The 55502-nt window shown below is 71.9% G+C and carries 53 protein-coding genes, 1 pseudogene and 1 riboswitch (1 of these 55 running past the window's edge); of the genes and pseudogenes, 25 read left to right on the forward strand and 29 right to left on the reverse strand.

Translation table 11 applies throughout. From position 1 onward, the window contains the following. Positions 1-127 (reverse strand): DUF6104 family protein (locus AB0K92_RS11960; protein WP_365922051.1); only part of this gene is annotated, 127 nt, incomplete at its 3' end. 131 nt (positions 128-258) lie between these two features. Between AB0K92_RS11960 and AB0K92_RS11965 the strand changes: the two genes are divergently transcribed. Both AB0K92_RS11965 and AB0K92_RS11970 read left to right on the forward strand, forming a co-directional pair. Continuing rightward, positions 259-1257 (forward strand): DUF4097 family beta strand repeat-containing protein, encoded by a 999-nt coding sequence (locus tag AB0K92_RS11965; RefSeq protein ID WP_365921856.1) that lies wholly within the window; start codon positions 259-261, stop codon positions 1255-1257. Between the two features lies 1 nt (position 1258). Continuing rightward, the gene (locus AB0K92_RS11970) at positions 1259-2293 is read left to right on the forward strand and encodes a helix-turn-helix transcriptional regulator (protein ID WP_365921858.1); all 1035 of its coding nucleotides are present in this window, start codon (positions 1259-1261) and stop codon (positions 2291-2293) included. Between the two features lie 95 nt (positions 2294-2388). On the opposite strand, the gene AB0K92_RS11975 is transcribed toward AB0K92_RS11970, so the two are convergent. The 4 genes from AB0K92_RS11975 to AB0K92_RS11990 form a co-directional block, all read right to left on the reverse strand. Continuing rightward, positions 2389-2955: a Clp protease N-terminal domain-containing protein gene (locus AB0K92_RS11975; RefSeq protein ID WP_365922052.1), complete on the reverse strand. Its 567-nt coding sequence runs from the start codon at positions 2953-2955 to the stop codon at positions 2389-2391. Further along, positions 2955-3164: a helix-turn-helix domain-containing protein gene (locus tag AB0K92_RS11980; protein ID WP_360214730.1), complete on the reverse strand. Its 210-nt coding sequence runs from the start codon at positions 3162-3164 to the stop codon at positions 2955-2957. The genes AB0K92_RS11975 and AB0K92_RS11980 overlap by 1 nt, the downstream gene beginning before the upstream one ends. Before the next feature lie 120 nt (positions 3165-3284). Continuing rightward, entirely contained in the window at positions 3285-4250 is a 966-nt protein-coding gene (locus AB0K92_RS11985; RefSeq protein ID WP_365921860.1) for a zinc-binding dehydrogenase, read from the reverse strand. Positions 4251-4513: 263 nt separating this feature from the next. Beyond that, a complete protein-coding gene (locus AB0K92_RS11990; RefSeq protein ID WP_365921862.1) occupies positions 4514-5737 on the reverse strand; it encodes an NADP-dependent malic enzyme in 1224 nt (407 codons plus the stop codon). Positions 5738-6287: 550 nt separating this feature from the next. Here AB0K92_RS11990 and AB0K92_RS11995 point away from each other — a divergent pair. From AB0K92_RS11995 to AB0K92_RS12005, 3 genes are read left to right on the forward strand one after another with little or no spacing between them, the layout of a single operon-like run. Continuing rightward, positions 6288-7256, forward strand: a complete 969-nt coding sequence (locus AB0K92_RS11995; RefSeq protein WP_365921864.1) for an ABC transporter substrate-binding protein — start codon at positions 6288-6290, stop codon at positions 7254-7256. 41 nt (positions 7257-7297) lie between these two features. Next, positions 7298-8236, forward strand: a complete 939-nt coding sequence (locus tag AB0K92_RS12000; RefSeq protein ID WP_365757976.1) for an amino acid ABC transporter permease — start codon at positions 7298-7300, stop codon at positions 8234-8236. Positions 8237-8286: 50 nt separating this feature from the next. Further along, on the forward strand, positions 8287-9039 hold the full coding sequence (locus AB0K92_RS12005) for an amino acid ABC transporter ATP-binding protein (protein WP_166005249.1): 753 nt from the start codon (positions 8287-8289) through the stop codon (positions 9037-9039). A gap of 58 nt (positions 9040-9097) precedes the next feature. On the opposite strand, the gene AB0K92_RS12010 is transcribed toward AB0K92_RS12005, so the two are convergent. Next, positions 9098-9868: a class I SAM-dependent methyltransferase gene (locus AB0K92_RS12010; protein ID WP_365921866.1), complete on the reverse strand. Its 771-nt coding sequence runs from the start codon at positions 9866-9868 to the stop codon at positions 9098-9100. 101 nt (positions 9869-9969) lie between these two features. Here AB0K92_RS12010 and AB0K92_RS12015 point away from each other — a divergent pair, with 101 nt between their 5' ends. After that, positions 9970-10599 (forward strand): CGNR zinc finger domain-containing protein, encoded by a 630-nt coding sequence (locus AB0K92_RS12015; protein ID WP_365921868.1) that lies wholly within the window; start codon positions 9970-9972, stop codon positions 10597-10599. Here the strand turns inward: AB0K92_RS12015 and sodX are convergent. Continuing rightward, the gene (sodX, locus tag AB0K92_RS12020; RefSeq protein ID WP_365922053.1) at positions 10503-10937 is read right to left on the reverse strand and encodes a nickel-type superoxide dismutase maturation protease; all 435 of its coding nucleotides are present in this window, start codon (positions 10935-10937) and stop codon (positions 10503-10505) included. The genes AB0K92_RS12015 and sodX overlap by 97 nt on opposite strands. Positions 10938-11082: 145 nt before the next feature. Here sodX and sodN point away from each other — a divergent pair, with 145 nt between their 5' ends. Further along, complete coding sequence (gene sodN / locus AB0K92_RS12025; protein WP_166002256.1) at positions 11083-11478, forward strand: superoxide dismutase, Ni; 396 nt, start codon at positions 11083-11085, stop codon at positions 11476-11478. Between the two features lie 568 nt (positions 11479-12046). On the opposite strand, the gene AB0K92_RS12030 is transcribed toward sodN, so the two are convergent. Then, on the reverse strand, positions 12047-12481 hold the full coding sequence (locus tag AB0K92_RS12030) for an HIT domain-containing protein (RefSeq protein WP_365921871.1): 435 nt from the start codon (positions 12479-12481) through the stop codon (positions 12047-12049). A 74-nt stretch (positions 12482-12555) separates the two neighbouring features. Here AB0K92_RS12030 and AB0K92_RS12035 point away from each other — a divergent pair, with 74 nt between their 5' ends. Next, entirely contained in the window at positions 12556-13299 is a 744-nt protein-coding gene (locus AB0K92_RS12035) for a VOC family protein (protein WP_365921873.1), read from the forward strand. Here the strand turns inward: AB0K92_RS12035 and AB0K92_RS12040 are convergent. From AB0K92_RS12040 to AB0K92_RS12065, 6 genes are all read right to left on the reverse strand, one after another. Then, on the reverse strand, positions 13296-13724 hold the full coding sequence (locus AB0K92_RS12040; RefSeq protein WP_365921875.1) for a hypothetical protein: 429 nt from the start codon (positions 13722-13724) through the stop codon (positions 13296-13298). The two genes, AB0K92_RS12035 and AB0K92_RS12040, sit on opposite strands and share 4 nt — an antisense overlap. Positions 13725-13760: 36 nt before the next feature. Beyond that, a complete protein-coding gene (locus AB0K92_RS12045) occupies positions 13761-13982 on the reverse strand; it encodes a hypothetical protein (RefSeq protein WP_365921877.1) in 222 nt (73 codons plus the stop codon). Between the two features lie 139 nt (positions 13983-14121). Beyond that, positions 14122-14724, reverse strand: a complete 603-nt coding sequence (locus AB0K92_RS12050) for a GNAT family N-acetyltransferase (protein WP_365921879.1) — start codon at positions 14722-14724, stop codon at positions 14122-14124. A 127-nt stretch (positions 14725-14851) separates the two neighbouring features. Further along, complete coding sequence (locus AB0K92_RS12055) at positions 14852-15442, reverse strand: DUF6461 domain-containing protein (protein ID WP_365921881.1); 591 nt, start codon at positions 15440-15442, stop codon at positions 14852-14854. A gap of 275 nt (positions 15443-15717) precedes the next feature. After that, entirely contained in the window at positions 15718-16905 is a 1188-nt protein-coding gene (locus AB0K92_RS12060) for a family 2 encapsulin nanocompartment cargo protein polyprenyl transferase (protein WP_365921883.1), read from the reverse strand. Positions 16906-17014: 109 nt separating this feature from the next. Beyond that, positions 17015-18421, reverse strand: a complete 1407-nt coding sequence (locus tag AB0K92_RS12065; RefSeq protein ID WP_365921885.1) for a family 2B encapsulin nanocompartment shell protein — start codon at positions 18419-18421, stop codon at positions 17015-17017. A gap of 326 nt (positions 18422-18747) precedes the next feature. On the opposite strand from AB0K92_RS12065, the gene AB0K92_RS12070 reads away from it, so the two are divergent. Together AB0K92_RS12070 and AB0K92_RS12075 are read left to right on the forward strand one after the other, a co-directional pair. Next, positions 18748-19338, forward strand: coding sequence for an N-acetylmuramoyl-L-alanine amidase (locus AB0K92_RS12070; protein ID WP_365921887.1), 591 nt, complete (start codon positions 18748-18750; stop codon positions 19336-19338). Positions 19339-19378: 40 nt separating this feature from the next. Continuing rightward, positions 19379-20275 carry a pyridoxal-phosphate dependent enzyme gene (locus AB0K92_RS12075; RefSeq protein WP_365921889.1) on the forward strand — a complete coding sequence of 299 codons (897 nt, stop codon included), beginning with the start codon at positions 19379-19381 and terminating at the stop codon, positions 20273-20275. 144 nt (positions 20276-20419) lie between these two features. Here the strand turns inward: AB0K92_RS12075 and AB0K92_RS12080 are convergent, their stop codons facing one another. Continuing rightward, the gene (locus AB0K92_RS12080) at positions 20420-22015 is read right to left on the reverse strand and encodes a Na+/H+ antiporter (protein ID WP_365921891.1); all 1596 of its coding nucleotides are present in this window, start codon (positions 22013-22015) and stop codon (positions 20420-20422) included. A gap of 61 nt (positions 22016-22076) precedes the next feature. Here AB0K92_RS12080 and AB0K92_RS12085 point away from each other — a divergent pair, with 61 nt between their 5' ends. The 3 genes from AB0K92_RS12085 to AB0K92_RS12095 all read left to right on the forward strand — a co-directional run bounded on the left by AB0K92_RS12085 (position 22077) and on the right by AB0K92_RS12095 (position 24173). After that, positions 22077-22337 carry a UBP-type zinc finger domain-containing protein gene (locus AB0K92_RS12085; RefSeq protein WP_365921893.1) on the forward strand — a complete coding sequence of 87 codons (261 nt, stop codon included), beginning with the start codon at positions 22077-22079 and terminating at the stop codon, positions 22335-22337. 274 nt (positions 22338-22611) lie between these two features. After that, the gene (locus AB0K92_RS12090) at positions 22612-23025 is read left to right on the forward strand and encodes an anti-sigma regulatory factor (RefSeq protein WP_166002247.1); all 414 of its coding nucleotides are present in this window, start codon (positions 22612-22614) and stop codon (positions 23023-23025) included. Between the two features lie 17 nt (positions 23026-23042). Further along, positions 23043-24173 carry an RNA polymerase sigma factor SigF gene (locus tag AB0K92_RS12095; RefSeq protein WP_365921895.1) on the forward strand — a complete coding sequence of 377 codons (1131 nt, stop codon included), beginning with the start codon at positions 23043-23045 and terminating at the stop codon, positions 24171-24173. Between the two features lie 22 nt (positions 24174-24195). Here AB0K92_RS12095 and AB0K92_RS12100 read toward each other — a convergent pair whose 3' ends face one another. Continuing rightward, complete coding sequence (locus AB0K92_RS12100) at positions 24196-24648, reverse strand: hypothetical protein (protein ID WP_365921897.1); 453 nt, start codon at positions 24646-24648, stop codon at positions 24196-24198. 198 nt (positions 24649-24846) lie between these two features. Here AB0K92_RS12100 and AB0K92_RS12105 point away from each other — a divergent pair, with 198 nt between their 5' ends. Both AB0K92_RS12105 and AB0K92_RS12110 read left to right on the forward strand, forming a co-directional pair. Then, on the forward strand, positions 24847-25815 hold the full coding sequence (locus tag AB0K92_RS12105) for a diacylglycerol kinase family protein (RefSeq protein ID WP_365921898.1): 969 nt from the start codon (positions 24847-24849) through the stop codon (positions 25813-25815). 318 nt (positions 25816-26133) lie between these two features. Next, positions 26134-26391 carry a WhiB family transcriptional regulator gene (locus AB0K92_RS12110; protein ID WP_003992873.1) on the forward strand — a complete coding sequence of 86 codons (258 nt, stop codon included), beginning with the start codon at positions 26134-26136 and terminating at the stop codon, positions 26389-26391. 246 nt (positions 26392-26637) lie between these two features. Here the strand turns inward: AB0K92_RS12110 and AB0K92_RS12115 are convergent, their stop codons facing one another. Both AB0K92_RS12115 and AB0K92_RS12120 read right to left on the reverse strand, forming a co-directional pair. Next, complete coding sequence (locus AB0K92_RS12115; RefSeq protein ID WP_365922055.1) at positions 26638-28104, reverse strand: PAS domain-containing sensor histidine kinase; 1467 nt, start codon at positions 28102-28104, stop codon at positions 26638-26640. A 469-nt stretch (positions 28105-28573) separates the two neighbouring features. Next, positions 28574-29368, reverse strand: coding sequence for a TetR/AcrR family transcriptional regulator (locus AB0K92_RS12120; RefSeq protein ID WP_365921900.1), 795 nt, complete (start codon positions 29366-29368; stop codon positions 28574-28576). 97 nt (positions 29369-29465) lie between these two features. On the opposite strand from AB0K92_RS12120, the gene AB0K92_RS12125 reads away from it, so the two are divergent. The 5 genes from AB0K92_RS12125 to mctP all read left to right on the forward strand — a co-directional run bounded on the left by AB0K92_RS12125 (position 29466) and on the right by mctP (position 34373). Beyond that, positions 29466-30215 carry an SDR family oxidoreductase gene (locus tag AB0K92_RS12125; RefSeq protein ID WP_365921902.1) on the forward strand — a complete coding sequence of 250 codons (750 nt, stop codon included), beginning with the start codon at positions 29466-29468 and terminating at the stop codon, positions 30213-30215. Positions 30216-30428: 213 nt separating this feature from the next. Then, entirely contained in the window at positions 30429-31214 is a 786-nt protein-coding gene (nagB, locus tag AB0K92_RS12130; RefSeq protein ID WP_365921904.1) for a glucosamine-6-phosphate deaminase, read from the forward strand. Positions 31215-31609: 395 nt separating this feature from the next. After that, entirely contained in the window at positions 31610-32374 is a 765-nt protein-coding gene (locus AB0K92_RS12135; RefSeq protein WP_365921906.1) for a GntR family transcriptional regulator, read from the forward strand. A gap of 134 nt (positions 32375-32508) precedes the next feature. Continuing rightward, positions 32509-32766 (forward strand): DUF3311 domain-containing protein, encoded by a 258-nt coding sequence (locus AB0K92_RS12140; protein ID WP_365921908.1) that lies wholly within the window; start codon positions 32509-32511, stop codon positions 32764-32766. Beyond that, positions 32763-34373 carry a monocarboxylate uptake permease MctP gene (gene mctP, locus AB0K92_RS12145; protein WP_365921910.1) on the forward strand — a complete coding sequence of 537 codons (1611 nt, stop codon included), beginning with the start codon at positions 32763-32765 and terminating at the stop codon, positions 34371-34373. Before AB0K92_RS12140 ends, mctP begins: the two co-directional genes overlap by 4 nt. 161 nt (positions 34374-34534) lie before the next feature. On the opposite strand, the gene AB0K92_RS12150 is transcribed toward mctP, so the two are convergent. Continuing rightward, positions 34535-38134: an NACHT domain-containing protein gene (locus tag AB0K92_RS12150; RefSeq protein WP_365921912.1), complete on the reverse strand. Its 3600-nt coding sequence runs from the start codon at positions 38132-38134 to the stop codon at positions 34535-34537. 326 nt (positions 38135-38460) lie between these two features. On the opposite strand from AB0K92_RS12150, the gene AB0K92_RS12155 reads away from it, so the two are divergent. The 3 genes from AB0K92_RS12155 (at position 38461) to AB0K92_RS12165 (ending at position 42768) form a co-directional block, all read left to right on the forward strand. Then, positions 38461-39036, forward strand: coding sequence for a GNAT family N-acetyltransferase (locus tag AB0K92_RS12155; RefSeq protein WP_365921914.1), 576 nt, complete (start codon positions 38461-38463; stop codon positions 39034-39036). 77 nt (positions 39037-39113) lie between these two features. Beyond that, a riboswitch (cobalamin riboswitch) is annotated at positions 39114-39196 on the forward strand. A 258-nt stretch (positions 39197-39454) separates the two neighbouring features. Further along, positions 39455-41755 (forward strand): ribonucleoside-diphosphate reductase subunit alpha, encoded by a 2301-nt coding sequence (locus AB0K92_RS12160; protein WP_365922057.1) that lies wholly within the window; start codon positions 39455-39457, stop codon positions 41753-41755. After that, the gene (locus AB0K92_RS12165; protein WP_365921916.1) at positions 41755-42768 is read left to right on the forward strand and encodes a ribonucleotide-diphosphate reductase subunit beta; all 1014 of its coding nucleotides are present in this window, start codon (positions 41755-41757) and stop codon (positions 42766-42768) included. The genes AB0K92_RS12160 and AB0K92_RS12165 overlap by 1 nt, the downstream gene beginning before the upstream one ends. 70 nt (positions 42769-42838) lie before the next feature. Here the strand turns inward: AB0K92_RS12165 and AB0K92_RS12170 are convergent, their stop codons facing one another. The 10 genes and pseudogenes from AB0K92_RS12170 to AB0K92_RS12215 form a co-directional block, all read right to left on the reverse strand. After that, positions 42839-44218 carry a cytochrome P450 gene (locus AB0K92_RS12170; RefSeq protein WP_365921918.1) on the reverse strand — a complete coding sequence of 460 codons (1380 nt, stop codon included), beginning with the start codon at positions 44216-44218 and terminating at the stop codon, positions 42839-42841. Continuing rightward, a complete protein-coding gene (gene cyc1, locus AB0K92_RS12175) occupies positions 44215-45294 on the reverse strand; it encodes an epi-isozizaene synthase (protein WP_365921920.1) in 1080 nt (359 codons plus the stop codon). Before cyc1 ends, AB0K92_RS12170 begins: the two co-directional genes overlap by 4 nt. Before the next feature lie 288 nt (positions 45295-45582). Further along, entirely contained in the window at positions 45583-46233 is a 651-nt protein-coding gene (gene def / locus AB0K92_RS12180; protein ID WP_166002233.1) for a peptide deformylase, read from the reverse strand. A 125-nt stretch (positions 46234-46358) separates the two neighbouring features. Beyond that, positions 46359-47339 (reverse strand): hypothetical protein, encoded by a 981-nt coding sequence (locus AB0K92_RS12185; protein WP_365921923.1) that lies wholly within the window; start codon positions 47337-47339, stop codon positions 46359-46361. 116 nt (positions 47340-47455) lie between these two features. Next, on the reverse strand, positions 47456-48697 hold the full coding sequence (locus AB0K92_RS12190) for an HD domain-containing protein (RefSeq protein ID WP_365921925.1): 1242 nt from the start codon (positions 48695-48697) through the stop codon (positions 47456-47458). A gap of 386 nt (positions 48698-49083) precedes the next feature. Continuing rightward, a pseudogene (locus AB0K92_RS12195) lies at positions 49084-50331 on the reverse strand (HD-GYP domain-containing protein); the annotation flags it as partial. A 126-nt stretch (positions 50332-50457) separates the two neighbouring features. Continuing rightward, positions 50458-50760, reverse strand: a complete 303-nt coding sequence (rsrA, locus tag AB0K92_RS12200; RefSeq protein ID WP_043503995.1) for a mycothiol system anti-sigma-R factor — start codon at positions 50758-50760, stop codon at positions 50458-50460. Continuing rightward, positions 50757-51455, reverse strand: coding sequence for a sigma-70 family RNA polymerase sigma factor (locus AB0K92_RS12205; protein WP_206313135.1), 699 nt, complete (start codon positions 51453-51455; stop codon positions 50757-50759). The genes rsrA and AB0K92_RS12205 overlap by 4 nt, the downstream gene beginning before the upstream one ends. A 279-nt stretch (positions 51456-51734) precedes the next feature. Further along, complete coding sequence (locus AB0K92_RS12210) at positions 51735-52376, reverse strand: alpha/beta family hydrolase (RefSeq protein WP_365921927.1); 642 nt, start codon at positions 52374-52376, stop codon at positions 51735-51737. A 1-nt stretch (position 52377) separates the two neighbouring features. Continuing rightward, positions 52378-53196: an SOS response-associated peptidase gene (locus AB0K92_RS12215; RefSeq protein ID WP_166002226.1), complete on the reverse strand. Its 819-nt coding sequence runs from the start codon at positions 53194-53196 to the stop codon at positions 52378-52380. A 51-nt stretch (positions 53197-53247) separates the two neighbouring features. Between AB0K92_RS12215 and AB0K92_RS12220 the strand changes: the two genes are divergently transcribed. After that, complete coding sequence (locus AB0K92_RS12220) at positions 53248-54006, forward strand: M50 family metallopeptidase (protein ID WP_365921929.1); 759 nt, start codon at positions 53248-53250, stop codon at positions 54004-54006. A gap of 158 nt (positions 54007-54164) precedes the next feature. After that, on the forward strand, positions 54165-55502 hold the 5' portion of the coding sequence (gene aroA, locus AB0K92_RS12225; RefSeq protein WP_166002224.1) for a 3-phosphoshikimate 1-carboxyvinyltransferase. It continues 6 nt past the right edge of the window; 1338 of the gene's 1344 nt are visible here — the first part of the coding sequence; it begins with the start codon at positions 54165-54167; its stop codon lies off the right edge, out of view.

Here is a 55502-nt window from a genome sequence, read left to right on the forward strand (position 1 = left end):
CCGGCACCTCGAAGTCGGGGTTCAGATCGACGAACGTCCGCAGCTGCTCGGCGAGCCACTCGAAGGAGACCTCCTCCTCGCCGCGCCGCTTCTCCAGTTCCTCGATGCCACGGTCCGTGAAGTACATGAGGTCAAGGATAAGTGGGCCGGTGGGCCGGTCCCCGTTGACTTTCCCCGGCCGCGATATATCGTGAATCACGTAAGACGCGATATGGCGCGTCGTGCGTCGATGGTGTGCTGGTCGAGGAGGTCTCCACCATGTCCGAGTGGTCCGTCGCGGAGCCGAGCAAGCTCACCTTCGACGAGCCGGTGCGCGAACTGCACGTACGGATCGTCAACGGGACGGTGAACGTGGTGGGCACGGACGAGGCGCCCGCCCGGCTGGAGATCTCCGGCGTCGAGGGCCCGCCCCTGCGGGTCACCCACGAGAACGGCACCCTGACGGTGGCCTACGAGGACCTGCCCTGGAAGGACTTCCTCACCTGGCTCGACCCCAAGGGCCGGCAGCGCAGTGCCGTGGTCTCCCTGGCCGTCCCGGTGGGCACCCGCGTCCGCGTGGGCGCCGTCGCCGCCACCTCGGTGGTCTCGGGCGTCGGCGGCGAGGTGGACGTGCGGGGCGTGTGCGGGGACACCACGCTGGTCGGGCTCGCCGGACCGGTCCGCGCGGACACCGTATCGGGCAACCTGGAGGCCCAGGCCCTCACCGGCGATCTGCGGTTCCACTCCCTCTCCGGTGACCTGACCGTCGTCGAGGCGGGTTCGTCCGTGCGGGCCGAGTCGGTCAGCGGCTCGATGATCGTCGACCTGGACCCGGCGGCCCGCCGGACCGACGTCAGCCTCACCAGCGTCTCCGGCGAGATCGCCATCCGCCTGCCGCAGCCGGCGGACACGGAGGTGGAGGCCCACACCGCCGGCGGGACCGTTTCCAGCGCCTTCGAGGACCTGCGGGTCGGTGGCCCGTGGGGCGCCAAGCGCATCACCGGCCGCCTCGGCGCGGGCAACGGCAGCCTGCGGGCGACGACCGTCTCGGGCTCGATCGCCCTGCTGCGCCGCCCGCCGCAGGAGCCGGAGCCGTGGGAGCCGGAGGCGCCCGCGGCGGAGCCTTCCACGGCAAAGGCGCCCGCGGGAAAGGCGACGGACGCCTCGGGGGAGAATGCCGCTGCCGGCCCGGGCGAGGACCCGTCCCCGAACAGTGACCCGACCAGCGACCCGACCAGCGCCCCGGCCGACGGCACGACCGACAAGAAGGTGCTCTGACATGCCTCCCGTCTTCGCCCATGGCCGCCTGCGCCTCTACCTGCTGAAGCTGCTCGATGAGACCCCGCGCCACGGCTACGAGGTGATCCGCCTCCTGGAGGAACGCTTCCAGGGGCTGTACGCGCCGTCGGCGGGCACGGTGTACCCGCGCCTGGCCAAGCTGGAGAGCGAGGGCCTGGTCACCCACACCACCGAGGGCGGCCGCAAGGTGTACGCCATCACGGACGCGGGCCGGGCCGAACTGGCCGGCCGCAGCGGTGAGCTGGCCGATCTGGAGCTGGAGATCCTGGAGTCGGTGGCCGAGCTGGCCGCGGAGATCCGGGCCGATGTGCGGGGCGTGGCCGGTGATCTGCGGCGCGAGATGCGCGCCGCGGCGGCGAGCCAGGCCCGGCAGGGCGCGGGCGGCGCCGAGGAGCCGGTGGACAAGGAGGCCTGGCAGGCGGCCAAGGAGGAGATGCGCCGCGTCAAGCAGGAGTGGAAGGAACAGGCCCGCCGCGCCAAGGACGAGAGCCGCCGGGCCCGCGAGGAGGCCCAGCGCGCCCGGCGCCAGGCGAAGGAGGCGCAGGAGCGGGCACGGGCGCAGGCCCAGGAGGAGGTGCAGCGCATCGCCCGGCGGGTGCAGGAGCAGGTGCAGGACCACTTCGCGCGCGGGGACTGGCCGACGGGGCTGCGCGAGGGCCTGACCGAGCTGGCCAAGGAGTTCGGCGAGTTCGGAAAGGACTTCGGCAAGGAGTTCGGCCGGGACCTGGGCTTCGGCCTCGGCAACGGGACCAGGGCGGCCAAGGCGGGCCCCGAGCCGGAGTTCTCGGCCGCCCCCGAGGACTTCCCGGCCGGTTACGCGCCGTCGTGGGCCCACGAGCCCCCGACCGGCGATCCCGCCCGCGACCTGGAGCGCCTCCTGGACCGCTTCCGCGACGACATCCGCGACGCGGCCCGCGACCACGGCGTCACCCCGGACCAGCTGCGCGAGGCCCGCCACCACCTGTCCACGGCCGCCGCCCACATCAGCGCCCTGCTGCGCGCCCCGAAGGCATAGCCCCCTGGGGGCGGCAGCCGTGCACCTCGCCCTCACCACAGGGGGCGGCCGCCGCGCCTCGCCCCGCCCGTGCCTCTCCCCCGCCGTCCCTCACCTCACCCCGCCCGCGCCTCTCCCCCACCGCCCAGCACCCGGACCGCCGACTCGTAGGTGACGCCGTGGTCGGCCAGCACCTCCGCGGCCACGCCCGGGCGGGCGGTGAGGGCGAGGAGGATGTGGTGGTCACCGATGGACCTGTCGCGCCGGGCGAGGGCGATGCGCAGGGACTTCTCCAGGACGTCCTTGGCGTCCCGGCCGAAGGAGGGGCGGCCGGACCCCCACCACGCCTTCTCCTTCGGCGCCCCGGACATCGCGCCGGCGCCGTGCACCTCCTCCACGCGGGCCACGATCTCCGCCACGTCGATGCCCAGCCCGGCCAGCGCCTCGGTCTCCGCCTGCGACAGCCCGGCCCGGCGCCGCGCCTCGGCCAGCGCCGCGGTCACCGACTCCCGGCGCGCGGCGGCCCCGAGCGCCGCCAGGACGAAGGAGCCCCGGCTCGCCTCCCGGTCGAGCAGGGCCAGCAGCAGATGCCCGGCGTCGACGGTCCGCGCCGACTCGCGCCCGGCGTGGGCGACGGCCCCCTTCACCACCTCACGGGCGTCCTTGGTGAACCGCTCGAACATCATCGCCTCCCGTACTTCTTGTGCACGGCCTGCCTGCTCACTCCGAGTTCCGCGGCGATCTCCTGCCACGACCAGCCCTGTTGGCGCGCGCTGCGCACCTGCACGGCCTCCAACTGCTCCAGCAGCCGGCGCAGGGCGGCGACGGCCCGCAGCCCGACCCGCGGGTCGCGGTCACCGGCCCGCTCGGCGAGATCCGTTGCTTCGGTCATGCCGTCAACTTACGTTGACACAGACAGGGGCGTCAACCCTGGTTGACATCGAGGATGCGAAAACGGCCGGCCCGGACATCGCCGGACCGGCCGTCGGCGCCGGGCGCCCGCCCGAGCCGCTCAGGAGTGAGTGAGCACGATCTTGCCGAACTGGTCACCCGCGGCCAGCCGCTCGAACCCCTCGCGCGCCCGGTCCAGCGGCAGCACCTCGTCGATCACCGGCCGCACGCCCGTGGCCGCGCAGAACGACAGCAGGTCCTCCAGCTCGTCCTTGGTGCCCATGGTGGAGCCGACCACCTTCAGCTCCAGGAAGAAGATCCGGGTCAGCTCGGCGTGCGAGGGCCGGTCGCCGCTGGTGGCACCGGAGATGACCAGCGTGCCGCCGGGCCGCAGCGACTTCACCGAGTGCGACCAGGTCGCGGCGCCCACCGTCTCGATCACCGCGTCGACCCACTGCGGCAGCCGCGCCCCGGGCTCCACGGCCTCCACGGCGCCCAGCTCCAGCGCCCGCTTGCGCTTGGCCTCGTCGCGGCTGGTCGCGAAGACCCGCAGCCCGGCCGCCTTGCCGAGCACGATGGCGGCCGTGGCGACGCCGCCGCCCGCGCCCTGCACGAGCACCGAGTCACCGGGGCGCACCCCGGCGTTGGTGAAGAGCATCCGGTACGCCGTCAGCCAGGCGGTCGGCAGACAGGCGGCCTCCTCGAAGGACAGCTCCTTCGGCTTGGGCAGGATGTTCCAGGTCGGTACGGCGACCTGCTCGGCGAAGGTGCCCTGGTAGCGCTCGGTGAGGATGGAGCGGGGCTCCTTCGGGCCGACGCCGTGGCCGCTCTGGCCGATGACGGAGTGCAGGACGACCTCGTTGCCGTCCTCGTCGATCCCGGCGGCGTCGCAGCCGAGGATCATCGGCAGCCGGTCCTCGGGGAGGCCGACGCCGCGGAGGGACCAGAGGTCGTGGTGGTTGAGGGAGGCGGCCCTGACGTTGACGACACTCCAGCCGGGACGGGCCTCGGGGGCGGGGCGCTCCCCCGATTCCAGGCCGGTGAGCGGCTGGTCGCGGTCGATTCGGGCGGCGTAGACAGCGAACATGGGGGCGACGATAGGCGTACGTCCGGTCCGGCGGAACCGCACCACCCTGTGAGACATACCCTCTTGCACCCTGGGCGACCGTACGCCCCTTCAGGGGCGCGGGGAACTGCGCGACCGGCCACAGACCACCCGCGGTCGCGTACGGCGGCCCTCACCGCACAGGCGGGGCGCGGCCACCCGTACGACCCAGCCCACGAAAAAAATGGCCCCGCCCGGACGGGCGGGGCCATTCGGCTGAACTCAGCGCCTCGGCGCCTTTGGCGTCACCGCCGGGCCACGCCCTCGGCGCGGGCCGCCGCGGCCACCGCCGCCGTCACGGCCGGAGCGACCCGCTCGTCGAACGGCGAGGGGATGACGTAGTCGGCGGCGAGGTCGTCGCCGACCACCGAGGCCAGCGCCTCGGCCGCCGCGATCTTCATGCCCTCGGTGATCCGGGAGGCCCGCACCTGGAGCGCGCCGGCGAAGATGCCGGGGAACGCGAGCACGTTGTTGATCTGGTTCGGGAAGTCGGACCGGCCCGTGGCCACGACCGCCGCGTACTTGTGCGCGACGTCCGGGTGCACCTCGGGGTTCGGGTTGGCCATGGCGAACACGAACGCGCCCTCGGCCATGGAGGCGACGGCCTGCTCCGGCACCGTACCGCCGGAGACGCCGATGAAGACGTCGGCGCCCGCGAGGGCGTCCTCCAGCGAGCCGCTGAGGCCGGCCTTGTTGGTGAACCCGGCCAGCTCGCGCTTGACGTCCGTCAGGTCCTCCCGGTCCGCCGAGACGACGCCCTTGCGGTCGGCGACCGCGACGTCACCGATGCCGGCCTCGACCAGCATCCTGGCGATGGCGACACCGGCCGCGCCGGCGCCCGAGATGACGGCGCGCAGCTGCCCGATCTCGCGCCCGCTGAGCCGGGCCGCGTTGCGCAGCGCGGCCAGCGTGACGACGGCCGTGCCGTGCTGGTCGTCGTGGAAGACCGGGATGTCGAGCCGCTCCTGCAGGCGGCGCTCGATCTCGAAGCACCGGGGTGCCGAGATGTCCTCCAGGTTCACGCCGCCGAAGGAGGGGGCGAGGCGCACCACGGTCTCGACGATCTCGTCGACGTCGGTGCAGGCCAGCGCGATCGGGACGGCGTCGACGCCACCGAACTGCTTGAAGAGGATGGCCTTGCCCTCCATGACGGGGAGGGAGGCCTCGGGCCCGATGTCACCGAGCCCGAGCACGGCCGTGCCGTCCGTGACGACGGCCACGACGGACGACTTCCAGGTGTAGTCGTGCACGAGGTCCGGCTGCTCGGCGATCGCGGTGCACACTTTCGCGACGCCGGGCGTGTACGCGAGGGACAGGTCGTCCTTGTCACGGATCGGCACGGTGGCCTGCACGGCCATCTTGCCGCCGCGGTGCAGCGCGAACGCCGGATCGAAGGAATCGAGGGGCTCCGCACCGCCCTCCTGGTCCGTATGCGTCTCGCTGCGAGGATTGACGATCTCCGCTGCCACTTGGTTTTACCCCTTAGGTGTTCATGGTTTGAGGGTGAGATCCGCTCCTGGTGAGGAGTGGGCGGGCACCGCGTAAGACCCGGTCGGTGGTGCGTACGGGTACATACGCGACGGGCGCGCCGCACACGCGCCCTGCCCCGGATGAGGGGTGTAAAGAACCTTCTTACCGGACGAGGGGCGTCGCCGACGAGTCCATAACGCGAAGGTCACATGCCGGTGACATGACTCATGGATGAATATGGGGACAAGGGCTCGACAAACCCTTGACAAGCACTAGAGAACCGGCAAAAGCCAGATACCGCTCATCCACATACTGAGACACACCGAAGATCTTCCGGCCGGAAGGAGGCATTCCCGCAGAAGGTGCGGCCGTGTTGTCCGGAGTGATGGGGTTCGGGGGTCACCCGTTATCCGATTTTGACATAGCTGGCCGCCTGAATGGCTCAGTCCGAATGGCAAGATGCCGTAATCACACGAGGTCGCGACACCCGAAGGTGTGTGTTCTCGTCGACCCATCGGCAACTCCACCCATCCGCCGGAGGAACCCACCATGACCGCAAGCACCATCCGTCGTTCGACCGCCAAGCGCGCTCGGCTCGCCGCGGTCGGCTCGATCGCGGTCGCAGGCGCCCTGCTGCTCACCGGCTGCGGCGATCAGACGGAGAACGGCGGCGGCTCGGACAGCACGGACACCGCGACGAAGGCCGTGGAGGCGCCGCTGGCCGACCGACTGCCCAAGGACATCCGTGACAAGGGCATCATCAAGGTCGGTTCGGACATCGCCTACGCGCCCGTCGAGTTCAAGGACGCCTCCGGCAAGACGGTCGGCATCGACCCGGACATCGCCGACGCCATGGGCAAGCAGCTCGGCGTCGACTTCCAGTTCGAGAACGGCACCTTCGACACCCTGATCACCGGTCTGCGCTCGGGTCGCTACGACATCGCCATGTCGGCGATGACCGACACCAAGGACCGCCAGGAAGGCATCGACTCCGACACCGGCAAGAAGGTCGGCGAGGGCGTCGACTTCGTCGACTACTTCACCGCCGGTGTCTCGATCTACACCAAGAAGGGCGACGACCAGGGCATCAAGACCTGGTCCGACCTGTGCGGCAAGAAGATCGTGGTGCAGCGCGGCACGGTCTCCGAGGACCTGGCCAAGGCCGAGTCGAAGAAGTGTCCGAAGGGCAAGAAGATCACCATCGAGGCCTTCGACAACGACCAGCAGGCCCAGACCCGCCTGCGCGGCGGCGGCGCCGACGCCGGCTCCTCCGACTTCCCGGTCGCGGCGTACGCGGTCAAGACCTCCGGCGGCGGCAAGGACTTCCAGCTGGTCGGCGAGCAGGTCGAGGCGGCGCCGTACGGCATCGCGGTGGCCAAGGACGACACCCAGCTGCGCGACGCCCTGAAGGCCGCCCTGGACGCGATCATCGCCAACGGCGAGTACAAGAAGATCCTGGACAAGTGGGGCGTCGCCGAGGGCGCCGTCGAGGAAGCCGTCGTCAACGGCGGCAAGTGACCGCGTGACCTCCGCACTGCGGGCACTGAAAGGCAACACCCGTGACTGTTGACATCGACAAGACGACGGGACCGGCGGACACGCCCCCGGCCGGGCCGGAGGCCATCAAGGCCATCCCGGTGCGGCACTACGGACGGTACGTCTCCGCCGTCGTCGCCCTCGCGCTGTTCGGCGCGGTCGTCTACGCGTTCTCCCAGGGCAGGATCAACTGGGACGCGATCCCTCAGTACTTCTTCGACGACCGCGTCCTCAGCGGCGTCGGCAAAACGCTTCTGCTGACCGTCCTGTCCATGGCGATCGGCATCGTCGGCGGCATCCTGCTCGCCGTCATGCGGCTCTCCCGCAACCCGGTGACCTCGTCCATCGCGTGGTTCTACATCTGGTTCTTCCGCGGTACGCCGGTCCTGGTGCAGCTCGTGGTCTGGTTCAACCTGGGCCTGGTCTTCGAGTACATCAACCTCGGGCCGGTCTACAAGGACGAGTGGTCGGACTTCATGACCCCGTTCCTGACCGCGCTGCTCGGCCTCGGCCTGAACGAGGCCGCGTACATGGCGGAGATCTGCCGCGCCGGTCTGCTCGCGGTCGACGAGGGCCAGACCGAGGCGGCGCACGCCCTGGGCATGAGCCACGCCAAGACCCTGCGCCGGATCGTGGTCCCGCAGGCGATGCGGGTGATCGTGCCGCCGACGGGCAACGAGGTCATCAACATGCTGAAGACGACCTCGCTGGTGTCCGTCGTGCAGTTCTCGGAGCTGTTCCGGGTCGCCCAGGACATCGGCCAGACCTCCGGCGCCCCGGCCGAGATGCTGTTCCTCGCCGCGGCCTGGTACCTGCTGCTGACCTCGGTCTTCAGCGTCGGCCAGTACTACCTGGAGCGCTACTACGCCCGTGGCTCCACCCGCCAGCTGCCGCCCACCCCGTGGCAGAAGGTGAAGGCGAACATGTTGTCCCTCGGCCGCCCGAAGGGGGGCATGGCATGACCGAGAAGCCCAGCACGACGGCCGAGCCTGTGAAGAAGTCCGTCGTCCCCATGGTCAAGGCCGAGGGCGTGCACAAGTCCTTCGGTCACGTGGAGGTCCTCAAGGGCATCGACCTGGAGGTCAAGCAGGGCGAGGTGTTCTGCCTCATCGGCCCCTCCGGCTCCGGCAAGTCGACCTTCCTGCGGTGCATCAACCACCTGGAGAAGATCAACGGCGGCCGGCTGTACGTCGACGGCGAGCTGGTCGGCTACCGCCAGAAGGGCGACAAGCTGTACGAGCTGAAGGACAGCGAGGTCGCGCTGAAGCGCCGGGACATCGGCATGGTGTTCCAGCGGTTCAACCTCTTCCCGCACATGACGGCCGTCGAGAACGTCATGGAGGCCCCGGTCCAGGTCAAGGGCAAGAGCAGGACGGAGGCCAAGGAGCGCGCGATGCAGCTGCTGGAGCGCGTGGGGCTCGGCGACAAGGCCGGGAACTACCCCTCGCAGCTCTCCGGCGGCCAGCAGCAGCGCGTGGCCATCGCCCGGGCGCTGGCCATGGACCCGAAGCTGATGCTGTTCGACGAGCCGACCTCGGCGCTCGACCCGGAGCTGGTCGGTGACGTCCTCGACGTCATGCGCGACCTCGCCGAGTCCGGCATGACGATGGTCGTCGTCACCCACGAGATGGGCTTCGCCCGCGAGGTCGGCGACAGCCTGGTCTTCATGGACGGCGGTGTGGTGGTCGAGTCCGGCAACCCGCGCGAGGTCCTGACCAACCCCCAGCACGAGCGGACCCAGGCGTTCCTGTCCAAGGTGCTGTAGCGGTACGCGTGCGCAGGGGCGGTACGGAACACCCGTACCGCCCCTCCTCACGTGCCCGTCACTTGAGCGCGAGCAGCAGGGTGTCCGACGGCGAGCACCACACCGGGCGGGCCTCGCCGAAGCCCTTCTCGCGCAGGACGCGGGCGTGCCACGCGGGGGACGGCATGTCGCCGTCGGCGTGCTCGCCGTAGATCTCGAAGCGGCGGGCGGTGGGTTCGGCGAGCACCGGGTCCTCGGCGGCCAGCTGCCACCACTGCGCCCAGTCGAGCACGCCGCCGCGCTTGGCCTCGTCCATGCGGGCGTGGCGCAGGGCGCGCTCGGCCGCGTTGATCCGGGGCGTGGTGTCGTCGATCATGTGGTCGGCGTTCAGGAAGACACCGCCGTCGCGGACCAGCTCCGCGACCTGACCGTAGAGGGCCGCGAGGGGTTCGCTGTGCAGCCAGTGCAGGGCCGTCGCGGTGAGGACGGCGTCGTAGGAGTCGTACGGCAGCTTCGCCGGCCAGCCGGGGTCCTTGAGGTCGGCGGTGACCAGGGTGACGCGGTCGTCGCCCGCGAAGGTGCCCTCGGCGATGGTGAGCAGGGCCGGGTCGAGGTCGACGCCGGTGCTGGTGGCCTCGGGGAAGCGGGCGAGCAGCCGGGCGGTGATGGTGCCGGTGCCGCAGGCCAGGTCGAGGACGCGGGGTGCGCGTCCGACGAGCGCCTCGACCATGTCGAGCATGATCCGGAACCGGTCCTCCCGGTCGGGCATGTACCACTCCTGCTGGCGGTCCCAGCTGCGCTGCCAGGCCTGCCAGTCGGTCCCGGTCGCCGCGGTGCCCGTCTCCGTCATCGTCGCCCTCCCTGACGTACCCATGCGTAATACCCTGGACACACAATCGTCTGTTACCCGACCGCACACACGACCATAGAGCGCCCGCGTAAGGACTACAAGTGGAACTGGCCTATTACTCGGATTACGCCGTCCGTCTCGTCAACAGCGAGGAGCCGGCCCGGGGCAAGGACTCGCTGACGTCCGTCGAGGCCGTCCGCGGTCTCTTCGGCGACAACCGGTCGGCCGCCCGCCGCGCCACCGAGGCCGACGTCACCCGCTTCCGCTCGGTCCGTTCCCGGCTGCGCGCGGTCTTCGAGGCGGCGGACGGCGGCGACGAGACGCTGGCGGTGGACCTGCTGAACTCGCTGCTGCTGGAGTTCCCGGTGAGCCCGCAGATCTCCGGCCACGACACCCGCGACGAGGACGGCCGCCCGCTGTGGCACATGCACCTCGCCGACCACCCGTCGAACGCGACCGCCGGCTACGCGGCCATCGCGGCGATGGGCCTGGCCTTCCACCTCACCGAGTACGGCGTGGACCGCCTGGGCCTGTGCGAGGCGGCGCCGTGCCGCAACGCCTACCTCGACACCTCCACCAACCGCTCCCGGCGCTACTGCTCCGACCGCTGCGCGACCCGCGCGAACGTGGCCGCCTACCGCGCCCGCAAGCGCCTGGAGGCCGACCGGTCGCACAGCACCGGCCTGGCCGCCGACAGCGCCCAGCGCAGCACCGCCAGCGGCGAGCGCTGATCCGGCTTGCGCGGCCGGTAGCGGAAGCGCACCCGGCCGAGCACCAGCTCCTCGGGGACGGTGCCGTAGTCGGTGCTGTCGCCGCCCGCGTACGCGTTGTCCCCGAGCACCCACCAGCCGCCCTCGCGGCGCTCCGCGGCCCGTTTCACCACCAGCAGGTCCTGCTGGAACGGGTGGCGCAGGACGATCACGTCACCGGGCCGGATCCGGGCGCCGTAGTGCACCACCAGCCGGTCCCCGTGCAGCAGTGTGGGCACCATCGACGGCCCGGTCACCTCCGCCAGCCCGAAGGGCGCCACCGCTCCCCTGCGCTCGGTCTCCTGCGACAGCTCCCGCATCCCCGGCACCTCCCCGGTTCGATCCTCCACCAGTCCCAGTCTCACCCCGGACTTTTGTCCTAAGCCCAAGGGGGCACCCGCGAAATCCCGTCCCTCAGGGAGTAATGTCCCACCTGAGAAGACGATCACGAGGAAGGAATGCTCCATGCTTTCCCGCCTGTTTGCCCCCAGGGTCAAGGTCAGCGCACACTGCGACCTCCCCTGCGGTGTGTACGACCCGGCCCAGGCCCGCATCGAGGCGGAGTCGGTGAAGGCCGTCCAGGAGAAGATGGCCGCCAACGACGACCCGCACTTCCAGGCGCGTGCGACGGTCATCAAGGAGCAGCGCGCGGAGCTTGCCAAGCACCACGTCTCGGTGCTCTGGAGCGACTACTTCAAGCCGCCGCACTTCGAGAAGTACCCGGAGCTGCACCAGCTGGTCAACGACACCCTGAAGGCCCTCTCGGCCGCCAAGGCGTCGACGGACCCGGCCACCGGCCAGAAGGCCCTGGACTACATTGCCCAGATCGACAAGATCTTCTGGGAGACCAAGAAGGCCTGACCCACAGGTCCGCCCCGATCCGCGATCGGTGCACCATCGCAGGTCACCGGGCATCCCACGGGGGCCGGCCGGAACACCGGCCGGCCCCCGTGGCGTTCGTTGGCATCGGACGGCAGGGCGCGCACGGCCGCCCGGGACGGGGGGACCGCACGCGTGACAGCCGCCGACGACGGTGCCGGCACCGGCCGCGAGCCGCTCGACGCCGACCGGGTCACACCTGAAGTCCATCCAGGCGACCATCGCCCGGCTGGGCACCAGCTCGTTCCTGGTCAAGGGCTGGGCGCTCACGCCGGCCGCGGGCTTCCTCGCTGTCGGCCGGCCGGCGCAGCTGGGCGGTGGCGGGCGCCGGGATCGTGCCGCTGCTGTGCCTCTGGTTCCTCGACGGGCACTTCCTGCGCCAGGAGCGGCTCTGCCGGCGCCTGTACGACGCCGCCCGCCGCCCCGGCTCCACGGTGGAGGTGCTGTCCATGGACGTACGTCCTCCGCCCGCAGATGCCGCTGCGCCGCGCCGTCCTCTCCGGCACCCTCGCCCTGTTCCACGGCGCGCTGCTCACCGCGGACCTGGTGTTCATGGCCGTCTGGAGCTGAGGCATGCGGCTCTCAGCCGCTGCGCCGGCCCGTCCGGCACCGCCTCGTCACGGGGCGCCTCGCGCGGCGGCCAGAAGTCGCCCATGGGGTCGCCGCGGTACCGCGGCACGAGGTGGACGTGGGTGTGGAACACGGTCTGGGTGGCGGCCCGGCCGGCCGAGTTGATGATGTTGACGCCCTCGGGGGCGAGCACCGCGCGCAGCAGCCGGCCGACCGACAGCACGGAGCCCATCAGGTGCCCGACCTCCTCCTCGCCCATCTGCCAGATGTCCGCGGAGTGGACGCGGGGCACGACCATGGTGTGCCCCCGGGTGGCCGGGGTCAACGGGCAGAACGCGACCGTGTGGGCGTCCTCGTGGACGACCCGCGCCCGCGCGGGATCGGCGACGACGGCGCAGAACGGGCAGGCTTCCATCGGGTCTCTCGCTCCCGTACGCACCCACGCGCGCGCGGGGTCCGCGTGCGCATCCTCCGCCTACGATCATGCCCATGGCCATCCGCTGGACGTACGCCTTCGTCGACCGCCCCGCCGCCCTCCTCGGCCCCGCCCAGGACTTCTGGACCGCCGTCACGGACACCCGGCTGTCCCCGCCCCGCGGCGCGAAGGGCGAGTTCGCGACCCTGCTGCCCGGCGGCGGTGCCGACCCCTGCGTGAAGATCCAGGGCGTCGACGCCGGGAACGGCGGAGCACACCTGGACCTCGCCGTGGACGACGTGCGGGACCTCACCGACCGTGCGCTGCGGCTGGGCGCGGGGATCGTCGCCGAGCACGACGGGTGGGCGGTGCTCCGCTCACCGGCCGGGCAGCCGTTCTGCGCCGTGCCGTGGCAGGGCGAGTCGGTCCGGCCGCCGGTGGTCCGCGGCAGCCGCCTGGACCAGGTCTGTCTGGACGTCCCGCCGTCGCGGTACGACGCCGAGGTCGCCTTCTGGAGCGGACTGCTGACCGGCTGGTCGTCCCGGCCGGGGTCCCTGCCGGAGTTCCACGTGGTCGTGCCGCCGGCCGGGCTGCCGGTGCGGGTGCTGGTGCAGCGCCTGGGCACCGAGCGGCCGGTCTCCGCCCACCTGGACCTGGCCTGCGCGGACATCGAGGCGACCCGCGCGGAGCACGAACGGCTCGGCGCGGTGCGGGTGGCGCGGGGCGCGCACTGGACGGTGCTGCGGGACCCGGCGGGCGGCACGTACTGCCTGACCGGGCGGGACCCGGAGACGGGCGGACTGCCGGGCCCGGCCTAGGCCAAGCCCGTCTGGATCTCGTCGGCGCCGTCCAGGACGGGCCGGATCACCACCGGCAGATCGGCGATCCCGTCCGGGCCGGGGCAGCGGGTGACGCGCTCGGCGATCTCCGTCACCCGCTCCAGGCTCGGGCAGTCCAGCAGCCAGTAGCCGGCCGGCACCACCTCGGCCTTGTCGTACGGATCGTCCGCGATCACCGTACGGCCGTCCGGGCCGCGGGTGACCAGCCGGGTGCGGCCGGGCTCGGCCAGGCCCTGGGCGTCGACCAGCTCGCCGGTCTCGGCCAGTTCGGCGTTGATCGCACCCATGTAGGCGTACATCGCCTTGAGATCGCCCTCGGTCCAGGCCGGGGCATGCGCGGAGGCCTGGCCGCGCATGCTCTCGTAGTCCGCCTGGGTGCCCTGCACGACGACCAGGTACTTCATGGGCGCGCTCCTCGGTTGTCCTCGCTGGTCCTCGGCTCAGGGTTTCCTGAGGTGCCCGGCGTGGCGCGCGTGCTCGGCGGGGCGGCCGGGCCGTTCCTCGGTGGCTTCGGCGCCCTGCGGGACGTACTCGGCGCACGTGGGGTTCCGGCACGGACCGGCCACCCAGGTCGGCACCCACGCGCCCAGCGTCTTGTGCCGCCGGACGACTGTTTCGACGGGCTGTCCGCAGACGGGACAGACGCGTTCTTCGCTGTCCATGTCCCCAGAGTAGGACGGCCGACCGGCGTCCGCCCCTCGCCGCGGAGGCCTCGCCGCGGATGCCTCGCCGCCGGGCCCTCGCGGGGGCGCCACCGCCGCGTCACGCATCCTGCACACCTGCCGGCTCACGGGGGGTGGCTCAGGGCCGCGGTTCCCGCCACATCGGCCACATCGTGGGGCCGTCGGGCAGCTCCAGCACCCGGTCGGCCAGCACCGTGAAGCCCAGCCGCTCGTAGAGCCGCCGGCTGCCGGCGTTGCTCGCCTCCAGATAGGCGGGCAGGCCCTCACGGTCGCAGCGGTCGAGGACCGGGGTGAGGAGCGCGGTGCCCAGCCCCTCGCCCTGGCGGTCCGGGGCCACGCCGATCATCCACAGGTACGCGTGGGCGCGGCCGGCGGGATGGATCTCCCCGGTGAGCCGGCCGATCAGCTCCACGCGCTCGTTCGCGGGGTCGACGGCCTCGCGGACCTGGGCGGGGCCGTCGTCGTGCCCCTCACCGGCCGGGCCGGCCGCGGGCACCGACAACCACAGCGCGCAGGCCGAGCCGTCCTCGGTGACGTCGATCCGCCCGGCGTCGAGCACGATGTCGGTGAAGGCGGCCATCAGCCGGTGATGGGTGGCGCGGAGGTAGTCCTCGCCCGGGAAGACCCAGCGGCTGACCGGGTCCTCCCGGAACGCCGCGTCCAGCAGCCGGACGACCATGTCCCGGTCGCCCGCCCCCGCCACCCGGATCCCCACACCCATGCCCTGCCCCACCCCTTCGCCCCACCCTGCGGACTTCAACCCGCCGTGCGCATACGGCGGTTGAGCCTAGCCGGTGGGTGAGCCGGGGCCTCGACGAGGTCGTGCCCCTGCGCCGGGGGCCGCCGTCTCAGTCCGGCAGGGGAAGCAGCCTGCCGCTCCAGCGCTCGTCGTCCACGCCGCCCGGCCGCCCCAGCCGGATGTCGAAAGCGTTCTCCACCAGGGCCAGGACGCTGTGCAGGGGCGCGGCCCGGCCAGGAACGAGCCCGAGGGGTCTCATGACGTCATCGAGTCTCGCCGGGTCCTGTCCGGCCGGTTCGATCGCCTGGAGCGTGTGGAAGTCGACGATGATCCCGCCGTCCACCGCGTACTTGAACCAGTGCATCGGCTTCTCGTTGTAGTGGAGCACCACGGCTTCCGTGCCCGCGGAGACACGACTCAGGATCCCCTCATCGAGTCCGTGCATGCCGCCCTGTTCCCATGCCCAGGTCCACGAGCCGTCGATGCCACTGGTGACGACGGGTTCCTCATCATCGAAGAGGTCGTCGCCCCAGTCGTCTTCCAGGTCCACGGCGTCGCGAAGCGCGAGGGTCTCCGGATCGACCCCCATGCGGGTGAGCAACTCCGCGGGGGACAGATCCCGCACGAAGGTCAGCGTGTATATGGGGAAGTCGCCCTGCCGGAACACATCCAGTCCGCGGCCCGTCCCTGCACTTGTCATGCCGTGGATGCTGTCACACACCACCGACAGGCTCTCCGGGCTGCCGCCTTGACGGATCGGCCTCGACAGGTCGACCGCATCGGACGGCTTGACCCCGGCCTGAGCGACGGCCGGCGGCGGAGACGGGTGGGCCCCGCACACCGTGGGGATGTGCGGGACCCCTGGTCCGGAGCCCCGGGCCCGCGCGGGGTCAGGAGCCGCGCGTGCCGCAGGACTCCGGGGTCTGTGCGGCCAGGGAGCCGCAACGTCGCGGGACGGGCGCGACGTTGCGCCTCCTAGGTCGTGCGGCGGGTGACGAACTCGGCGAGGGCCAGGAGGCCGCCCGCCGCCTCCGGCTGCGGGATGGCGCGGGACAGCTCCTGCATCGCACGGGCCATGTGATCGGCCGCCTGCGCCTGGGCCCACTCCCGGCCGCCCGCCCGTTCCACGGCGAGCACGGTGGGCTCCAGATCACCCCCGTCGTACGGCACCGCGTACAGCTCGGCGAGGTCCGCCGCCGCCGGGGTGCCGGAGGTCAGCGCGGCGACCACCGGGAGGGACTTCTTGCGGGCGGCGAGATCCGCGCCGGCCGGTTTCCCGGTGCGGCCGGGATCGCCCCATATGCCGATCACGTCGTCGATCAGCTGGAAGGCGAGCCCGGCCTCGCGACCGAACCCGTCCAGCGCCTCGACGTCCTCCACGGGCGCCCCCGCGTACAGCGCGCCCAGCGCGCACGCGCACCCCAGCAGCGCCCCGGTCTTGGCCTCGGCCATGACCAGCACCTCGTCGAGCGTGACCTCGGTGGGATCGCGCCGCTCCAGCGCGGTGTCCGCCTGCTGTCCCTCGCACAGCTCCACCACACAGGCCGCCAGCCGGGCCGCGGCCGCCGCGGACGCCGGATGCGGGTCCTGGGCGAGCAGCCGCAGGGCCAGCGCCTGGAGGGCGTCGCCGGCGAGGATGGCGTCGGCGTCGCCGAACACCGTCCACGCGGTGGGGCGGTGCCGGCGGGTGGCGTCCCGGTCCATGACGTCGTCGTGCAGCAGCGTGAAGTTGTGCACCAGCTCCACCGCAGCGGCCGCCCGCGCGGCCGCCGCCTGGGCGGCCGGCCCGCCGAGCGCGGCCGCCGCCGCGAGGACCAGCGCGGGCCGGATCGCCTTGCCCGCGCCGCCCGCCGCCGGAGTGCCGTCCGCGTGCTCCCAGCCGAAGTGATAGCGGGCGACCCGGCGCATCGAGCGCGGCAACGACTCCACGGCCCCGCGCAGTTCGGGGTCGACCGACGCCCGGGCGCGCTCCAGGATCACCGCCGCCTCGTCCCCGGCGAGCCGGCCCGGGCCGCCCTCCGTGCCGCCCTCCGTGCCGGTCGCGAGGGGACTGTGCCTCTCGCGCGCGTCGACACCGCCGTGCGGGCCCGGCAGGCGCGGACCGGCGATACCGCCGCGTGTCCCGGCGCGGCGTTGCCCGGCCTGCGTCATGGACTCGGTCACGGCGTCCCCCTCGCGGACTTCACGGACGGCGGGCCGTCCACTCCGATCGGCGTTCCCGGAGGGTCTACCCGCCCCGCCGGGCGGGGACACGGGCCCGGGGCGGGAAGGATCACCGCCAACGGCCGATCTCGACGTTCTCCAGGACACCGAGGGCGTCCGGGACGAGGACGGCCGCCGAGTAGTACGCCGTCACCAGGTACTTGATGATGGCCTGTTCGTTGATGCCCATGAACCGAACCGACAGACTGGGCTCGATCTCGTCCGGGATGCCGGACTGGCGCAGGCCGATGACGCCCTGGTCGGCCTCGCCGAGACGCATCGCGATGATGGAGCTGGTGCGGGCCTCGGTGACCGGGATCTTGTTGCACGGGTAGATCGGCACGCCGCGCCAGGTGGGGATGCGGTTGCCGCCGACGTCGATCGTCTCCGGCACCAGGCCCCGCTTGTTCAGCTCGCGGCCGAACGCGGCGATGGCCCGCGGGTGGGCGAGGAACATCTTGGTGCCGCGCCGGCGGCTGAGCAGCTCGTCCATGTCGTCGGGGCTCGGCACGCCGTCGTGCGGCTGGATCCGCTGGTCGTACTCGCAGTTGTGCAGCAGGCCGAACTCGCGGTTGTTGATCAGCTCGTGCTCCTGGCGCTCCTTCAGCGCCTCGACCGTGAGCCGCAGCTGCTGCTCGGTCTGGTTCATCGGCTGGTTGTAGAGGTCCGCCACGCGCGTGTGGATGCGCAGCACGGTCTGGGCGATGCTCAGCTCGTACTCGCGGGGGCGGGCCTCGTAGTCGACGAAGGTGTGCGGGATGTCCGGCTCACCGGAGTGGCCCGCCTCCAGCTCGATCGCCTTCTCGCCGTACTTGTTGGTGCGCTGCTGCGGCAGGGAGCGCAGCTGCTCCAGGTGGGCCCGCAGCGAGTCGGAGCGCTCGGCGATCTGCTCGAAGTGCTGCCGGGACAGCACGAGGACGGTGCAAGGGGTGATCGCGCGGGCCGTGTACTCCCAGATGGCGTCCCCGTCGAGCAGGGCCTGGTCGCCCAGGTAGGAGCCGTCGGCCTGGACGCCGAGGCTCTCGTCGTCGCCGTAGGGGCCGGTGCCGAGCTTCTCGACGCGGCCGTGCGCGACGAGGTAGACCGCGTCGGTCCGGCTGCCGAAGGAGGCGATCACCTCGCCGGCGGCGAACTCCCGCTGCTCACAGCGCCGGGCGAGCTCCGCCAGCACCTCCTCGTCCTCGTACGACCGCAGCGCGGGCAGCTCGCCGAGTTCCGCGGGGATGACCTCGACGCGGTCGCCGGTCTTCACGAAGGTGATGCGTCCGTCGCCCACAGCGAAGGTCAGTCGCCGGTTCACCCGGTACGTACCGCCCTGTACGTCCACCCAGGGAAGCATCCGCAGCAGCCAGCGCGAGCTGATCTCCTGCATCTGGGGAACGGACTTGGTGGTGGTGGCCAGGTTCCGCGCGGCAGCCGTGCCGAGACTCTGCTGCGGCCTGCCCTGCTCCGTGCGGACCTCTTCGCCTACCGACATAGAAAATTGCCCTCCCGGTCATGCCCGGCAGCGTTCTGCGCCGGGCACCGATCTCGCGATCTCCCGGCCAAGCCTTTCATCACGGAGTGTGCTCGTGCTATTACCCGAAAGAGCGGGAATGGATCACCGCGGGCTGGGCACATATAGGTCCCTTGCCAGGGCCTGACCGGTGGGAGACAGGCGGGCGCGCACAGTCGGAAGCACACTGTCCGGATCGGCTCGCACGCTGTGCGAACGGTGGGTTCCGCAGCGGTGCGCTTCGGTAGAGCAGCGGTACGGGCGGCCGCGACGGGCGGCTGTCACGCACCAGCGAAAGGGGCGCGCGCATGGCCTCACCGATGTCCGCGGACCGGTTCCTCGACGTGCTGCGGGCGGAAGGCGTCACGGTCGTCGAGGTCGGCGACTGGCGGCAGCACAACCGCAACCACAAGGGCCTGTGGGGTCCCGTCCACGGAGTGATGCTCCACCACACGGTGACCCGCGGCAGCCGGCACACCGTGGAGCTGTGCCGCACGGGCTACGACACGCTGCCCGGCCCGCTGTGCCACGGGGTCGTCACCAAGGACGGCACCGTCCACCTCGTCGGCTACGGCCGCGCCAACCATGCCGGTCCCGGCGACGACGAGGTGCTGCGCGCCGTGATCGCGGAGAAGGCGCTGCCGCCCGACAACGAGGCGAACACGGACGGGAACCGGCACTTCTACGGCTTCGAGTGCGAGAACCTCGGCGACGGCGAGGATCCCTGGCCCGCGGCCCAGCTGGAGGCCGTCGAACGCGCCGCCGCGGCGATCTGCCGCCACCACGGGTGGTCCGAGCATTCGGTCATCGGACACAAGGAGTGGCAGCCCGGGAAGGCGGATCCGGTGGGCTTCTCCATGGAGTCGATGCGCGAACGCGTCCGGTACCGGCTGAAGTGAGCCGGCCGCGGTGCCGTGCCGGGGGGGGGAGAATGGTCCCGTGACCGGCAACGACGCCCTCGCCGCGCTGCGGCCGAGACTCCCCTCGCCCGTGCAGGAGGTGCGGGACGAGCGGTTCGCCCGCCGCGGCGTGCGGCTGCTGCTGAAGCGCGACGACCTCATCCACCCCGACCTGATCGGCAACAAGTGGCGCAAACTCGCGCCCAACCTCGCGGCGGCGGCCGGCCGCCCGATCGTCACCTTCGGCGGCGCGTACTCCCACCACCTGCGCGCCACCGCCGCCGCGGGCCGCCTGCTCGGCGTCCCCACGATCGGCGTGGTCCGCGGCGACGAGCTGGCCGGCCGGCCGCTGAACCCCTCCCTCGCGCGGTGCGCCGCCGACGGCATGCGCCTGCACTTCGTCGACAGGTCGACGTATCGCCGCAAGACGGATCCGGCCGTCCTGGCGACGCTGCTCCGCGCGGCCCGCGCGGAGGACGCCTACGTCGTCCCCGAGGGCGGCAGCAACGCCCTCGCCGTCCACGGCTGCACCGCCCTGGGCGAGGAACTGCGCGGCCACGCGGACGTGGTGGCGGTGGCCTGCGGCACCGGCGGCACACTGGCGGGACTCGCGGCGGGGGCGGGCCCCGGGCAGCGCGTGCTCGGCATACCCGTGCTGAAGGGCGGCTTCCTCGGCGAGGAGATACGCACCTTGCAGCAGGCGGCCTTCGGCGGACCGCGCGGCGACTGGCGGCTCGACGAGCGGTTCCACTTCGGGGGGTACGCGAGGACGACCCCCGAACTCCACGCGTTCGCCGATGATTTCGAGGATCGGCACGGAGTGGGCGTGGAACGGCTGTATGTGGCCAAGATGCTGTACGGCCTGACCACCTTGACCGAGGAGGGCGCCTTCCCGCCGGGGACGGTGGTGGCCGCGGTGATCACCGGGACGCGTTAGCGCTTCCGTCGGCCGAGTCTGCCCACGGTCCTCTTCTTGCCGAGCAGCTTCCGGGCTTGCGCGCTGCGCGTGGTGCCAGGCGTCCGCTTCGTCCCCGCGGGATCCATCATCCCCCCGGGCACTGACAGCGCACCTCGCATCACATCACGTCGCCTCGCGGTACGCCGCCGCTTCCTCCAGGTCGAGCCGGCGCAGCAGCGTGCGCAGCATCTCGTCGTCGATGTACCGCAGGTCCCGCAGCTTGACGAAGACCTCCCGCTCGGCGCCGATCATCTCCCGCGCGAGCCGGCGGTAGGTGTCGTCGGCGGTCTCCCCGGTGACGGGGTTGGGCTGGCCGAGGCGTTCCCAGACGGCGTTGCGGCGGCGTTCGAGGACGGTGCGCAGCCGGTCGGCGAGCGGGCCGGGGAGGGCGTTGCGCTCGTCGGCGAGGAGTTCGCCGAGGCGCTGTTCGGCGGCGCGGGAGGCCTGCGCCTGGGCGTTGGCCTCGGCGAGCGTCTCGGCCTGGGCGTCGCGGCCGGGCAGGCGCAGCAGGCGGATGAGCGGCGGCAGGGTGAGGCCCTGGACGACGAGGGTGCCGATGACGGTGGTGAAGGTCAGGAAGAGGATGAGGTTGCGGCCCGGGAAGTCCTCGCCGCCGTGCATCGTCGCCGGGATGGAGAAGGCGATGGCGAGGGAGACCACGCCGCGCATACCGGCCCAGGAGATGATGAACGCGCCCTTCCAGGTGGGGTTGTCCTCGCGTGCGCGGATCCGCGCGGACAGCGCTCGCGGCAGGAACGTCGCCGGGTAGACCCACACGAACCGGGCGACGACCACGACGAGGAAGAGGGCGACCGCGTACCAGGCGGCGTCCGCGCCCTCGTACTCCCCCAGACCGCGCAGGACGACGGGGAGTTGCAGCCCGATGAGGGCGAACACGGAGGACTCCAGGACGAAGGCGACCATCTTCCACACCGCGTCCTCCTGGAGGCGGGTGGCGAAATCGACCTCCCACGCGCGGTGGCCGAGATAGAGGGCGACGACCACGACCGCGAGGACGCCGGAGGCGTGCACCTGCTCCGCGACGCCGTACGCGACGAACGGGATCAGCAGGGAGAGCGTGTTCTGCAGCAGCGCCTCCTTGAGGTGGGTGCGCAGCCAGTGGATCGGCACCATCAGCAGCAGCCCGATGCCGATGCCGCCGACCGCCGCGATCAGGAACTCGCCGATGCCTCCGGCCCAGGTGGCGCCCTCGCCGACGGCGGCGGCGAGGGCCACGCGGTAGGCGGTGATCGCGGTGGCGTCGTTCACCAGGGACTCGCCCTGGAGGATGGTGGTGACCCGGGAGGGCAGTCCCACGCGGCGGGCGATCGCGGTGGCCGCGACCGCGTCCGGCGGCGCCACCACCGCGCCCAGCACCAGCGCGGCGGTCAGCGGCAGGCCGGGCACGATCAAATAGGCCGCCCAGCCGACGACGACGGTCGCGAAGAGCACGTAGCCGACGGAGAGCAGGGCGACGGGCCGCAGTTGGGCGCGCAGGTCGAGGTAGGAGCTGTCGATGGCGGCGGTGTGCAGCAGCGGGGGCAGGAGCAGCGGCAGGACGATGTGCGGGTCGAGGGTGTAGTCGGGCACGCCGGGCACGTACGACACCACCAGACCGGCCGCGACCAGCAGCAGCGGCGCCGGCACCGGGGTGCGGCGGCCGGCCGCGGCGATCGCCGCGCTTCCGGCCACCAGCAACAGCAGGGGCATCACGTCCATGGCTTTCGCCCGCTCTCGTTCTCCGCGCGGTGATCCGCACACCCGTCGTAATCTGGCAATCATGAAACAGTGCACGCACGCCGACGCGCTGCCGCACCCGGAGCCCTCCGCGCTGAGCGAGACGTGCCCGGAGTGCCTGGCGGCCGGTACGCACCCGGTGCAGCTGCGGCTGTGCCTCACCTGCGGTCACGTCGGCTGCTGCGACTCCTCGCCGGGGCGGCACGCCACCGGGCACCACGAGAAGTCGGGGCACCCGGTGATGCGCACGTTCGAACCGGGTGAGAATTGGCGTTGGTGCTTCGTGGACCACGTGCTCGTGTGACCCGCTCGTGACCCGGGTTCCGGACACTGGGATCCGGACGGTTCGAGCGTCTGACGCCGGGGTACGTCAACCCGGCGCCCCCTGTTCCGAATTGGGTCCGCCCACCCTCTAGCCACTGTGCGTGTTCATGTGTTTACTATGAGTGACAGCAGGGGGTTGGGGTCCCGGGACAGGAAAATCGAGAGCGCGGTAGCGTCACCGCTGAACCACACATCGCGTTACCCCGGGGGGCGACCCTCGGCCCCGTAAAGCTTGTACCACCTTGGAGGTGAGGGTGTCCCACATCGCAGGCGAGCCCGCGACCCAGGACTTCGTCGAAGTCCGGCTGCCGGCTGCGGGTGCCTACCTGTCGGTGCTGCGGACGGCCACGGCCGGCCTCGCGGCCCGTTTGGACTTCACCCTCGACGAGATCGAGGACCTGCGCATCGCGGTGGACGAGGCCTGCGCGATCCTGCTCCAGCAGGCCGTGCCCGGCTCGGTGCTCAGCTGTGTCTTCCGGCTCGTCGACGACTCGCTGGAGGTCACCGTCTCCGCGCCGACCACGGACGGTCACGCCCCCTCGCGGGACACCTTCGCCTGGACCGTGCTGTCCGCCCTCGCCGGCAAGGTCTCCTCCGCCGTGGACGAGGACAAGACCGTTTCGATCAGCCTCTACAAACAGCGCGGCGCGGGACCCGGGCCGGCGTGAGGAACGGGGACGGGCCGGTGCGGGACGAAGAGCGCGGCACACGGGAGCTGCCGGCCGAGGGCATGGGCGGGCCGGCGTCTTCGGGCAGCCCGGAGACTCCGAGCGGTCCGGACGGTTCCCGACGCATGGCGGACGGCATCGACGGCATCCCCGAGCAGGCCCGGCCGCACCCGGAGGAGGACACCCCTCGGGCGGACTTCCCCGGCGACGGGCAGCGGAATCAGGACAGTGCCGTGCAGGGCGCGCCTTCGGAGCGGCGGAACGGGGGCTCCCCTGTCCGGGCCGAGGCGCGGGCTCGGGGAAGGGCGACGGGCGGGACGATGAGCGAGCACGAGCGAAATTCCGAGGACGACGCGCCGGCCGCGCGCAGCACGCCGGCCGCGCATCACGACCCTCAGGACCGCAGCGGGGCGCGTGCCCTGTTCATCGAGCTGCGCTCCTTGCCGCAGGGCAGCCCGGAGTACGCGGAGCTGCGCAACCGGCTGGTCCGGATGCATCTGCCGCTCGTCGAGCACCTCGCGCGCCGCTTCCGCAACCGGGGCGAGCCGCTGGACGACCTCACGCAGGTCGCCACCATCGGGCTGATCAAGTCGGTCGACCGCTTCGACCCGGACCGCGGCGTGGAGTTCTCGACGTACGCGACGCCGACGGTCGTCGGTGAGATCAAGCGGCACTTCCGGGACAAGGGCTGGGCGGTGCGGGTGCCGCGGCGGCTGCAGGAGCTTCGGCTGTCGCTGACCACGGCGACGGCGGAGCTGTCCCAGCTGCACGGCCGCTCCCCCACGGTGCACGAGCTGGCCGAGAAGCTGGCGATCTCGGAGGAGGAGGTCCTGGAGGGCCTGGAGTCCGCCAACGCGTACTCCACGCTGTCCCTGGACGTCCCCGACACCGACGACGAGTCCCCGGCGGTCGCGGACACCCTGGGCGCGGAGGACGAGGCGCTGGAGGGCGTCGAGTACCGGGAGTCGCTCAAGCCGCTCCTGGAGGACCTGCCGCCGCGCGAGAAGCGGATCCTGCTGCTGCGGTTCTTCGGGAACATGACCCAGTCGCAGATCGCGCAGGAGGTCGGCATCTCGCAGATGCACGTCTCCCGGCTGCTGGCGCGCACGCTGGCGCAGCTGCGGGAGAAGCTCCTCGTCGAGGAGTGACGGCTGCTTCGAGGAGTGACGGCTACTTCCGGGCGTTGCCGGGCCCGCGGATCCCGAGGGCCCGGGTCGTCTCGGGGTTGATCAGCAGCACCAGCGCGGCCACGGCGACGACGGCCAGCGCGATCCCCGCCGGGATGGACATGCTGTCGGCCTGGAGCAGGTTGTAGGCCACCGGCAGCGCCATGATCTGCGTGATGACGGCGGGACCCCGGCTCCAGCTCCGCCGGGCCAGCAGACCCTTGGCGGCGAGCAGCGGCAGCAGCGCGAGGACGACGAGCGTGATGCCCCCGGTGACGGCCTGCCGGCGACCGTCCGGCTCCCCGGTCAGCCCGAACACCAGCATCCAGACCCCGCCGACCACCAGCGCCAGCCCCTCCAGCCCGGCCAGCACCGCCGCAGCGGTCAGCCGCGCCGGACGCGGGCCCACCTCATCGGCGTCGACGGCTTCGGGACTGGGGTTTCGCGCAGAGGTCACCCTTGCAGGGTAGCGGCCGGGGGCGGGAGTCGCGGGCGAGGTGGGACGGGGCAGGTCCGCCGCGGGTCCGGTGGGCGGGACGGGTGTGCGCGCCCGGAGGCTCGATCCGCGCCCCCGTGTTCAGGTTCACGCCTCGAACTCGGCGTGATCCGCACTCCGGCCTGGGCCCGGTACCCCTCAGTAGGTACGCTGCCATCCATGCGTGCACTTCTCGTGGTCAATCCGGCGGCAACCACCACAAGCGCACGTACGCGCGATGTGCTGATCCACGCGCTCGCGAGCGAGGTGAAGCTCGAGGCGGTCACCACCGAGTACCGCGGTCACGCTCGTGACCTCGGCCGGCACGCGGCGCAGAGTGAGGACATCGAGCTGGTCGTGGCCCTCGGCGGCGACGGGACGGTCAACGAGGTCGTCAACGGTCTGCTGCACGCCGGCCCCGATCCGGAGAACCTGCCGCGCCTGGCCGTCGTGCCCGGCGGGTCCACGAACGTCTTCGCCCGCGCGCTGGGCCTGCCCAACGACGCCGTCGAGGCGACCGGCGTACTGCTGGACGCCCTGCGTGAGGGCAGGGAGCGCACGGTGGGGCTGGGCCTCACGTCCGGTACGCCGGGCAGCGACGACGAGTCGGTCCCGTCCCGCTGGTTCACCTTCAACGCGGGCCTCGGCTTCGACGCGGGCGTGGTCGGCCGGGTCGAGCAGCAGCGCGAGCGCGGCAAGAAGTCGACGCACGCGCTCTACGTCCGCCAGGTGGTGCGCCAGCTGCTCGGCGAGCCGCACCGCCGGCACGGGACGATCACGCTGGAGCGGGACGGTGAGGAACTGGCGACGGATCTGGTGCTGTCCATAGTCTCGAACACCGCCCCGTGGACGTTCCTCGGCAATCGCCCCATGTACGCGTCGCCTAAGGCATCGTTCGACACCGGGCTCGACGTATTCGGACTCAGCCGCCTGTCCACGGCCTCGGTTGCCCGGTATGGCACCCAGTTGCTCACTTCGTCCCCCGAGCGCGGCCCCCAGGGCAAGCACGCCGTCTCCCTGCACGATCAGACCGAGTTCACCTTGCATTCGAAGGTGCCTCTGCCCCTCCAGATGGACGGTGACCACCTGGGGCTGCGTACGAGCGTGACGTTCACAGGCGTACGCCGTGCACTGCGTGTGATTGTGTGAGCAGAAGGGGCGAAAGTCCTTTCACTCGAACGTTTAGGCCAGGATCCACCCCATGGAAGTACGGCTGTGACCTAGTCGACACCGAGGAATCAAAAAAAACTTTCCGGAAGGGGTTGTATCCGCCGCTGAGGTTTGCGAGTCTCTACGTGGCGATCGGGACGGCCCGCAGAACCGGCCTCCGAGATCACCGGAACCCCTCATCAAACCACAGGACCACGCCAGGGAACCTGGCAGTCGGCCCTTCACTTGTTGAGGGATTCGTGAAAGCGTTCACATTCACAAGCAACCTGCACGTAATACCAAGGAGAGGTAGCAGCCATGGACTGGCGTCACAACGCCGTTTGCCGCGAGGAAGACCCCGAGCTCTTCTTCCCCATCGGCAACACCGGTCCTGCGCTGCTGCAGATCGAGGAAGCCAAGGCCGTCTGCCGTCGCTGCCCGGTGATCGAGCAGTGTCTGCAGTGGGCGCTCGAGTCCGGCCAGGACTCCGGCGTCTGGGGTGGTCTCAGCGAGGACGAGCGCCGCGCGATGAAGCGCCGCGCCGCCCGCAACCGGGCTCGTCAGGCCTCCGCCTGACATCACCCACCCCGCTGACAGCCTGAGCTTGGCGGCGCGTACAGCGAGTACGCAACTCCCGCCCCCGAGCACGCAGCGCGCAGTACCCCGATGCGCTTGAAAGCAGCAGCGAGCACTGGCCTCGGACCGATCAAGGTCCGGGGCTCTTTGCTTTGTACGGAGGGTCGCGGGGACCTTCGGGCCCGCCCACCGCGAGTCGCGCCGCGGACCCGCCCCAGCGCGTCACCCCTGTGCCCGCTCCGCGCGTTACTTCTGTGCCCGCACCGGGATGTCCAGCAGCACCTGGGTGCCGCGCTCCGGCGCCGGGACCATGTCGAAGGTGCCGCCCAGCTCCCCCTCGACCAGCGTCCGCACGATCTGCAGCCCGAGGTTGCCCGAGGTGCGCGGGTCGAAGCCGGCCGGCAGGCCCACGCCGTCGTCCTGGACGGTGACCAGGAGGCGGGCCTCCTTCGTCGTACCGCCACGGACCGCCGCGACCTCGACGGTCCCGGTGTCGCCCTCGCGGAAGCCGTGCTCCAGGGCGTTCTGCAGGATCTCGGTCAGCACCATGGACAGCGGGGTGGCCACCTCGGCGTCGAGGATGCCGAAGCGGCCGGTGCGCCGGCCTCTGACCTTGCCCGGGGAGATCTCGGCGACCATCGCGAGGACCCGGTCGGCGATCTCGTCGAACTCCACTCGCTCGTCCAGGTTCTGGGACAGCGTCTCATGGACGATCGCGATGGAGCCCACGCGCCGTACGGCCTCTTCGAGCGCCGCGCGGCCCCGCTCGGACTCGATCCGGCGGGCCTGGAGGCGCAGCAGGGCCGCCACCGTCTGGAGGTTGTTCTTCACCCGGTGGTGGATCTCCCGGATGGTGGCGTCCTTGGTGATCAACTCGCGTTCGCGGCGGCGCAGTTCGGTGACGTCCCTCAGCAGCACCAGGGAACCGATGCGGGTGCCCTTGGGCTTGAGCGGGATCGCGCGGAACTGGATGACCCCGTCGTTGGCCTCGATCTCGAACTCGCGCGGCGCCCAGCCGCTCGCCACCTTGGCCAGGGCTTCGTCCACGGGACCGCGGGAGGGGGCGAGTTCGGCGGTCGTCCGGCCGAGGTGGTGGCCGACGAGGTCGGCGGCGAGGCCGAGGCGGTGATAGGCGGAGAGGGCGTTCGGGGAGGCGTACTGGACGATGCCGTCGGCGTCGAGCCGGATCAGGCCGTCGCCCACGCGGGGCGAGGCGTCCATGTCGACCTGCTGGTTGGCGAACGGGAACGCGCCGGCCGCGATCATCTGGGCGAGGTCGGAGGCGGACTGGAGGTAGGTCAGCTCCAGCCGGCTCGGGGTGCGCACGGTGAGCAGGTTGGTGTTGCGGGCGATGACGCCGAGGACGCGGCCCTCACGCCGTACGGGGATCGACTCGACCCGTACGGGGACCTCCTCGCGCCACTCCGGGTCGCCCTCGCGCACGATCCGGCCCTCGTCGAGCGCGACGTCCAGCATGGGGCGGCGGCCGCGCGGGACCAGGTGGCCGACCATGTCGTCCTGGTAGGAGGTGGGGCCGGTGTTCGGCCGCATCTGGGCGACGGAGACATAGCGGGTGCCGTCGCGGGTGGGGACCCACAGGACCAGGTCGGCGAAGGAGAGGTCGGAGAGCAGCTGCCACTCCGAGACCAGCAGATGCAGCCACTCGAGGTCGGAGTCGTCGAGGGCGGTGTGCTGGCGGACCAGTTCGTTCATGGAGGGCACGTCTGCGAGCGTACCCGGCGGTCTGTACGGCGCCGAAACGCGGCGGTCCGGGGCGGCACCGCCCCCGGAAACACCCGCGGGCCGCGGCGCCTGGGAGGGACCCTCAACCCTCCCGGCACCGCAGCCCGGAGCAATATCGGCCGTGGGGTGTGCGGTCCCGGTCGGCCGAAGGATGAGGAGCCGGGGCAGTCAGGGCAGAGAGCTCCGGTTCCTCGCTCCGTCTTCCTGTGCGGGGAAGACGGATGCTTGTTCCCACGCATGGGATGACCGCACAGTCGGTTTTCGCGAGGCTGGTCTGCAACGATTGTGGACTAGACCACTGCGCGTGTCCATGCGTCGGAGGCTGTTTGTTGCCGTCTGGTGCCGGCGTTGCCGGTTGTCGGCTGCCGGCTGTGCTGTCGAAGACCGTGCGGCGCGGGCCGTCGTCGTTGCCGGCCCCTGGAAGCCTAACCCGCTCCGGTCATCCGCGGGGCCAGATCGTCATGGCAATTTCGGCGAGTGCCTCCAGTTCCGCGCGGCTCGCGCCGTCGCGCGCCTGCTGGGACATGCCCTGGATCATCGCTCCGGTGTGCCGGGCCAGGGCCGCCGCGTCGGTGCCGGACGGCAGCTCACCTGTGGCGATGTCCGCCCTGATCCGGCTTTCGATGGCCGCGATGTTGGCGTTGCGGCGCTCCCGCAGGGCCTGCTCCACCTCGGGGCTGGTGCAGTTCGTCGCCGCGTGGACGACGAGGCAGCCGTGCGGCCGGCCGGGGGCGGTGTACTCGGCGGCCGCCTCGCGCAGCATGCGCCGCACGGCGGCCCGTGCGGTCGGCTCCTCGGCGAGGGCGCGCGCCGCGAAGGAGCCGTAACGCGCGCCGTACACCTCGACGACCTCGTCGAACAGCGCTCGCTTGTCGCCGAACGCGGCGTAGAGGCTGGGGGCGCCGATGCCCATGGCGCGGGTGAGGTCGGAGACGGACGTCGCCTCGTACCCGCGCTCCCAGAAGGCCATGATCGCCCGCTCCAGGGCGGTCTCGCGGTCGAAGGAGCGGGGGCGGCCGCGGCCACGCCCGCGCCCGCGGGGGCCGACGGGGGTGGACTCCTGTCCGGTGGGGGTCGCCTCCTGTGCCTCCGATACGGCTTCGCGCACGGCGCGGGTCGCTTCCCGTCCCTCCCGTGCGGCCTCGCGCACGGCGGGCTCCTCCGGCCCGGCGGTGGCGGTCCCGCGGCCTGCGGTCGTCGCGGCCTGCGCCTCGTTCCCCTGGGTGCTCACCATGGAGTGCATTTTATAGCGGGCGCTAGACAAATGTCAGCGGCGTGATCTACGGTCATTTCTGTAACGACTACTAGAGAATTGTGAAGGGGGCGTCGTCATGGGCGCGCTGAGCGGGAGGACGGCACTCGTCACGGGGGCGAGCAGGGGCATCGGGCGCGGGATCGCCGAGCGCCTGGGGCGCGACGGGGCACGCGTCGCGGTGCACTACGGGACGAACGAGACGGCGGCGAAGGAGACGGTCACGGCGATCGAGGCCGCGGGCGGATCGGCCTTCATGATCGGCGTGGAGCTGGGAACGCCGGGGGACGCGGATGCGCTGTGGGCCGAGTTCGACCGGCACGCGGACGGCGTGGACGTCATCGTGAACAACGCGGGGATCGGCACGTCGTCGCCCCTTGAGGACATCACCGAGGCGGAGTACGACCGGCTCTTCGCCGTGAACGTGAAGGCGCCGTACTTCATCGTCCGGCAGGGCCTCGGCCGGCTCCGCGACGGCGGCCGGATCGTCAACATCTCCACCGGGCTCGCACGCAACGCCGTGCTGCCGGACCTGACGGCGTACGCGATGACGAAGGGCGCCCTGGACGTCCTCACCCGGGACCTGTCCAAGATCCTGGGCCCTCGCGGCATCACCGTGAACTCGGTGGCTCCCGGCTACATCGAGACGGACAACACGGCGGCGTTCCTCGGCACGGAGGAGGGCCGGGCACAGGCGGAGGCGATATCGGCCCTGGGCCGGGTGGGCACCCCCGCGGACGTCGCGGACGTGGTGGCGTTCCTGGCCTCGGAGGAAGGGCGCTGGGTGACGGGGGGCTGGGTGGACGCCACGGGCGGTTCGCTGCTCTGAGCCGGGGGGATGGCGGGTACCGGAGGGCGGGAGGGGAGGGAGGTGGAGGGGGTTCACGGGCGGGCCGGGGGGTCCACGGGCGGGCCGGCCGGCGGGCCGCCGCCGCGCGTCCGCGACACCTGGGACGGCCGGCGCCGCTCTGTTAGATTGGTCTAAACCACATGACCCTTTCGGGTGCCCTTCGAGTCCCCTCTTCAGATCGGCAGGCCCAGCGTGGAAGTTGTCATCGTTCCGGACGCCCAGGCCGGCGGCGAGCTGATCGCCGAGGCCATGGCCCAGCTGCTCCGGCGCAAGCCCGACGCCCTGCTCGGTGTGGCCACCGGCTCGACTCCGCTGCCCATCTACCAGGCCCTCACGGCCAAGGTGCGCGCCGGCGAGGTGGACGCCTCGCGGGCACGGATCGCGCAGCTCGACGAGTATGTGGGGCTGCCCGCGTCGCATCCGGAGTCGTACCGCTCGGTGCTGCGACGGGAGGTGCTGGAGCCGCTGGGGCTGTCGATGGACGCGTTCATGGGCCCCGACGGGGAGGCGGAGGACGTCCAGGCGGCCTGCGAGGCGTACGACAGGGCGCTCGCCGAGGCGGGCGGGGTGGATCTCCAGCTGCTCGGGATCGGGACCGACGGGCACATCGGGTTCAACGAGCCCTGCTCCTCGCTCGCGTCGCGGACCCGGATCAAGACGCTGACCGAGCAGACCCGGGTGGACAACGCGCGGTTCTTCGACGGGGACATCGACCAGGTGCCGCACCACGTCATCACACAGGGCATCGGGACGATCCTGGAGGCGCGCCACCTGGTGCTGCTGGCCACCGGGGAGGGGAAGGCGGACGCCGTGGCCGCGACGGTGGAGGGACCGGTCGCCGCGGTGTGTCCGGCGTCCGCGCTGCAGCTGCATCCGCACGCCACGGTCGTGGTGGACGAGGCGGCGGCGTCCAAGCTGAAGCTCGCCGACTACTTCCGGCACACGTACGCCAACAAGCCGGAGTGGCAGGGCATCTGAGAGCCGGCCGGTGCGACGGGGGCCGGCCGGAGCGGCGGCGCCGGCCCTCGTCGGTGGGGTCCCTGGCCCGGGAACCGACCATTCATCAGCGCTGGTGATAGACCAATGGTCTAGTCCAATTCGGACACCTCGCAGGACCAGCAGGCGGCGACCAGAGTTCGAAGGCTGCGCCGACCAGCGGTTATGCGGTCATGAAGAGGCACGAGCCTTTCAGTGGGAACCGGGCGAAAACGGCGGACGCGACCGTCATACTCGGGTAGACCACTTCAGCGGGCTGGACTAGACCAACGCAGGCGGCGACGGTATACAGAGGGGATCATCGGAGCGTACGGACGATGACCTCCGAGGAGACCTCTGCGGAGGACGACACCTCGACGGAGCCGGGAAGGCGGAGCATGAGCACCGACGTCAGCAGTGCGGAGAACGAGACCGGGGCGACCGTCCGTACCGCGCGTGTGCCCAAGTACTACCGTCTGAAGAAGCACCTGCTCGACATGACGGAGACGCAGGCGCCGGGCACCCCGGTCCCGCCCGAGCGCACGCTGGCCGCCGAGTTCGACACCTCGCGCACCACCGTCCGCCAGGCGCTCCAGGAGCTGGTCGTCGAGGGCCGGCTGGAGCGGATCCAGGGCAAGGGCACCTTCGTCGCCAAGCCCAAGGTCTCCCAGGCGCTCCAGCTCACCTCCTACACCGAGGACATGCGCGCCCAGGGCCTGGAGCCCACCTCGCAGCTGCTCGACATCGGCTACATCACCGCCGACGACCGCCTCGCCGAGCTGCTCGACATCACCGCCGGCGGCCGGGTGCTGCGCATCGAGCGGCTGCGCATGGCCAACGGCGAGCCGATGGCCATCGAGACCACCCACCTCTCGGCCAAGCGCTTCCCCGCGCTGCGGCGGTCGCTGGCCAAGTACACGTCCCTCTACACCGCCCTCGCCGAGGTCTACGACGTCCACCTCGCCGAGGCCGAGGAGACCATCGAGACCTCGCTGGCCACCCCGCGCGAGGCGGGCCTGCTCGGCACCGACGTCGGCCTGCCCATGCTGATGCTCTCCCGCCACTCCCTGGACCGGGAGGGCAAGCCGGTGGAGTGGGTGCGGTCGGTCTACCGCGGCGACCGGTACAAGTTCGTGGCCAGGCTGAAGCGGCCCGCCGAGTAGCGACTTCGTGAAGGCGATACCGACTTTGTAAAGGCGATACCGATATGCGGACGAGGGGTTCCTCTGCCGCGACACCGTGACCTAGATTGCCAGCCCATTAAGCAGGTGATCAGTGAGGGGACGGAGTCGCCAAGATGTCGGAAGCGCCAGAAGTGAGCCAAGGGCCGGTGGTGACGCCCGTGCGCGTCGTCATCGCCCTCTGCCTCGTCGCACCGTTCGTGGCCATGCTGTGGGTCGGTTCGTATGCCAAGACCGACCCCGCCCTCGCCGGTATCCCGTTCTTCTACTGGTACCAGATGGCGTGGGTGGTCATCTCGACCGTGCTGACGATGATCGCTTTCAAGCTGTGGCAGCGTGACCAGCGCGCCCGCCGGGGCGGTGAGCAGCGATGAAGGACGGCGTGAACGGCGTCGCACTCGCCGTCTTCATCTTCTTCTTCCTGGCCGTCACGGTCATGGGCTTCCTCGCCGCGCGCTGGCGCAAGGCGGAGAACGAGCACAGCCTCGACGAGTGGGGTCTGGGCGGCCGGTCGTTCGGCACCTGGATCACCTGGTTCCTGCTCGGCGGCGACCTTTACACGGCGTACACCTTCGTCGCCGTACCGGCGGCGATCTACGCGGCGGGCGCGGCCGGCTTCTTCGCCGTGCCGTACACGATCCTCGTCTACCCGCTCATCTTCACGTTCCTGCCGCGGCTGTGGTCGGTGTCGCACAAGCACGGCTATGTGACGACCTCGGACTTCGTGCGCGGCCGGTTCGGCTCGAAGGGGCTGTCGCTGGCGGTGGCGCTCACCGGCATCCTCGCCACCATGCCGTACATCGCGCTCCAGCTCGTCGGCATCCAGGCCGTGCTGGACGTGATGGGCGTCGGCGGCGGCGAGGACACCAACTGGTTCATCAAGGACCTGCCGCTGCTGATCGCGTTCGGGGTGCTGGCCGCGTACACCTACTCGTCGGGTCTGCGGGCGCCGGCGCTGATCGCGTTCGTCAAGGACACCCTGATCTACATCGTGATCGCCGTCGCGATCATCTACATCCCGATCAAGCTGGGCGGCTTCGACGACATCTTCGCCAAGGCGGGCGAGAAGTTCGAGACCACCGGGACCGGCGGGCTGGTCCCGCCGGAGGCGGGCCAGTGGACGTACGCCACCCTGGCGCTCGGCTCCGCGCTGGCGCTGTTCATGTACCCGCACTCGATCACCGCGACGCTCTCCTCCAAGAGCCGTGAGGTGATCCGCCGCAACACCACGATCCTGCCGCTGTACTCGCTCATGCTGGGTCTGCTGGCGCTGCTGGGCTTCATGGCGATCGCCGCCGGGATCAAGGTGCAGAACGGCCAGCTGGCCATCCCGCAGCTGTTCGAGGACATGTTCCCGGACTGGTTCGCGGGCGTGGCGTTCGCGGCGATCGGCATCGGCGCGCTGGTGCCCGCGGCCATCATGTCCATCGCGGCGGCCAACCTCTTCACCCGCAACATCTACAAGGACTTCATCCGGCCCGACGCCACGCCCGAGCAGGAGACCAAGGTCTCCAAGCTGGTGTCGCTGCTGGTGAAGGTGGGTGCGCTGGCCTTCGTGCTGACCATGGACAAGACCGTCGCCATCAACTTCCAGCTGCTCGGCGGCATCTGGATCCTGCAGACCTTCCCGGCCCTCGTCGGCGGCCTGTTCACCCGCTGGTTCCACCGCTGGGCGCTCATCGCCGGCTGGGCGGTCGGCATGATCTACGGCACGGTCGCCGCGTACGGGGTGGCCTCCCCGACGCAGAAGCACTTCGGCGGCTCGTCGAAGGAGATCCCGGGCATCGGGGAGATCGGCTACATCGGTCTGACCGCGTTCGTGCTGAACGTGATCGTGACGGTCGTCCTGACCTTCGTCCTGCGCGCGGCCAAGGCGCCCGACGGCGTGGACGAGACCAAGCCGGAGGACTACACGGCGGACGCGGGCGATCCGGGCGTGCAGGTGGAGCTGCCGCCGGCGACGGCCGGCTCGGCGCACTGAGCCCGGCGACGGCCTGCTCGGCGCACTGAGGCCGGCGTGGGCCCGGCGTGAGCCTGTCGCGAGCCGGTCCTGAGCCGGCTCCGGACAGCCGGTCGGCGGCGATCCGCGTGGTGCGGGTCGCCGCCGGCCGCGTGCGGGGTCCGGTCCGGTGGGCCGTCGTGTCAGTCGTCTCGGGTGCGCCGGGCCATCTCCGCCCAGAAGCGGTCCAGTTCGCGGACGCGCATGCCCACCCAGTGGGGTGTCTTCCGGCGCAGGCCCCGGGGCAGGCAGCGGCGCCAGCGGCCGGGGAGGAGAGCCTGCTGCTGGCGGCAGAAGGGCTCGCGGATCTCGCCGCGCGGGACGCAGCCCCGCGGCGGGTACGGGCAGAGCTGGAACGCGCAGTCCGGCAGGCAGGTCTCGCCGGGCGGGGGCAGCACCGAGGTCCCGGCCTGGAGCCCGGGCCGCAGCGGTGTCCGGTCGGTGCTGATGCACGGCGGCAGCAGCATGTCCGGCCGCTCCACGCGGGCCAGCCGCTCCTCGACCTCGTCCGGATGCCCGTCCCGCTCGATGAGGTTGAGCATCACCAGCACGTCGGCGACGAGGCGCTGGGCCCGCGGGTCGAGGGTGCTCCAGCCGACCGAGGGCGGAATCCACAGGTTGTGCTTGCGGTACCCGCCACTGCCGCGGGGCCGCGAGCCGATGGTGTCGCTGACGCCCTTCTCGTCGATCCACAGGAAACGTTCCGGCTCGCCCGTCTCCAGGGCGAGGGCCACCAGGTCGCCCGCCTCGGCGACGAACGGGTGGAGCCGCCGCCGGTGCCCCGGCCCGCCGGACCCACCCGACGCACCGGACCCGCCGGATCCGCCGGACCCACCGGGCGCCCGGTTCACCGTACCGGCCATCGACAGCCACCGTTCCACGGTCTGGACGGCGCTCGCCCCGCCGATGCCGGTGCCCCTGCGGCGCGTCCCGTCCGGGCTCTCGTCCGGCCCGCTGCCGGCGCGGCCGTGCTCGTGCCGGCCCGCGGTGTCCGGCAGCTCCCACAGGCACAGCGCCTGGAGCAGCGAGAGCTGGCTGTACCAGCAGCGGGACCGCTGGAGCACGGTCTCCGCCTGGCGGATCAGCTCCGCGCGGTTGCCCGGGTAGGTGTCCGGATGCCGCTTGCGGCGGTTCGCCGCGTACTTGAAGCCCTGGGCCAGCGCCGTCTCCAGGGCGAGCGGCAGATCGGGCGTGCCGCCGGTGTACTTCGGGTCCAGGTGGCGCAGCCACCGGGTGAGCCGCTCACGCGCCTCGTCGCGGTGCGCGTCGTCGACGGAGCCCAGCAGCATGGGCACCATCCAGGCCCGCATCACGAACTCCCGGAAGAGGGTGACCCGCCGTTCCCGGTAGCGCTGGTTCAACGCCCGGCGCCGGCGCATCAGTTCCTCGACCCGTTGCGGCGTCCGCGCCCGCGCGCTCCCCCGGGCGCTGCGGGCGCGCGTCATCTCCGCGGCCCACGCCTCGTACTCCCGCCGCTTCCAGGCCTTGAGGTCGTGGATCGCGGTGGTGTACTCCACGATCGGATCGGTGGTCAGCCCGACCCGCTCCCGGATCACGGCGAACGCCGCGTTGCCCCCGCTCCCGAACTCCTGCGCGGCGGCCAGGCGGATCCGGTACACAGGCTCCACGGTGCCCATCCGGAACAGCAGCCAGTACAGGGGCGTGGTGTCCATCCGGTCGGAGACCTGGCGCAGCGCCGCCCCGAGCTGTTTGAGCAGCCTGAGCTTGGCGTCCTGGAGGGTGCGCGGATCGCCCTTGAAGCCGGGCCAGCGGGCGTGCACGGCGGCGACGATGTCCGCGAGGAACCGCGGGTCGGCCTCCACGCTCTCCACCTCGACGGCCGCCGCGTACAGGTCGAGGGCCTTGGGATCGTCGGTACGGCGCTGGGCGGCGGCGTACAGCCGGCGGGCAAGGGTCCGCCCGCGCGCGGGGGTCTGCCGCCACCGCTCCCGGACCTCCTTGCTGAGCTCGGCGCGCACCCCGGTGCCGCCCGCCGTGAGTTCCGCCGCCCGGCGACGGGACAGCAGGACGAGGGAGATGAGCAGTTCACGGCTGGGTCCGGGCGGCTGCAGCGCCTGTTCGACCAGCCGGCCGGCCTCCGGTTCGCCCAGGTGGTTGAGGACGCGGAAACCGAAGTAGGCCTGGATGATGCTGTGCGGGAAGCGGACCTTCTTCTCGAAACCCTCGACGAGCCGCAGCTTGTCCGCGTTCGCGATGAAGGCGGCGAGCAGGGCGTGGCACTGGTCCCGGTTCCCCTCGCGCAGCCGCCGGCTCGTCTCGTCGCCGAGCCGGTCGCAGAGCGCGCCCCAGATCCGCTGGCGGTGCCATGCGGAGAAGACGGTGCCGTGTCCGCCGTACCGGTCGAAGCCGCGCCGGGCGGACCAGAGGTGGTCGGCGCGGGTGCGGGCGCGCCGGGCGGGGCCGGCGTGCAGGTCCTGGTCGAGCAGCTCGCCGAAGCCGACCTCGAGTTTGTCCTGGAGCAGGCCCACGCAGGCGAGGGCGCAGACCACCTCCAGGGTCTCGCGCCGCTCACGCGGGCCGAGCGCCACGGTGTCCCGCAGCAGGCCGTCGCACAGGGCGGTCTCCCAGGTCTCCAGCAGCCACAGCCGCAGGGTGCCGCGGTCCCGGCTGCGGGTGTCGAGCCGGTAGGGGTCGTCGCGCGGGCGGTCCCGTTCGAGCAGGCCGTGCTGGTGCAGTTCGCGGGCGATCTGGAGGTAGATCGGCGACTCGGTGACCTCGGCCGTCTCCACGATCCAGTCCACCCGCCGCTCGTCGGTGCCGGGGACCCGGGAGGCGACGAAGTGCAGTGCCTCCTCCTCGCTCAGCGGCTCCAGCTCCACGATCGCGGCGGGTGTGCTCTCCAGCGGGCTGTGCGGCCGGGAGGCGATGACCAGGGGCAGTCGCTCGGCGTGGGCGCGTTCGATGGCGCGGCGGATGATGTTGTCCCGGCTCTGCTGGGCGCTCTCGTCGAGCAGGGCCTCCTCCAGGCCGTCGGCGATGACGACCACCTTGTCGTCGGCGAGCAGTTGCTGCCAGACCCGCTCGTTCTTGGTGCGGGCGAGGATGCCGCGCGGCGCCTCCTCGGCGAACCGCTGCTTGGCGAGCAGTTCGAAGTTCAGGGCGCTGCCGTGGTCCGCGTCGCGCAGCCGGACGGGCACCGGTACGGCCCGCTGCCGGGCCAGCAGCTCGGTCAGCCGTACCAGGACGGCGGTCTTGCCCGCGCCGACGCCGCCGACGAGCAGGTACGGCCGCCGTGTCTCGCGCTGCCGCAGCCGCTCGGCGATCACCTGGGCGACCTCCTCGCGGCCCACGATCCGGTCGATGTCCGGTCCGGCGGTGAGCACCAGCCGGCGGGGGCAGGAGCGGGCGCGGGCGAGGTAGCGGCGCTTGGTCCAGCTGTACCACCAGAACAGGAAGAGGGCGGCGGCGACGGACGCGGTGAGGACGGGGCCGATGAAGCGCAGGAGGTCGTCGAGGCCGTTGGTGTCGCCGCCCAGGCGGTCGATGACGGTGTCCTTCCCGGTGGCGAGGTTGTAGACGGCCTCCCCGCACCACGCGACGACCAGGAGCGCGCCCAGCAGCCAGATGATCCGGGTCACGGTGGTGTAGGAGAGCCATCGGCGCCATTTACCGGGGCGGGTGGCGCCGCGCCGGGCCTCCAGACGGATCGTCAGGGTGTGCCAGTAGCCGAGCAGGCCGTGCCGGACCCGGCTCGCCGCGCGCCGCAGTTCGAGTGTCGACATCGGCGCGTCGCGCGGGCGCCGCCTGCCCGGCGGGTGCCGTACGACCCGTGTCACGGGACGGCCCCGGTCACGGTGCGGCCTTGGTCATATTGCGGCCTTCGGGCATGGTGCGGCCTTCGGCATGATGCGACCTCTGGGTACGGCGCGCCCCTCGGCCTGGAGCGCCCCCGCCCCGGTCCGGCGACCCCCGGCATGACGCTTCTCCTTCACGGGAGTCCTGTTTCCATGGAATCACTCCGGCGGGGGCCCGCAACCCGGCTGTGGAGCCCCGGCGCCTCTGTGGAAGACCCCGGACGCTGTCAGACCCCTTCGGCACACTCGGTCCCATGGAGATCGTCATCCGCCCCGTCACGCCCGCCGAGTACGACGCCGTCGCCGAGCTCACCGCCCAGGCCTATCTCCGGGACGGATTGCTCGACTTCGGGGAGAGCGACGCGTATCTGCACGAGCTGAGAGACGTGGCGAAGCGGGCGGCCGCCGCGGAGGTGCTGGTCGCCGTGGCGAAGGAACAAGGGCGCACGGCGGAGCAGGGGGTGCGGCTGACGGAGGGGAGTGAGCGGGCAGCGGAGGAGGGAGAGCGGGTCGTCGGCGGTGTGACGTTCGTCCCGTCCGGTGGGCCGATGGCCGACATCGCGGGCCCCGGCGAGGCCGAGATACGCATGCTGGCCGTCGCGCACGAGGCGCGGCGCCGCGGGGTCGGCGCGGCCCTGGTGCGCGCCTGCGTCGACCGGGCCCGCGCCACTCCGGGCTGTGTCCGCGTCGTCCTGTCGTCCCAGCGCGCCATGCGCTCCGCCCACCGCGTCTACGAACGGCTGGGCTTCGTGCGCACCCCCGGGCGCGACTGGAACCCGCTGCCGGAGCTGGACGACATCACTCTGCTCACCTATGAGTTGACCCTCTGAAACCGGCCCGACACAACATCTGGGGGTGCTACCGCCACCCGGCACAACATGTATGCTCATGCTCGCTGTCGCCGCAGGGGAATCCGGTGGGAATCCGGAACTGTCCCGCAACGGTGTACCCATGCCCGTATAGGCGTGTATGGGAGTCAGTCCGAGGACCTGCCGACAGTGCGCCCGGCCGTCCGGTCCGGGTGCCTGACGTCCGGGCCTCGTGGAATGGGCCGGTGGACGCGACGCCCGCGTGCGCTCGTGAGCTGCCCCCTGCCCTCGCAGGCCCCCGTGCCGAGCGAGGGAGAGCCCCCACGTGACCATCGCGCCCGCAGATCCGGCCTCAGCAGCGGTCCCGTCCCACCCCGCAGCGGTCCCGGCCCACGACGCGGCCGTCCCGCCCCAGGACCCCGACGGTCCCGGCGCCGCGCTGCTGCGGACCCTGACCGAGCTGACCGCCGATCTCCCCGACGCCGACCCCGGCCGGGTCGCCGCCGCCGCGCTGCGCGGCCGCTCCGCCCGCGCGGACGAGACGGAGCTGCGCGAGCTGGCCACGGAGGCGGCCGCCGGGCTCATCTCCGAGGACCCCGCCTACAGCCGGCTGGCCGCCCGGCTGCTGGCGATCGGCATCACCGCCGAGGCCGCCTCGCAGGGCGTCACGTCGTTCACCGAGTCCGTCGCCGTCGGCCACCGCGAGGGCCTGATCGCCGACCGCACCGCCGCGTTCGTCCGGCTGCACGCCGAGCGCCTGGACGCCCTCGTCGACCGCGCCGCCGACGACCGCTTCGGCTACTTCGGCCTGCGCACCCTGCACAGCCGCTATCTGCTGCGCCACCCGATCACCCGCAAGGTGATCGAGACGCCCCAGCACTTCCTGCTGCGCGTCGCCGCCGGTCTCGCCGAGGACGACACGACCCGCTCCGTGGAGGAGGTCGCGGCGCTCTACGGGCTCATGAGCCGCCTCGACTACCTCCCCTCCTCCCCCACGCTGTTCAACTCCGGCACCCGGCACCCCCAGATGTCGTCCTGCTACCTCCTGGACTCCCCCAAGGACGAGCTGGACTCCATCTACGACCGCTACCACCAGGTCGCCCGCCTGTCGAAGCACGCCGGCGGCATCGGCCTGTCGTACAGCCGGATCCGCGCGCGCGGTTCGCTGATCCGCGGCACCAACGGCCACTCCAACGGCATCGTCCCGTTCCTGAAAACCCTCGACGCCTCGGTCGCCGCGGTGAACCAGGGCGGCCGGCGCAAGGGCGCGGCCGCGGTCTACCTGGAGACCTGGCACGCCGACATCGAGGAGTTCCTGGAGCTGCGCGACAACACGGGCGAGGACGCCCGCCGCACGCACAACCTGAACCTCGCGCACTGGGTGCCGGACGAGTTCATGCGCCGCGTGAACGCCGACGAGCAGTGGTCGCTGTTCTCGCCGTCCGACGTGCCGGAGCTGGTCGACCTGTACGGCGAGGAGTTCGACGCGGCCTACCGCGCGGCCGAGGCGAAGGGCCTCGCGAAGAAGACCATGCCCGCCCGCGATCTGTACGGCCGGATGATGCGCACCCTCGCGCAGACCGGCAACGGCTGGATGACGTTCAAGGACGCCGCCAACCGCACCGCCAACCAGACCGCCGAGCCGGGTCACGTCATCCACTCCTCCAACCTCTGCACGGAGATCCTGGAGGTCACCGACGACGGCGAGACGGCGGTCTGCAACCTGGGCTCCGTCAACCTCGGCGCCTTCGTGGACCCGGCTCGTCAGGACATCGACTGGGAGCGGCTGGACGCCACCGTCCGCACGGCCGTCACCTTCCTCGACCGCGTCGTCGACATCAACTTCTACCCGACCGAGCAGGCGGGCCGCTCCAACGCCAAGTGGCGTCCGGTGGGCCTCGGCGCGATGGGTCTGCAGGACGTGTTCTTCAAGCTGCGGCTGCCCTTCGACTCGGCCGAGGCGAAGGCGCTGTCCACGCGGATCGCCGAGCGGATCATGCTCGCCGCGTACGAGGCGTCCGCCGACCTCGCCGAGCGCAACGGCCCGCTGCCCGCCTGGGAGAAGACCCGCACCGCGCGCGGGGTGCTGCACCCCGACCACTACGACGTGGAGCTGACCTGGCCGGAGCGCTGGGCGGCGCTGCGGGAGCGGATCGCGTCGGTCGGCATGCGCAACTCGCTGCTGCTGGCCATCGCGCCGACCGCCACCATCGCCTCGATCGCGGGCGTCTACGAGTGCATCGAGCCGCAGGTGTCCAACCTGTTCAAGCGCGAGACGCTGTCCGGCGAGTTCCTCCAGGTCAACTCCTACCTGGTCGCCGACCTGAAGGAGCTCGGCGTGTGGGACGCCCGCACCCGTGAGGCGCTGCGCGACGCGAACGGCTCGGTGCAGGACTTCGCGTGGATCCCGGAGGACGTACGGCGGCTGTACCGCACGGCGTGGGAGATCCCGCAGCGCGGCCTGATCGACATGGCCGCGGCCCGCACCCCGTTCCTGGACCAGGCGCAGTCCCTGAACCTCTTCCTGGAGACGCCGACCATCGGCAAGCTCTCCTCGATGTACGCGTACGCCTGGAAGTCCGGGCTGAAGACGACGTACTACCTGCGTTCGCGCCCCGCGACGCGCATCGCCCGCGCCGCCCGGGCGCAGCAGCCCACCGTCCCCGTGCAGCAGGCCGCCGACCCCGACGCGGTCGCCTGCTCCCTTGAGAACCCCGAGTCCTGCGAGGCCTGCCAGTAATGACCACCCGTAACGCCAATCTCCTCGACCCGGGCTTCGAGCTGACCCTGCGCCCCATGCGCTACCCGGACTTCTACGAGCGCTACCGGGACGCCATCAAGAACACCTGGACCGTGGAGGAGGTCGACCTCCACTCGGACGTCGCCGACCTCGCCAGGCTGACCCCCGGTGAGCAGCATCTGATCGGCCGGCTGGTCGCGTTCTTCGCGACGGGCGACTCGATCGTGGCGAACAACCTGGTGCTGACGCTGTACAAGCACATCAACTCGCCCGAGGCGCGCCTGTATCTGTCGCGCCAGCTGTTCGAGGAGGCCGTCCACGTCCAGTTCTATCTGACGCTGCTGGACACCTACCTCCCCGACCCGGACGACCGGGCGGCGGCGTTCGCGGCCGTGGAGAACATCCCGTCCATCCGGGAGAAGGCCGAGTTCTGCTTCAAGTGGATGGACTCGGTGGAGCAGATCGACCGGCTGGAGACCAAGGCCGACCGGCGCCGTTTCCTGCTGAACCTGATCTGCTTCGCCGCGTGCATCGAGGGCCTGTTCTTCTACGGCGCGTTCGCCTACGTCTACTGGTTCCGCAGCCGGGGCCTGCTGCACGGCCTGGCGACCGGCACCAACTGGGTGTTCCGCGACGAGACGATGCACATGTCGTTCGCGTTCGACGTGGTCGACACCGTCCGCAAGGAGGAGCCGGACCTCTTCGACGACCGGCTCCAGCAGGAGGTGACGGACATGCTGCGGGAGGCCGTCGAGGCGGAGCTGCAGTTCGCCCGCGACCTGTGCGGTGACGGCCTGCCGGGCATGAACACCGAGTCCATGCGGCAGTACCTGGAGTGCGTGGCCGACCAGCGCCTGACCCGGCTGGGCTTCGCCCCGGTGTACGGCTCGGAGAACCCGTTCTCCTTCATGGAGCTCCAGGGTGTCCAGGAGCTGACCAACTTCTTCGAGCGGCGCCCGTCCGCGTACCAGGTCGCGGTGGAGGGCACCGTGGACCTGGACGAGGACTTCTGAGGCTTCCGCGAGGCCATCGGTGCGACGCGGCCGGGGCCGGCCCGAGGAGCCGGCCCCGGCCCGTCCGCCGTCACCTGGGCACGGGCCTCAGCAGCAGCCGCTGCGGCCGCAGCGTGATGCCGACGCGGGTGGCGTCGTCGGAGCCGGCCACCTGCTCGAAGCGGTACTTCGTCGCCACGGCCGCCGTGATGAGCGTCAGCTGAGCCATCGAGAAGTGGTCGCTCGGGCACTTCCGATTACCCACACTGAAGGGGCTCATGGCATATTTCGGAACGTCCTTGGCGCGTTCCGGAAGCCATCGGTCGGGGTCGAAGTCGAGGTGGCGGTCGTACGATTGCGGGTCGCGCTGGATCGCGTACGGGCTGTACACGATGTCGGCTCCCGCCGGAATGCGATAGTCGCCGAGGACGGTGTCGGTCACCGCCCGCCTGGTCAATATCCAGACGGCCGGGCGCAAACGCATCGCCTCGACGACGACATTGTTGGTGTGCCGCAGCTTGCGGACGTCCTCGAATGCCACCGGACGCCCACCGGTTACGGATTCAACCTCTTCCCGGACCTTGTCCGCGTGTTCGGGATGTTCCGCGAGCACCTGGAGCAGCCACATGATCGTGGAGGCGACGGTTTCGCTTCCGGGGGTGAGTATCGCGACGACCTGGTCGTGGATCTCCTGCTCGCCGATGGGCTCACCATTCTCGTCCTTTGCCTCCAGCAATGCCGTCAGCAAATCGTCCGGCTTTTGACCGGATGCCCGGCGCTCGGCGATGATCTCGTCGACGAGCAGATGCAAGTCGGCCAGGGCGCGGTTGAATTCGCGGTTGGCGGGCAGCGGCAGCCGGTACAGCGGCCCCAGCGGGATCACCATCCGCCGGTACATGCCCTGGAAGACGACGGCGAGCGCGGTGCACAGCCGCTCGGCCCGCTCGTCCATGTACTGGCCGCGCAGCAGGCAGCGGGCGGCGATCCGCACGGCCACCCGGAACGACTCGGCGGTGCAGTCGATCGTCTCGCCGGGCCGCCAGCGGGTGGTCAGCGCGTGCGCCTCCTCCTCCATGACCGGCCCGTAGGCGGGGATGGCGTCCAGCCGGAAGGCGGGCTGGATGGTGCGGCGCTGGCGGCGGTGGCGGGGGCCGTTGGCGGTGGCCACGCCCTCCTTGCCGAGCAGGCCCTCCAGGGACTCCCACAGCGGCCCGTCGATCTTGAAGTCGGGGCTGAGGGCGAGGGCGCCGGTGAGCGCGGGGGTGGTGACCGCGTACACCGTCTTGGGGCCGAGCCTGAGCCGGACGACGTCGCCGTGCTCGCGCAGCCGGGCCATGAAGGCCAGCGGGTCGCGGACGAGCTTCGGGCCGTGGCCGAGGAGCGGTACGGCTCCGCCGGCGAGGGGCGGTTCGCGCAGTTCCGGTGCCCGGCCGGAGTCGGGGGCCGCGGGCTTGACGGACTCGACGGTCATTTCTCACCTGCCGCTTCGTTGTCGACGTACGGGGGCGTGGACCGGTCGTCCCAGCTGTCCACCCGATACCGGCCGGACTCGTGGTGGAACCAGTACACGGAGCTGAACCAGTTCCGCATATTCGCGACGCAGGTGCGCACGGCGACGGCGAGTTCCTTTCCCCGCACCGTTCCGTCGTCGAGGCTGTCGGCGAACCGCAGTGCCTCCCGCTCGGCGGTGACGAAATCGGATATGCATCGCTCGACGCGCTGCCGGACTTCGGCGATCGCTTCTTCCAGAGTCAGCCCTTCATGGGTGATGAGACTGATGCCGAGATTATGGACCTCGTCTCCCGCGATTTCCTTGGGCAGCGAACAGAGGTCGTTGTACCAGGCGGCGAATTCCTGACTGAGCAGCGCCGCCCGCCGGAATGCCGGGTGTTTCCGTACCGGGTCCGGGAGTTCGGTTCCCGCGCTCGGTTCCAACAGATCGGTCCATATCCAGTGCGCGAAGGTGAGCCGGCGCAGTTCCAGGTATTCCTCGACCGGTGGCACGACTCCCTCGGTACGGTTGCGGAATTCCCGGTCGTACGCCTCGATCACCGCGTGGAAGTGGCGGGCGAACCGCGCGTTCCAGGTGCCGGGCAGGAACGAGTACAGCCGCAGCACACTGTCCGCGAACGCGGCCACCACCGGGTCCTCGTGACGCAGGTGGTCCCGGGGGTGGTCGAGGGCCGTGTGCAGCCGGGCGCGCAGCCGGTCCCAGGCCTGCGGGCGGCGGTGCACGATGTCCCGGTCGTGGCGGTCGTCCCAGACGAAGAACCAGGCGCTGTAGTCCCCGATCGCCTGCATGACCTCCTCGGGGGCGCCGAGGTAGTACCCGGCCATCAGGTCGGTGTAGCACAGGCCGTCGGCATATTCCTCCACCTTGTCCGCCGGCATCAGCCGCTTTTCCAGCAGCCAGGTACGGGTCTTCTCCTGGAGCCTGGGCCAATACGGGTGCAATTGCCTGGGAAACGCCGCCTCGATCACCGGAAGTGCGAGCGACGGTGGAACGGCGACCGCGGTCGCGGTGGTGCTGTGTGGGAAAGCAGGCACGAACAAACCCCTCTCAGCCGCCGGTCGGCACACACCCCTCGGCCGTGCCGGGCGTGCGCCGTTGCGTAACCCCGCACTTCCCATTCAGCACTACAACTGACCGCTCTGGGAACGGATTTGCGGTACTCACTCCCCCATACTGCCGAGACACCCCTCTTGCGTGACCGGTTCTGGATCAGCGCGGAAGTGACGCCGTGCGAACCTACGACGCGCAGACGAACGGCGCCTGGTCAGGAAACGAAACCTGGCCAGACGCCGTGCGAAACGCGCCCGACGGGCGCGCGGAACTCACTCGTTGGGGACCACGGGGTACCGGGGCTCGTTCTCGGCCATCTGCCGCAGCGCGTCCTTGCGGTCCCGCTTGGAGAGCCGGTCGATGTACAGGTAGCCGTAGAGGTGGTCCGTCTCGTGCTGCAAACACCGGGCGAAGTACCCGGTGCCGCGCACCTTGATCGGGTTGCCGTACTCGTCCTGGCCGGTCACCTCGGCGTAGTCGGGCCGGGCCAGCGGCATGTACGCGGTCGGCACCGACAGGCAGCCCTCGTTGCTGTCGTCGAGGCGGCGCCGGTCCGCGGGCAGCTCGACCAGCTTCGGGTTGCACACCACGCCGACGTGGCGCACGCCCTCGTCGTCCGGGCAGTCGTAGACGAACACCTTGCGGTCGACGCCGATCTGGTTCGCGGCCAGGCCCACGCCCTCGGCGGTGCGCTGCGAGGCGAACATGTCGTCGACCAGCTTGCGCAGTTCGTCGTCGAACTCGGTGACGTCCTGGCACTCCTTGTGCAGCACCGGGTTCCCGACGACGGTGATCGGCCGGGAGGTGCCGCGCTCCCGGTACGCCCGCTCGCGCTCCTCGCAGTCCTCCGTGTCGATGACGAAGCCCTCGTCGTCCACGGGGAGCACGCCCACGTGCTGCTGATCGGTGTCCTGCTGCGCCATGACCGACGTATGCCTTCCTAGGAAAAACAAGGGTGCGATGCGCATCCAGGGTACGGGCAACGCACCCCTCGGGGGCGCGCGGAACGACGCGACCAGCCACGACGGACCGCCACCCGGCAAGGGCGCTAGCAGACCTCTTCGAGGTCCCGCCAGTCCCTGGAGTCCGGGCTGTCCGCGACCCACCCGTCCAGCAGACCCCGGACCAGTGAGGCCGGCGCGGCCACCCCGCACTCCCGTTCCGGCACCCACAGCTGCCCGTCGGTGCGGTGCCCCAGTGGGCCAGGATGCCCCGGCTCGCTGTGGTCGTGGGGATCGAGATGCTCCCCGTCCCCCTCGTCCGCCGGCATCCGCGACTCCGAGCACATCCGGCACAGCAGCCGCACCGACGACGACCAGTCCTCCGCGGCGAACCCGGCCTCCGCGGCCAGCTGCTCCAGCGCGTCCCGGTCCGCCTCGGTGGCCGCCTCCAGCAGCACCACCCAGGTCGGCACCGGCGAGGGCGCCCACAGCTCGATCTCGTCGAAGACGGGGTAGGTGTGCCCGGCGGCCGTGGTCCGCTCCCCGTGCGGCACCCCGTCGTGCAGCACGACCTCGCCCCAGCGCCGTCCGGACGACGGCAACGGGATCGACAGGACCTCCATCCGGGCCGGGTCGAGCCGGCGCCCCCACACCACCTCGGCCTCGCCCTCGGGCGACAGCCGCACCGCCGCGCTGCCCAGGTCCATGCCGACGGGCTCGCCGGAGTCCGTGGCGCCGCCGGGCACGTGCAGCCCGTACGCCTGCCAGGCGCGGCGGGCCAGCGGCCAGTCCTGGAGCGCGGTGGCGGCGATGCCGACGTTCCACCAGTCGGGCGCCCCGGTCTCCCGGTCCAGCAGCGCGACGGCCCGCAGGCCCGCGGCCCGCGCCTGCTCCCAGTCGTGCCGGAACTTGTGCAGCAGCGCGAGGTTGAACCAGGACTCCGACAGCCAGGGTTCCAGATCGGCGGCGCGTGTCAGCAGCGCGCCCGCGTCCTCGTACCGGCCGTCGCCGATGAGCGTGAACGCACGGTCGGTGGCCTGCCGCCAGGAGGCGGAGGGCCGGTGCCGTCCCTTGCCGAAGATCCTCACGATTCCCGCCTGCCAGTTCCGTGGAGTGGGCCGGCTGTGCCCCCGGACAGCCTCTCGGACTCCCTCTCCTTCGCATCCAACCACGTACGCCTGGAGCGGCGCTCATTACCCATGGGTTACCCACCCACGGGCAGGGTCAGACAGTCCCGTGACAGCACCCGGGCCAGCGCTTCCACCACCTCCGGGGCGTACTCCCCCGCCGTCGCGAGGCGCAGTTCCTCCAGCGCCGTGAGGGGCCCGCCGGGTCCGGCGCCCTGGGCCTTCTCCTCGTACGCGTTGACCACCCGGACGATCCGCGCGGCGAGCGGCTGCTCCGCGCACGGATCGGCCTGCCGCTCCACGATCTCGGCGACCTGCGGGCTCACCCCGGTCTGCCGGACGACGGCCCCGCCGAGCAGTGCGATCCTGCGCTGCTCGGCGGCGGGCAGCGTGGCGGTGGCCCCGGCGGGCACCGGGTCGACCAGGCTGAGCTGCCCGATGTCGTGCATCAGCGCCGCGTACTCCAGGACCGTCAGCTCGGCCTCGGACAGGCCCAGGTCGCGGCCGACGGCCCGGCTGAGCGCGGCGACCCGGCGGGCGTGCCCGGCGGGGGTGTAGCCGGCGATCTCGGTGGCGCGGGCCAGGGAGGCGATGGTCTGCCGGTAGGTGGCGCGCACGGCGGCGTACCGGCGGACGGCGACCTGGGTGAGCAGCAGCGGCACGCTGAACACGGGCAGCGCCCACAGCCCGGCGACGGCGACCCCGAGCGCGATCACGGCGCCGGTCGCGCACACCGCGGAGCCGGCACCGGGCATGGCCCGCAGCTCGTCGCGCAGCAGCGGCCCGAACGGCCAGCCGGTGCGCGAGCCCGCCAGCGCGGCGGCCAGCACGGCGTCGCACAGCGCGGTCAGGGCGAGCAGCGCCAGCAGCAGCAGACCGTAGGCGGGGCCGATCCAGCCGTCGAACACGCCCCGGTTGTACAGCGGTTGGAAGCAGGCGGCGGCGAAGCCGGCGGTGAGCACCCGCCGGGCCAGGTCGTCGGACGTCGGCCCCTGGCCGCGCGCGAGGTGCGGGACGCAGCCGGCCAGCGAGGCGGCGAGGACGACGGAGACGACCTGGGCGACGCCGTGGCCGGTGGGCCGGCCGGCGTTCTCGCCGAGCAGGGCGTAGGACAGCGCCCCGGCGGCGCCGACCGGCGCGGCCTCCCGGATCCGCTCGGCCCCGGTCCACCGGGTCAGCTCCCCGAGGGCGACCAGCGCGCCGAACGCCAGCGCGACACCGCGCTCCGCGAGGCCGGTGGAGAGCGTGGCGGCGAGGCAGAGGGCGCTGAGCAGGGCGGCGCAGGTGTGGATGAGGGTGCGCGGCAGGCAGGTCGTCACCGGCGGGCCTCCTGCCGGCCGGTGGCCGCGCCGCCGTCCTGCCCGGCCGCGTGGGGCGCACCCCCGGACTCCTTCCGTCCGGCTCCCTCTCGGCCGGTTCCCTCGCGCCCGGCGCCCTCTCGGCCGGTTCCCTCGCGCCCGGCGCCCTCTCGGCCGGTTCCCTCCCGTCCGGCTCCTTCCCGTCCGGCTCCTTCCCGTCCGGCTCCTTCCCGTCCGGCGCCCTCCCGCCCGGCGCCCTCCCGCCCGGCCCTCTCCCGCCCGGCGCCCTCCCGCCCGGCGCCCTCCCGCCCGGCGCCCTCCCGCCCGGCTTCCCCGTGCCCGGCGCCCTCCCGCCCGGCTTCCCCGTGCCCGGCGGGGGACAGGGACGGCGGTCGCGGCGCCGGGACCTCGTCGGCGGTCACCGCCGGACGCCAGCCGTAGGTGCCGAGGGCCCGCGCCAGCGCGTCCACCATCCGCGGGTCGAACTGGGCCCCCGCGCACCGCTCCAGCTCCGCGAGCGCCGCCTCGACGGGCCGGGCCCGCCGGTAACTGCGGGTGGAGGTCATCGCGTCGAAGGCGTCGGCGACGGCGACGACCCGCGCCGACTCGGGGATCCGGTCGCCGACGAGCCCGTAGGGGTAGCCGCTGCCGTCCATCCGCTCGTGGTGGTGCAGGACGGCGGCCCGCGCCTCGCCGAGGAAGGAGATGCCCCGCACCATCTCGTGCCCGTACTCCGGGTGCAGCTCGATGATCCGCCGCTCCTCGGGGGTCAGCGGCCCGTCCTTGCGCAGCAGCCGGGTGGGCACGCCCAGCTTGCCCACGTCGTGCAGGATGCCCGCGAACCGCAGCACCTCGACCCGCTCGTCGTCCATGCCCAGCTCACGGGCGATCATCATGGACGCCTGGCCGACCCGCTCACCGTGACCGCGGGTGTACCCGTCCTTGATCTCGACGGCCTGCACGAGCGCCCGGATGGTGGCCTGGTGGGCGGCCCGCTCGCGGTGGTACTGGGCGAAGGCCCACCAGGAGACGCACATCGGCAGCAGCACGAGCAGGGAGGCGGCCGGCCCGTAGCGGCTGCGCCACAGCACGGCCATCATCAGGCCGGCCAGCCCGTGCACGGCGAGCGGCACGAGCGAGCGCGTGAACAGCCCCCGCCAGGCCCGGCGGGCCGGCACCCGCTCGGCGGCCAGCAGGACGCCGCCGTCGAGGAGGGCGAGGACCGCGCAGAACACCAGCACCGCGGCGGCGGCGGGCAGCAGCGCGTACGGGAAGTCGGCGGAGGCGACGGCGGCCCGCCCGCCCAGCAGCCCGAAGACCCGGGCCGCGGCCCACACCGCGAGGACCGGCTCGGCGGCCCGCCAGATCCGGCGCAGCAGCACCGGCCGCTGGTCGACCCGGGCGAGCAGCGCGCCCGGGAGCGCGACGAGCGCGGCGGCGGGCGGCGGCAGCAGAAAGGCGCCGGCCAGCAGCACGGGCTGGCAGGCGCCGGGCGACCGGCGGGCGGTGATCCGCTCGCCGGCGGCGTACAGGGCCGCCGGCAGCGCGACCGCCCACCAGGGGACGGGCGTCGTGGGCAGCGGAGCCAGACAGATCAGCGCGGCGAGGGCGACACCGGCGACGTACACCCGGGCCCGTGCCGGAACGGTCTCCATGCCGACGTCCCTCCCCAGCCCCGTCCCTGTCTGTCCAGGCTCGGAGCCTAGGGTGGCCGGGGGGAGGGTGCAGATTGATGGTCCGCCGATTAGCACATTCGGGTGACGGAACCCTGCCGGGCGGGTTCAGGACTCCTGGGGTGTCGCCGTCACGTCGTGCTCGGGCACGGTCTGCCCGGAGCGGATGAGCTCGATCCGCCCCATGACCTTGGCGCGCAGGTCGGTCGGCACCTCGTCGTGCCCGCAGCACCGCTTGACCAGCTTCTTCACCGCCTGCTCCAGCCCGTACTTCTCCAGGCAGGGCGAGCATTCCTCGAAGTGGTGCTGGAACTTGTCCCGGTCGAGGGGCGGCATCTCACTGTCGAGGAACTCGTACAGGTGGTCCAGGACCTCACTGCAGTCCGTCTCGTGCGGCTCTCCGCAGCTCATGAGCCCGAGCCTTTCGCTTCGTTCGACGACTCTCCGGCGCCGGCCGGGACCAGCCCGCGCTCGCGGGCGTAGTCCTCGAGCATGCCGCGCAGTTGACGGCGGCCCCGGTGCAGCCGGGACATCACCGTTCCGATGGGTGTCCCCATGATGTCCGCGATCTCCTTGTACGCAAAGCCCTCGACATCGGCCAGGTACACGGCGATGCGGAACTCCTCGGGGATCGCCTGGAGGGCTTCCTTCACGTCCGAGTCGGGCAGGTGGTCGAGCGCCTGCGACTCCGCGGAGCGCAGACCCGTCGACATGTGCGACTCGGCGCGGGCGAGCTGCCAGTCCTCGATCTCCTCGGCCGCGCTGCGCTGCGGTTCACGCTGCTTCTTGCGGTAGGAGTTGATGAAGGTGTTGGTGAGGATCCGGTACAGCCACGCCTTCAGGTTGGTGCCCTCGCGGAACTGGTGGAAGGACGCGTACGCCTTGGCGTACGTCTCCTGCACCAGGTCCTCGGCGTCGGCCGGGTTGCGCGTCATGCGCAGTGCGGCCGAGTACATCTGGTCGAGGAATTCGAGTGCGTCCCGCTCGAAGCGCGCGCTGCGCTCGGCGGTGGTCTCCGCACTCGTGTCCGCGCTGATGCCCTGGCCCTCGGGCAGCTCCGCCTGGCCGTTGTCGGTCCCTGCGTCGGTACCGCTGACCGGACCCACCTCCTCGAAAATACTTGCGGGGCCGAAACCAGTCCCACTCGAATCGGAGGATAGACGACGATCCGGTCCGCCCGCCGCCCGAACAGGGGCGGTCTTGGCCGCGTGCAGCACCGTCCAGTCCAGGTCAGAGCGGCTGCTACGGCTCGGGCAGAAGGTCGAACCCATGCGGCGGACTTCCTCTCCAACGACGTCGGTGCTGGTCGGTCAGCACTTCTGTCGGCCTCAACAGCGACCGCCCGCCGGACATTCCCGAGGCCTTGCCGAACTCTTTCCGAAGCCTTACCCGAGCGACCCGGTCCACTTCACGACCGCGTCCGTGACCACCGCCAGGGCCTCGGCCTGGTCCAGCGGCGCCCGCTTCGGCACGGCGAGGCCGTGATCGGCGTACGCCACCTCGACCAGCTCGAAGTCGCCGTCGGGGAACTCGCCGGGCCTCCCCCACGGGTCGTTGCCGCCCTGCACCACGAGGGTGGGCACCCCCGCTCCCAGCAGTTCCCCGGCGCGGGACTTCTCCGGCTTGCCCGGCGGGTGCAGCGGGAACGCCAGCGCGAGCACGCCGGCCGCGCCCAGCCCGGCGGCCGTACGGCAGGCCACCCGGGCGCCGGCGCTGCGCCCGCCCGCGATCACCGGCAGGCCCGGTGCGGCGAGGGCGGGCCAGACGCCCCGCCACCCGGTGTCCAGCGTCTTCGGCGCGGGCGCCATCTTCTTCCCGGCGACCCGCCAGGGCTGCTCGACGAGCGCCACGGTCACCCCGTGGCCCGGCAGCGCGGCGGCGACCGCCCGCAGGTCGCGGGCCTCGATCCCGCCGCCCGCGCCGTGGCTGACGGCGAGGACGAGACGGGCCTTGCGGGCCCGGTGCCAGGTGACGCGGGCGGTGCCCGCGTCGGTCTCGACGAGCTGGGTGGTCTCGGTGGTCGTCACATCAGAAGAGTGTGCCCTCCTCGGGGGCCGCCAGCTCCTTCAGCAGCTCCGGTCCGTTGTTGCGGACGTTGCTGACGGCCGTGGACACCGGGTAGGCGCGCATCAGGCCGGGCGGCGGCGGGGCGAGCAGCGCGCGCAGGTCGTCGGGGTCGGTGCGGGAGGGGTCCAGCCAGGCGTCCCAGCGGTCCGGGGTGAGCATCAGCGGCATCCGGGGGTGGATCTCGGCGAGCGTGCCGGGGCCCTCGGCCGGCGCCACGGCGAGCGGGGAGGTCTCCGCCTCGGTGGTGATCACCGAGCAGGTCGCCCACCAGGCCTGCGGGTGGTCGTCGGGGAGCGTGCGGTCGCGCCAGAACTCGTACAGCCCGGCCATCGCGAACACGCTTCCGTCGGCGGGCAGCACGAAGTACGGCTGCTTGCGGGGCCGCTTGCGCCGCCCCTCGACCTCCAGCTCCCGCTCCTGGCTGCCGGTGACCCACTCGTAGTAGCCGTCGGCGGGCAGGATGCAGCGCCGGGCGGCGAAGGCGCGGCGGAAGGAGGGCTTCTCGTGCACGGTCTCCGCGCGCGCGTTGATCATCCGGGCGCCGCCCTCGGGCGTCTTGGCCCAGGACGGCACGAGCCCCCACCTGAGCCTGCGCAGCTGGCGAACCGGACGCGGGTCGTCCGCGTCTTTCAGGGGGCGGTCCAGAACGGCGTAGACCTCCTTGGTCGGCGCCACGTTGTAGTCGGGCTCAAGAGTCTCCTCCGGCTCCTCCCACTTCTCGATGCCGAAGATCCCCGCGAGATCCTCGGGCCTGCGACTCGCTGCATACCGTCCGCACATGCGTGCCACACTGCCAGACTCCGTACGACCCGAGGGAGCGCCCCAGCAATCATGGACACCACCGCCACCTCGCTCTGGGACGAACTCGTCGGCACCCAGCCCGGCCCCGATCTGTGGGTGGTGCTCGCCACCCTGGCGGCCGCGCTGGCCGTGACCGCCCCGCCCGGCCTGTGGCGGCTGTCCCGCAACGCGATCACCATCGCCCACGAGGGCGGCCACGGCCTGGTCGCCCTGCTCACCGGCCGCACCCTCACCGGCATCCGGCTGCACTCCGACACCAGCGGCCTGACCGTGAGCCGCGGCAAGCCGTACGGCCTCGGCATGATCCTCACCGCCGCCGCGGGCTACACCGCGCCGCCCCTGCTGGGCCTGGGCGGCGCGGCCCTGCTGGCGGCCGGCCGCATCACGCTGCTGCTCTGGCTGGCGACGGCCCTGCTGCTCGCGATGCTGGTGATGATCCGCAACGCGTACGGCGCCCTGACGGTGGTGCTGACCGGCAGCCTGTTCGTCCTGGTGTCCTGGCTGACCGGTCCCCAGGTGCAGGCGGCGTTCGCGTACGCGGTGGTCTGGTTCCTGCTGCTGGGGGGCGTACGCCCGGGCTTCGAGCTCCAGTCGAAGCGGCGGCGCTGGAGGGGCCGGGAGGCGCCCTTCGGGGGTGGCGGCGTAGGGCGGGCGGGCCCAGCGCCCGACTCCGACGCCGACCAGCTGGCCCGTCTGACGCACGCGCCGGCCGGCGTGTGGCTGTTCCTGTTCCACGCGGTGTCGCTGTGCTCGCTGACCGGCGGCGCACGGTGGCTGCTGGGCTGGTGACGCCTGGCCCTCGGGGGCGCGGGGCGGTGCCGGCGGGCGGCCGCGCCGTGATGGGGGTCCCCCCGCTCGAGCGAGGCCGGGAGCGGGGAGCGACCTGCCCCGACGGCGCCGCACCCGACGACCAGCCGGTGCACCCCCTTCCTTATAAAGTGGGGCCCATGGCCCCGAACCCCGCCACCCCTCCCGCCCTCTGGCCCGCCCCGCACGCGAGCGGAGCCGTCGACGCGACGGTCCACGTGCCGGGGTCCAAGTCGGTCACGAACCGCGCCCTCGTGCTCGCCGCGCTGGCGAGCGAGCCCGGCTGGGTGCGCCGCCCGCTGCGCTCCCGCGACACCCTGCTGATGGCCGGTGCGCTGCGCGCGATGGGCGTGGGGATCGAGGAGACGGTGTCGTCCAGCTCGGCCGGTGTGGGGGCCCGTGACGTCACGGGCGAGGCCTGGCGGGTGCTCCCCAACGGTCTGCGCGGCCCGGCCGCGGTCGACGTCGGCAACGCCGGCACGGTGATGCGGTTCCTGCCGCCGGTCGCCGCGCTCGCCGACGGCCCCGTCCGCTTCGACGGCGACCCCCGCTCCTACGAGCGTCCCCTGAACGGCGTCATCGACGCGCTGCGCGTGCTCGGCGCCCGGATCGACGACGACGGCCGCGGCGCGCTGCCGCTGACCGTGCACGGCTCGGGCGCCCTGGACGGCGGCCGGGTGGAGATCGACGCGTCCTCGTCGTCGCAGTTCGTCTCGGCGCTGCTGCTGTCGGCGCCGCGTTTCAACCAGGGCGTCGAGGTGCGGCACACCGGCCCCACGCTGCCGTCCCTGCCGCACATCCGGATGACGGTGGAGATGCTGCGCGCGGTCGGCGCCCAGGTGGACACCCCGGAGTCGGGCGGCGAGCCGAACGTCTGGCGGGTCACGCCGGGCGCGCTGCTGGGCCGTGACCTGACGGTCGAGCCGGATCTGTCCAACGCCCAGCCGTTCCTGGCGGCGGCGCTGGTGACCGGCGGCACGGTGGTGATCCCGGACTGGCCGGCCCGCACCACCCAGCCCGGCGACCGGCTGCGGGAGATCTTCACGGAGATGGGCGGCTCCTGCGAGCTGACCGAGCAGGGCCTGCGGTTCACCGGTTCCGGCGCGATCCACGGCATCGACGTCGACCTGGGCGAGGTCGGTGAGCTGACCCCGGGCATCGCGGCGGTCGCCGCGCTCGCCGACTCGCCGTCCACGCTGCGCGGCGTGGCGCATCTGCGGCTGCACGAGACGGACCGCCTGGCGGCCCTCACCAAGGAGATCAACGAGCTGGGCGGCGACGTCACCGAGACCGCCGACGGCCTGCACATCCGCCCGCGCCCGCTGCACGGCGGGATCTTCCACACGTACGAGGACCACCGCATGGCGACCGCCGGCGCGATCCTGGGCCTGGCGGTGGAAGGTGTGCAGATCGAGAACGTGGCGACGACGGCGAAGACCCTCCCGGACTTCCCCGAACTGTGGACCGGGATGCTCGGG

The organism is Streptomyces sp. NPDC052687, assembly GCF_040678395.1.
Classification (GTDB): domain Bacteria; phylum Actinomycetota; class Actinomycetes; order Streptomycetales; family Streptomycetaceae; genus Streptomyces.

Excerpts from the sequence above, each read along its gene's own strand:
- AB0K92_RS12005 (WP_166005249.1), top strand. The coding sequence starts at position 8,287 with ATGGTCAAGGCCGAGGGCGTGCACAAGTCCTTCGGTCACGTGGAGGTC.
- AB0K92_RS12115 (WP_365922055.1), bottom strand. The coding sequence starts at position 28,104 with ATGAACGAACTGGTCCGCCAGCACACCGCCCTCGACGACTCCGACCTC.
- AB0K92_RS12010 (WP_365921866.1), bottom strand. The coding sequence starts at position 9,868 with ATGACGGAGACGGGCACCGCGGCGACCGGGACCGACTGGCAGGCCTGG.
- AB0K92_RS12045 (WP_365921877.1), bottom strand. The coding sequence starts at position 13,982 with ATGGACAGCGAAGAACGCGTCTGTCCCGTCTGCGGACAGCCCGTCGAA.
- AB0K92_RS11980 (WP_360214730.1), bottom strand. The coding sequence starts at position 3,164 with ATGACCGAAGCAACGGATCTCGCCGAGCGGGCCGGTGACCGCGACCCG.
- AB0K92_RS11975 (WP_365922052.1), bottom strand. The coding sequence starts at position 2,955 with ATGTTCGAGCGGTTCACCAAGGACGCCCGTGAGGTGGTGAAGGGGGCC.
- rsrA (WP_043503995.1), bottom strand. The coding sequence starts at position 50,760 with ATGAGCTGCGGAGAGCCGCACGAGACGGACTGCAGTGAGGTCCTGGAC.
- AB0K92_RS12105 (WP_365921898.1), top strand. The coding sequence starts at position 24,847 with ATGCGTGCACTTCTCGTGGTCAATCCGGCGGCAACCACCACAAGCGCA.
- AB0K92_RS12140 (WP_365921908.1), top strand. The coding sequence starts at position 32,509 with ATGTCGGAAGCGCCAGAAGTGAGCCAAGGGCCGGTGGTGACGCCCGTG.
- AB0K92_RS12055 (WP_365921881.1), bottom strand. The coding sequence starts at position 15,442 with ATGACAAGTGCAGGGACGGGCCGCGGACTGGATGTGTTCCGGCAGGGC.
- AB0K92_RS12135 (WP_365921906.1), top strand. The coding sequence starts at position 31,610 with ATGAGCACCGACGTCAGCAGTGCGGAGAACGAGACCGGGGCGACCGTC.
- AB0K92_RS12120 (WP_365921900.1), bottom strand. The coding sequence starts at position 29,368 with ATGGTGAGCACCCAGGGGAACGAGGCGCAGGCCGCGACGACCGCAGGC.
- mctP (WP_365921910.1), top strand. The coding sequence starts at position 32,763 with ATGAAGGACGGCGTGAACGGCGTCGCACTCGCCGTCTTCATCTTCTTC.
- AB0K92_RS12155 (WP_365921914.1), top strand. The coding sequence starts at position 38,461 with ATGGAGATCGTCATCCGCCCCGTCACGCCCGCCGAGTACGACGCCGTC.
- AB0K92_RS12080 (WP_365921891.1), bottom strand. The coding sequence starts at position 22,015 with ATGGACGTGATGCCCCTGCTGTTGCTGGTGGCCGGAAGCGCGGCGATC.
- AB0K92_RS12150 (WP_365921912.1), bottom strand. The coding sequence starts at position 38,134 with ATGTCGACACTCGAACTGCGGCGCGCGGCGAGCCGGGTCCGGCACGGC.
- AB0K92_RS12050 (WP_365921879.1), bottom strand. The coding sequence starts at position 14,724 with ATGGGTGTGGGGATCCGGGTGGCGGGGGCGGGCGACCGGGACATGGTC.
- AB0K92_RS12220 (WP_365921929.1), top strand. The coding sequence starts at position 53,248 with ATGGACACCACCGCCACCTCGCTCTGGGACGAACTCGTCGGCACCCAG.
- sodN (WP_166002256.1), top strand. The coding sequence starts at position 11,083 with ATGCTTTCCCGCCTGTTTGCCCCCAGGGTCAAGGTCAGCGCACACTGC.
- AB0K92_RS12110 (WP_003992873.1), top strand. The coding sequence starts at position 26,134 with ATGGACTGGCGTCACAACGCCGTTTGCCGCGAGGAAGACCCCGAGCTC.
- AB0K92_RS11965 (WP_365921856.1), top strand. The coding sequence starts at position 259 with ATGTCCGAGTGGTCCGTCGCGGAGCCGAGCAAGCTCACCTTCGACGAG.
- AB0K92_RS11985 (WP_365921860.1), bottom strand. The coding sequence starts at position 4,250 with ATGTTCGCTGTCTACGCCGCCCGAATCGACCGCGACCAGCCGCTCACC.
- sodX (WP_365922053.1), bottom strand. The coding sequence starts at position 10,937 with ATGCGGGAGCTGTCGCAGGAGACCGAGCGCAGGGGAGCGGTGGCGCCC.
- AB0K92_RS12040 (WP_365921875.1), bottom strand. The coding sequence starts at position 13,724 with ATGAAGTACCTGGTCGTCGTGCAGGGCACCCAGGCGGACTACGAGAGC.
- AB0K92_RS12065 (WP_365921885.1), bottom strand. The coding sequence starts at position 18,421 with ATGTCGGTAGGCGAAGAGGTCCGCACGGAGCAGGGCAGGCCGCAGCAG.
- AB0K92_RS12085 (WP_365921893.1), top strand. The coding sequence starts at position 22,077 with ATGAAACAGTGCACGCACGCCGACGCGCTGCCGCACCCGGAGCCCTCC.
- AB0K92_RS12030 (WP_365921871.1), bottom strand. The coding sequence starts at position 12,481 with ATGGAAGCCTGCCCGTTCTGCGCCGTCGTCGCCGATCCCGCGCGGGCG.
- AB0K92_RS12035 (WP_365921873.1), top strand. The coding sequence starts at position 12,556 with ATGGCCATCCGCTGGACGTACGCCTTCGTCGACCGCCCCGCCGCCCTC.
- AB0K92_RS12165 (WP_365921916.1), top strand. The coding sequence starts at position 41,755 with ATGACCACCCGTAACGCCAATCTCCTCGACCCGGGCTTCGAGCTGACC.
- AB0K92_RS12170 (WP_365921918.1), bottom strand. The coding sequence starts at position 44,218 with ATGACCGTCGAGTCCGTCAAGCCCGCGGCCCCCGACTCCGGCCGGGCA.
- AB0K92_RS11970 (WP_365921858.1), top strand. The coding sequence starts at position 1,259 with ATGCCTCCCGTCTTCGCCCATGGCCGCCTGCGCCTCTACCTGCTGAAG.
- def (WP_166002233.1), bottom strand. The coding sequence starts at position 46,233 with ATGGCGCAGCAGGACACCGATCAGCAGCACGTGGGCGTGCTCCCCGTG.
- AB0K92_RS12070 (WP_365921887.1), top strand. The coding sequence starts at position 18,748 with ATGGCCTCACCGATGTCCGCGGACCGGTTCCTCGACGTGCTGCGGGCG.
- AB0K92_RS11995 (WP_365921864.1), top strand. The coding sequence starts at position 6,288 with ATGACCGCAAGCACCATCCGTCGTTCGACCGCCAAGCGCGCTCGGCTC.
- AB0K92_RS12125 (WP_365921902.1), top strand. The coding sequence starts at position 29,466 with ATGGGCGCGCTGAGCGGGAGGACGGCACTCGTCACGGGGGCGAGCAGG.
- AB0K92_RS12215 (WP_166002226.1), bottom strand. The coding sequence starts at position 53,196 with ATGTGCGGACGGTATGCAGCGAGTCGCAGGCCCGAGGATCTCGCGGGG.